Origin of the sequence: Bacteroides xylanisolvens, from assembly GCF_018289135.1 — a bacterium.
Classification (GTDB): Bacteria; Bacteroidota; Bacteroidia; order Bacteroidales; family Bacteroidaceae; genus Bacteroides; species Bacteroides xylanisolvens.
Genome location: NZ_CP072216.1, coordinates 2,133,841 through 2,191,511, shown reverse-complemented (window position 1 = coordinate 2,191,511; position 57,671 = coordinate 2,133,841). Strand labels below are relative to the sequence as shown.

The following is a 57,671-nucleotide window of genomic DNA, read 5'->3' as shown; positions in this document are numbered from 1 at the left end:
TTTGACGCTGTGAACGCTCAACCTGTTGACCTGACTCAGGCTGCGGAGAATTCGCTTCATGCTGTCGTACATATAAGGTCTACTCAAGAAGCTAAAACAAGAACTGTTCAGCAAGCGCCGGACATCTTCGATTTCTTTTTTGGTGATGGACGCGGACAGCAGCGTCAGGTACAGTCTCAACCTCGTGTAGGTTTTGGTTCGGGAGTAATCATCTCGAAAGATGGATATATCGTAACGAATAATCACGTGATTGAAGGTGCGGATGAAATCAGTGTGAAACTGAATGATAACCGTGAGTTTAAAGGACGCGTGATTGGTACTGACCCCAGCACCGACCTTGCATTGGTAAAAATAGAAGGTGATGATTTCCCGACTATTCCGGTAGGAGACTCCGAAGCGTTGAAAGTAGGAGAGTGGGTATTGGCGGTAGGTAACCCGTTCAATCTGAACTCTACTGTAACTGCCGGTATCGTAAGTGCGAAAGCCCGTTCTCTGGGTGTATATAATGGTGGTATAGAATCATTCATCCAAACGGATGCTGCTATCAATCAGGGGAATAGTGGCGGTGCGCTGGTAAATGCCAAAGGTGAACTGGTAGGTATCAATTCGGTGCTTTCTTCTCCGACAGGTGCTTATGCAGGATATGGTTTCGCTATCCCGACCAGCATTATGACGAAGGTAATTGCCGACCTGAAACAATACGGAACAGTACAACGTGCATTGCTCGGTATTCGTGGTGGTTCTATCGGTAGCAGTTTGATGGACGACCGTCAACCGATTGATAAATCCGGTAAGACACTGGCAGATAAAGCTAAAGAACTGGGTGTTGTAGAAGGAGTGTGGGTTTCTGAAATCGTAGAGAATGGTTCTGCTGCAGGAGCTGACATCAAAGTGGACGACGTAATTATCGGTGTGGATAATAAGAAAGTATCCAATATGGCCGACTTGCAGGAAGCTCTTGCGAAACATCGTCCGGGTGATAAGGTGAAAGTGAAACTGATGCGCGATAAGAAGGAAAAGACCGTTGAAGTAACGTTGAAGAACGAACAAGGTACTACCAAAATCGTGAAAGATGCAGGCATGGAAATCTTGGGAGCTGCTTTCAAAGAATTGCCGGATGATTTGAAGAAACAATTGAATCTGGGTTACGGTTTGCAAGTGACAGGGGTTTCTTCCGGTAAGATGTCAGATGCAGGAGTTCGTAAAGGTTTCATTATCCTAAAAGCTAATGACCAGCCGATGCGCAAAGTCAGCGATCTGGAAGAGGTGATGAAAGCTGCTGTTAAGTCTCCGAATCAGGTATTGTTCCTGACCGGTGTGTTCCCATCCGGTAAACGCGGATACTTCGCTGTCGATCTTACTCAAGAGTAATATATAAAATAAGGTAAGAAGATTATAGGATAAGCTAATGAAATAGAAAAAGGATGCCGCCAATCAACTTGTCGGCATCTCTTTTTGTTTTATTAGTTGAAAAATATAGTGTAAAAGTTACTTAATTTTGTATGTTAACAAATTATTTGTCGTAACTTTGCACTCCAAATCTGTTTTTAAAGAATGAGACAACTAAAGATTACCAAAAGTATCACTAACAGAGAGAGCGCTTCTCTTGATAAGTATTTGCAGGAAATCGGCCGTGAAGACCTGATTACTGTCGAGGAAGAAGTGGAACTCGCTCAACGCATTCGTAAGGGTGACCGTGTAGCATTGGAAAAATTGACACGTGCCAATCTTCGTTTCGTCGTATCTGTGGCTAAACAGTACCAGAACCAGGGTTTGAGTTTGCCTGACTTGATTAATGAAGGCAATTTAGGACTGATTAAGGCTGCCGAGAAATTTGATGAGACACGTGGATTTAAGTTCATTAGCTACGCTGTATGGTGGATTCGCCAGTCTATTCTGCAAGCATTGGCAGAGCAGTCGCGTATTGTTCGTCTCCCGTTGAACCAGGTAGGTTCGTTGAATAAGATCAGCAAAGCCTTCTCGAAGTTTGAACAGGAAAACGAGCGGCGTCCGTCTCCCGAGGAGTTGGCAGACGAACTGGAAATTCCGGTTGATAAAATCTCTGATACGCTGAAGGTGTCCGGCCGTCATATTTCGGTGGATGCGCCTTTTGTGGAAGGAGAGGATAACAGCCTGTTGGATGTGTTGGTTAACGATGATTCGCCTATGGCGGACCGCTCTCTGGTTAATGAGTCTCTTGCGAGGGAAATTGATAGAGCTCTTTCTACGTTAACCGATAGAGAAAAAGAAATCATTCAGATGTTTTTCGGTATCGGACAACAAGAAATGACATTAGAAGAAATCGGCGATAAATTTGGCCTCACACGTGAGCGCGTTCGTCAGATTAAAGAAAAAGCAATTAGAAGACTTAGACAAAGTAATCGTAGTAAATTGCTCAAATCTTACTTGGGATAAGTAAGGAATATCAGTTTCTGAAAAAAAGAATTTGAGTCGCATAAGTCGCACTTTTCATGTAGAAGAATGTACTTATGCGACTTTTTATATAAGTCCCATTCTATAATTTAATCTTGTGCTATGTGAGTTTTATGAAGAAATCTGTTTTAATATCATTTGTTCTGGTTGCTTTGGGGGTAGGGGTGATGGCATACGCAAGATATGCGACATTATCTTCTGACACGGTGCCAGTTAAAATAGAGCAACGTTTGCGTGAAAAAGCGCAGGCTGGAAAGGCTTATTGTGATAAGAACGGGTATAATACAAGTTATTGCTTTCTGGTAGATTTCAGTATTCATTCCGGTAAAAGGCGTTTCTTTGTATGGGATTTCAAGGGAGATTCTGTGAAGTATGCAAGTCTTTGTGCGCATGGATACGGGAAAAACAGTACGCTGTCCAAGCCTGTATTCAGTAATGTGGAAGGTAGTTATTGCTCTTCTTTAGGAAAATATAAAGTAGGGATACGGTCGTATAGCAAGTGGGGGATTAATGTTCATTATAAATTGCATGGATTGGAAGCAACGAATAACAATGCTTTCAAACGGTATATCGTGTTACATTCTTATACTCCGATGCCGGAAACGGAGGTGTATCCTTTGCATCTTCCATTAGGAATCAGTCAAGGGTGTCCTGTGATATCTGATGAGGTGATGAGGAAGGTTGACAGGCTGCTCAAGGCAGAAAAGAAACCTGTATTGTTATGGATTTATGATTAAGAAATGCTATTTATTTGAGATAAATCGAGGTAGTCTCCTCTTTTTTGTTACCTTTGCGAAGTTAAAAATTATATGATATGAAATACGTAAAAATACTATTTGCAATTGCACTTGTGTTTACCATGTGCTCCGCTTTTTCTCTGAAAAAAGACCATTCTAAACCGGTTTATGCTTTTGGAATTTCTGCTTCATTTACGGATACGGTAGTCTATTTCACGGATATTCAGATATTAGATAGTGCGAAGGTTAGCAAAGAAGGGTTCTTGGCTCATCGTGAATTATATAGTTATCAGTTGAAAAATTATCTGGAGGATAACCAACTGCAGCAGAATAGTACATGTATGATTTACTTCTCGGAAAACAGAAAGAAGTTGGAAAAAGAAGCAACGAAGATTCTGAATAAATATAAGAAGAATAATAGAATGACGGTATCGCGGATTGATTCAGATAAATTCCGCTTTACGAAACCGGAAGAGTAATAAGCAATAACTTAATTGTTAATATAATAAGAGATGCAGGTTTGCATCTCTTATTTGTTTATCTTTGTCCCTGTTATAAATGAGGAATATTATGAAAAAGATTAAAATATTATCGCTTTTGTTCGTATGTTTGTCGATTTTCTTATCAGCTTGTGGTGATGATGATACTCCTGTTCCAGTAACGGTAAAAACAGTCTTGATGTATCTTGTTGGAGACAATGATATCAGTAATGATATATATAACAATATAGCATCAGTTGAACGAGGATTGAGCGAAGTTACGTCTCCTGGTACATTTGTAATTTATTGGGATGGTGGCAGTAGAAAAGGTGAGTTTCCTGTCCCGACTCTGTTTAAGTATGAAGTGGATGGCAAAGGTTCTGTCAGTAAAAGAGAAGTGATAAAAACTTATAGTAGCCAGAATTCAGTATCAAATGAGGTGATAATTAATGTATTGAAAGATGTGGAGGCTTACTGTCCAGCTGAAAAGTATAGTCTGATTTTGGGTTCTCATGCTACCGGATGGTTGCCTGCGGACTATAGTAAGAGCCGTTCTTTTGGTGACGACAATGGAGCTAAAATTCATATTCCTGATTTATCGAAAGCTTTAGAACAATCAGGTATTCATTTTGATTATATATTATTTGACGCTTGTTTAATGTCTCAAGTTGAGGTTGCTTATGAATTAAGAAATACTGCTGATTATTTAATTCTTTCTCCTGCAGAGGTTATGAGTGCGGGTTTTCCTTATTTCAAGATAACGAAATATTTATTGTCTGCGGATAACTCAGAGCAGAATGCTATAAATGTCGCAAAGGACTTTATTGATTACTATAAAAATGAATATAGTTATTCGTGGGGTACTATTGCGGTGATAAAAACGAATGAAATATCGGCATTGGCGAATATTACTTGTTCAATTATGAAACAGTATCGGGACAATCTGGTTAAGTTTGATAATAGAAAAATAGATTATTTTCAAGCCCATTATGGTTATGGGAGGTCTCCTTTGGATCATTCGGCATATGATTTTCGAGCTTTTATGCGTGAATTGACTGATAATAATATTCCTTCTGATTTTGAAGAGCAATTGGAAAGGGTAGTTATATATATAAGAACTATGTTGACGATTATAAATTGGTGAATATAGATTCGGATATATATTCGGGTATCGGGTGTTATATACCGGATACTAGGTATTTAAAATGGAATACTTATTTTAGGACTTTGCAATGGTATTCGGCTACCGGATGGGATGAGACTGGCTGGTAAATGCAGGAGGATATTTTTCAGATGTCAACCAGGTGAGAGCTACCCTCCACAAAAAAAGTAATGAACAGCCCGGCGGGTACAAAAGGTACAGTAGGTACACTGCATATTTTTCTCACACACACGTGCGTGCGTATAATAGGTATAGAAAGTACCGCTTGAGACTAAGTGGTTTCTATTGACAAACAGGGCAACCGCACCAAAAGTTTGTTTTATTTCCGCACGGTTCTGAATCATTTGATAACGGAACACCGTGTAACTGACCTCTTTCTTAATGAATAAAGTATAATAAATGCCACTATAAGATCATTGCCGTTCATCGATTTCACCTGATTGTCGAAATGCCGATGAATAAGGAGATAGCGGGTGAAGGCAAGTGGCAAATTCAGGCAAAACTGAACATTATCGGTTTCACCTTGTCTTTTCAAAATATTCCTTGAGCTAAAACTAATTTCATTATAGCTAATCCGGATATCATTATAGCTAATGAAAATATGCTTATAGCAAATCCACTGTCAGGTATTAACAGATAATCCATCAGGAGTTAATAGTATGGATGTCAAGTATTAACACCTTGATTATTATCTACTAACACTTGAGTTGGCAGATCTATATATTCAACACATTGTATCTATATACTTACCGCGTTGAATCTATACATTCAATACGGTGGCTCTATATGTCCAGCAATCGGTGTAAATAAATTTGAAAGGTGAAAGCAATAACGGGAGATTTCACCTTGATTTTTTCTACGCTTTCACCCGCTATCTCCTTATCCATCGATGTTTCAGAGATAAGGTGAAACTGGTGGAACTTATGACTCAAAAGTTCATGTTCTACTTATGCGAATCAGTAATTGAAAACAAATTTTCATTCATTTCCACACAGGTTTGAACAAGTTCATCCACACTAGATTTTGTTCCTTACCCGTTAAAATGAAACAAATTTTGGTGCGGTTCCTCTTGCTAATTTTATAAGACCTTACCTCATCTTGCGAGCTCTCTGCTGTTCTTGTTGTTTATATCCTGTTGCTCTTTCTTCCTTCATAAATTAGGAATAATACTGCACTCATTTGATTGAAACGCTTGATTGCATACAGCGTGTTTGTCAATGCAGGTGATAAGGGCATTATATAGCGCGCGTGTGCGTGTGTGATAGAGCCTCGAAAAAGTGTACCTGCTGTACCCGTTTGTTATTAACAGGGTAGTGCTTTGTTAATGCTAAAGCAGTGCTTTACGAGTGCTAAAGCTACGCTTTACGCTCTCTAAAGCTATGCTTTTTTTAAGTTCTTTCAAAGCGTCTGGTATTACTTTTGTTTCTTTGCTCATTCTCATGCCCCTTTCTCTACTGTTGAAAAAATATGTTCTACAACATCATTATCCTTCAGTGTTTTAGCAGATTCTTTCAAAAAAACTTCGAAAAAATAGTTTAATATATTTGGATTGTATACTAAAAGGGTGTACTTTTGCACCCGCTTTCCAAGAGAAGAAAGCCTTGCAGAATTGACATAGTGAAAAAGCGAGATTGCACTTAAAGAAAAGAACAAAAAAACTTCCAAAAAGTTTTGGAGTATAATAAATAAAGTTCTTATCTTTGCAGTCCGATTCGCAAAGAAAACGGCCTTTGTTTTTCTTTTATACATTCTTTCCCTTTCGCATAGAGAGCCTGAGAAATGAGTAAGAAGAAAAAATAAAAAAAACTTCCGAAAAAGTTTGGTAGTTAAAAATAAAGCATTTACCTTTGCACCCGCTTTTAAAACGAAAGCAGCAAGTTCTTTGAAATATTGATAAACAATACAAGTAGTACAAGTAAAAAAATAGAACCGTCAATACTTGTCCGAGAGAGTAGCGATACGATTGAGGATGATAGGTATTTGAATAAGGTCAATAAATTTACGGCATCCTGAACAGAGCAAAAAATCATCTTAACAGATGAAAAGATACTTTTACAATGAAGAGTTTGATCCTGGCTCAGGATGAACGCTAGCTACAGGCTTAACACATGCAAGTCGAGGGGCAGCATTTTAGTTTGCTTGCAAACTAAAGATGGCGACCGGCGCACGGGTGAGTAACACGTATCCAACCTGCCGATAACTCGGGGATAGCCTTTCGAAAGAAAGATTAATATCCGATAGTATATTAAAACCGCATGGTTTTACTATTAAAGAATTTCGGTTATCGATGGGGATGCGTTCCATTAGTTTGTTGGCGGGGTAACGGCCCACCAAGACTACGATGGATAGGGGTTCTGAGAGGAAGGTCCCCCACATTGGAACTGAGACACGGTCCAAACTCCTACGGGAGGCAGCAGTGAGGAATATTGGTCAATGGACGAGAGTCTGAACCAGCCAAGTAGCGTGAAGGATGACTGCCCTATGGGTTGTAAACTTCTTTTATATGGGAATAAAGTATTCCACGTGTGGGATTTTGTATGTACCATATGAATAAGGATCGGCTAACTCCGTGCCAGCAGCCGCGGTAATACGGAGGATCCGAGCGTTATCCGGATTTATTGGGTTTAAAGGGAGCGTAGGTGGATTGTTAAGTCAGTTGTGAAAGTTTGCGGCTCAACCGTAAAATTGCAGTTGAAACTGGCAGTCTTGAGTACAGTAGAGGTGGGCGGAATTCGTGGTGTAGCGGTGAAATGCTTAGATATCACGAAGAACTCCGATTGCGAAGGCAGCTCACTAGACTGCAACTGACACTGATGCTCGAAAGTGTGGGTATCAAACAGGATTAGATACCCTGGTAGTCCACACAGTAAACGATGAATACTCGCTGTTTGCGATATACAGTAAGCGGCCAAGCGAAAGCATTAAGTATTCCACCTGGGGAGTACGCCGGCAACGGTGAAACTCAAAGGAATTGACGGGGGCCCGCACAAGCGGAGGAACATGTGGTTTAATTCGATGATACGCGAGGAACCTTACCCGGGCTTAAATTGCATTTGAATAATCTGGAAACAGGTTAGCCGCAAGGCAAATGTGAAGGTGCTGCATGGTTGTCGTCAGCTCGTGCCGTGAGGTGTCGGCTTAAGTGCCATAACGAGCGCAACCCTTATCTTTAGTTACTAACAGGTCATGCTGAGGACTCTAGAGAGACTGCCGTCGTAAGATGTGAGGAAGGTGGGGATGACGTCAAATCAGCACGGCCCTTACGTCCGGGGCTACACACGTGTTACAATGGGGGGTACAGAAGGCAGCTACCTGGCGACAGGATGCTAATCCCAAAAACCTCTCTCAGTTCGGATCGAAGTCTGCAACCCGACTTCGTGAAGCTGGATTCGCTAGTAATCGCGCATCAGCCATGGCGCGGTGAATACGTTCCCGGGCCTTGTACACACCGCCCGTCAAGCCATGAAAGCCGGGGGTACCTGAAGTACGTAACCGCAAGGAGCGTCCTAGGGTAAAACTGGTAATTGGGGCTAAGTCGTAACAAGGTAGCCGTACCGGAAGGTGCGGCTGGAACACCTCCTTTCTGGAGCGATGTCGTAAGACGATGCAATTGTACATGAATAATGTAAAACGCCCATCGTTAAAAATAGTGACTTTAAAGGTTCTGTTTTTTGTACTACTGGTACTTGTTTATTTATAATATATAGATCAACCATCTATAGAAGTATAGATAGAGATAAACAAGAGAAAAAAGAAGCCGAGTCTAGACGAAAGGTAGACAAGGTTGAACTAGTCCTATAGCTCAGTTGGTTAGAGCGCTACACTGATAATGTAGAGGTCGGCAGTTCAACTCTGCCTGGGACTACCAAGCTCAAGAACGAGGAACAGCGAAAGCTGAAAGTTAAAAGCTAAAAAACGATATTCTTGAACAACCTCTTGGGGGATTAGCTCAGCTGGCTAGAGCATCTGCCTTGCACGCAGAGGGTCAACGGTTCGAATCCGTTATTCTCCACCATCTCTGAAAAGAGAAACGATCTTTGACATGATGTACAAAAAGTAAAATTAAAAGTAAGAGCTAAAAGTATATATCAAACCGTACGTGTTCGAATATGCAATATTGACAGCCGGAAGCAATTCCCAAGTCAATACCAGTATGAGAATAAAACGTTTGAAAGAAAGTAAGCAAGGGCGCATGGCGGATGCCTTGGCTCTCGGAGGCGATGAAGGACGTGATAAGCTGCGATAAGCTTCGGGTAGGTGCAAATAACCTTTGATCCGAAGATTTCCGAATGGGACAACCCGGCATTCTGAAGGAATGTCATCCATCCTGGATGGAAGCTAACGCAGGGAACTGAAACATCTTAGTACCTGTAGGAAAAGAAAATAATAATGATTCCCCAAGTAGTGGCGAGCGAACGGGGATTAGCCCAAACCAATGTTGTTACGGCAATATTGGGGTTGTAGGACCACGATGTCGCAAGAACTTTAGTGAGAAGAATTCTTTGGAAAATGAAACCATAGACGGTGATAGTCCGGTATTCGAAGCTAAACGAAGCGTAGTGGTATCCTGAGTAGCGCGGGACACGAGGAATCTTGCGTGAATCTGCCGGGACCATCCGGTAAGGCTAAATACTCCCGAGAGACCGATAGCGAACCAGTACTGTGAAGGAAAGGTGAAAAGCACTTCGAATAGAAGAGTGAAATAGTCCCTGAAACCGTGCGCCTACAAGCGGTCGGAGCAGCGTAAGCTGTGACGGCGTGCCTTTTGCATAATGAACCTACGAGTTACTTTTTCCGGCAAGGTTAAGCATTTCAAAATGTGTAGCCGAAGCGAAAGCGAGTCTGAACAGGGCGATTAGTCGGAAGGAGTAGACGCGAAACCAAGTGATCTACCCTTGGTCAGGTTGAAGGTTAGGTAACACTAACTGGAGGACCGAACCGATAAGCGTTGAAAAGCTTCCGGATGAACTGAGGGTGGGGGTGAAAGGCTAATCAAACTTGGAGATAGCTCGTACTCCCCGAAATGCATTTAGGTGCAGCCTTGGGAATTACTACTGTGAGGTAGAGCGACTGATAAGATGCGAGGGCTTCACCGCCTATCAAGTCTTGATAAACTCCGAATGCGCAGTAGTTCGATCCCAGGAGTGAGGGCATGGGTGCTAAGGTCCATGTCCTAAAGGAGAAGAATCCGGACCATCAGCTAAGGTCCCGAAATAATTGCTAAGTTGAACTAACGAAGTCAGATTGCTAAGACAGCTAGGATGTTGGCTTGGAAGCAGCCATTCATTTAAAGAGTGCGTAACAGCTCACTAGTCGAGGAGTTTGGCGTGGATAATAATCGGGCATCAAGCAATTTACCGAAGCTATGGGATCAGTAATGATCGGTAGGGGAGCATTCCACTCTGCGTCGAAGGTGAAGCGTGAGCTTTGCTGGAGCGTGTGGAAAAGCAAATGTAGGTATAAGTAACGATAAAGGGGGTGAGAAACCCCCTCGCCGAAAGACTAAGGTTTCCTGATCAACGCTAATCGGATCAGGGTTAGTCGGGTCCTAAGGCTCAGCCGAACGGTGAGGCCGATGGCAGAACAGGTTAATATTCCTGTACTACCTTAAAGAGTGACGTGGAGACGGAGCAGTGATAGCGCCGCGGACTGACGGAATAGTCCGTTGAAGGGTGTAGATGTTGATCTTTGCAGGCAAATCCACAAAGAGAGTCGAACCTGATAGTATACCAAATTCTTCGGAATAAGGTAATAGTGCGTGTAAACATACTCCCAAGAAAATCCGCTAAACTTAATCTTTAAGGTACCCGTACCGCAAACGGACACACGTAGTCGGGTTGAATATACTAAGGCGCTTGAGTGATTCACGGTTAAGGAACTAGGCAAATTGACCCTGTAACTTCGGGATAAAGGGTCCCAACGAGAGTTGGGCGCAGAGAATAGGTCCAGGCAACTGTTTAACAAAAACACAGGGCTGTGCTAAATTGAAAGATTACGTATACAGCCTGACACCTGCCCGGTGCTGGAAGGTTAAGAGGAGATGTCATCGCAAGAGAAGCATTGAATTGAAGCCCCAGTAAACGGCGGCCGTAACTATAACGGTCCTAAGGTAGCGAAATTCCTTGTCGGGTAAGTTCCGACCTGCACGAATGGTGTAATGATCTGGACACTGTCTCAACCGTGAGCTCAGTGAAATTGTAGTATCGGTGAAGATGCCGATTACCCGCGATGGGACGAAAAGACCCCGTGAACCTTTACTATAGCTTAACATTGAATTTGGGTAATTGATGTGTAGGATAGGCCGGAGACTTCGAAGCAGGTACGCCAGTATTTGTGGAGTCGCTGTTGAAATACGGCCCTTTGATTATTTGAGTTCTAACTCGTAGTTGCGAGGACACTGTTTGGTGGGTAGTTTGACTGGGGTGGTCGCCTCCAAAAGTGTAACGGAGGCTTCTAAAGGTGCCCTCAGGACGATTGGTAACCGTTCGTAGAGTGTAATGGCATAAGGGCGCTTGACTGGGAGACAGACAAGTCGATCAGGTAGGAAACTAGAGCATAGTGATCCGGTGTTTCCGCATGGAAGGGACATCGCTCAAAGGATAAAAGGTACTCCGGGGATAACAGGCTGATCCCTCCCAAGAGCTCATATCGACGGAGGGGTTTGGCACCTCGATGTCGGCTCGTCACATCCTGGGGCTGGAGAAGGTCCCAAGGGTTGGGCTGTTCGCCCATTAAAGTGGCACGCGAGCTGGGTTCAGAACGTCGTGAGACAGTTCGGTCTCTATCTATCGTGGGCGTATGAAATTTGCGTGGCTCTGACACTAGTACGAGAGGACCGTGTTGGACTGACCGCTGGTTTACCAGTTGTGCCGCCAGGTGCATCGCTGGGTATCTAAGTCGGGATTGGATAAGTGCTGAAAGCATCTAAGTACGAAGCCAGCCACAAGATTAGATTTCTTAGGGTCGTTAAAGACGATGACGTTGATAGGATGCAGGTGTAAAGGTGGTAACATCAAAGCCGAGCATTACTAATTGCCCGTTCACTTTCTTTCAAATATGTACCGGTTGGGTATATACGTTTAGCGGATTACTGATACAGAAACTGGAAACAGAGAACAGAAACATACTAGTAATGAACTTGAGATTTTACTTTTCATCATGTCATAACCTTATTCAGGTGGTTATAGCACGAGGGTTCCACCTCTTCCCATTCCGAACAGAGAAGTTAAGCCTCGTCACGCCGATGGTACTGCGTAACAGTGGGAGAGTAGGTAGCCGCCGTTTTTAGAGAAGCCCCTTGATTCAGCAACGAATCAAGGGGCTTTCTGTTGTTTGGTACTTTGTAAAAAGATTCATCAATGAATCAAGAGGGGCTGTTTTTAAGGACGGATAAAAGATAACCTCTTCTCTTCTTCCGCAAATAGGATAGCAGTATTCACTAATGCCAAATGTGATACCAATAGCTTTTGTTATTTAATCTTGTATTAATATCCTGTTTGTCGCTTTCAATATATATTTGTTTTCAAATATCTTTTGGATTCCTTATATTTGTTTTCCGGTTTGAAAAATCCGGAAATGTGTCATTTAGTAATAGGAAAAGGGCAAAAGTGGAACAAAATAGGTGTAGGTCTGTGATTTTTTTGCAAACGAATCTTTTTTCTTTTCTTCTTTCTCTTTTTTATCAAATTGATTTTTGTAAATTTGGCGAGAATCTGAGAAAGGACACATAGTTAATATAGTAATAATACTAAATACTCCTGTTAATATGGAAAACAAAATTCAAGAGTTGACCGATAAGATTTATCGTGAAGGCGTGGAAAAAGGAAACGAGGAAGCGCAAAGACTTATCGCGAATGCTCAGGAAGAAGCTAAGAAAATCATTGAGGATGCCCGTAAAGAGGCAGAATCAATTGTAAACTCCTCTCGTAAATCTGCTGATGAGTTAGCAGAAAATACTAAATCAGAGTTAAAACTATTTGCCGGTCAGGCTGTGAATGCGCTCAAATCTGAAGTCGCTACAATGGTAACTGACAAGTTGATAACCGCTTCCGTGAAAGATTTCGCTCAGGATAAAGATTATCTGAACGCGTTTATCGTAGCATTGGCATCCAAATGGAGCATAGACGAACCTATCGTCATCTCAACAGCCGATGCGGAATCACTGAAAAAGTATTTTGCAGCTCATGCAAAAGCTTTATTAGACAAGGGAGTGACTATCCAGCAAGTAAATGGTATCAAGACTCTGTTTACCGTTTCTCCGGCGGACGGTTCGTATAAGGTGAACTTCGGAGAAGAAGAATTCATGAATTACTTCAAAGCGTTCTTGCGTCCTCAATTAGTAGAAATGCTATTTTAAAAGAAGCGACTATGAGTAGTAAGTACTATTACTTGGTAGCAGGTTTGCCGGAACTTTCACTGGAAGACAGTAAGCTGAGCTATACAGTAGCCGATTTTAAAACTGAAATCTACAATGGATTGTCTGCTTCAGACCGGAAGTTGATCGACTTGTTTTATCTGAAGTTTGATAATGCAAATGTGCTGAAACTTCTCAAAGATAAAGAAGCGGAAATCGACAAACGGGGAAACTACTCTGCTGAAGAGCTCACAGAATATATTTCTATTCTGAGAGAAGGCGGAGAAATCAGTCCTAAAGAATTTCCGGTTTATCTCTCCACTTTTATAACTGATTATTTGAATACTCCGGCTGAAAGTACGACTTTGCACGAAGATCATCTGGCTGCTTTGTATTATGAGTATGCCATGAAGTGTGGAAATAAGTTTGTTTCTGCCTGGTTTGAATTCAATCTGAACATCAATAATATTCTTGTTGCATTTACCAGCCGTAAATTCAAGTGGGATATTGCTTCCAATGTTGTGGGAAATACGGAAGTATGCGAAGCATTGCGTACATCAAGTGCCCGCGATTTCGGACTGTCCGGTGAAGTGGATGTTTTTGAATCGTTAGTGAAAATCAGTGAGATTACAGAACTGGTGGAGCGTGAGAAGAAGTTGGATGCCCTGCGGTGGAACTGGATGGAGGATGCTATTTTCTTCGACTATTTCACTATTGAGCGTATTTTTGCTTTCCTGCTGAAGCTGGAAATGATTGAAAGGTGGATTTCACTGGATAAGGAAAGAGGTAATCAGTTGTTCAGAAGCATTATTGAATCGCTGAAGAACGAAGTGCAGATTCCTGCAGAATTCAGATAATAAAAAAAAAAAATATATGGCAACAAAAGGAACTGTTAGTGGCGTTATTGCCAACATGGTGACCCTCGTCGTTGACGGACCGGTAGCTCAAAATGAGATTTGTTATATCTCGACCGGTGGCGATAAGTTGATGGCGGAGGTGATTAAGGTTGTAGGTTCACATGTATATGTCCAGGTGTTTGAAAGTACCCGTGGACTGAAAGTGGGCGCCGAAGCCGAATTTACAGGACACATGCTTGAGGTGACATTAGGCCCGGGTATGTTATCGAAAAACTATGATGGTCTGCAAAATGACCTCGACAAGATGGACGGAGTTTTCCTGAAGAGAGGACAATATACGTATCCGTTGGATAAAGAGCGTATATGGCATTTCGTACCATTGGTGAATGTAGGTGACAAAGTGCAGGCTTCTGCATGGTTGGGACAGGTGGATGAAAACTTTCAGCCGTTAAAAATAATGGCCCCGTTCACTATGAAGGGAACGGCTACCGTAAAAACAATCATGCCGGAAGGTGATTATAAGATAGAAGATACTATCGCAATCCTGACAGACGAAGAAGGTAATGATATTCCTGTAACTATGATTCAGAGATGGCCCGTAAAACGTGCGATGACGAATTATAAGGAAAAACCGCGTCCTTTCAAATTGTTGGAGACTGGTGTACGTGTGATTGATACGCTGAATCCGATTGTGGAAGGTGGTACGGGATTTATTCCCGGTCCGTTCGGTACAGGTAAAACGGTGCTTCAGCATGCTATTTCTAAGCAGGCGGAAGCGGATATCGTTATCATTGCAGCTTGCGGTGAACGTGCGAATGAGGTGGTGGAAATCTTTACCGAGTTCCCCGAACTGGTAGACCCGCACACAGGACGTAAGTTGATGGAGCGTACTATTATTATTGCCAATACTTCTAACATGCCGGTAGCTGCGCGTGAAGCATCTGTATATACAGCGATGACACTGGCGGAATATTACCGTTCAATGGGATTGAAAGTCTTGTTGATGGCCGACTCTACTTCCCGCTGGGCACAGGCTCTGCGTGAGATGTCCAACCGTATGGAAGAGTTGCCTGGACCAGATGCTTTCCCGATGGATATTTCGGCTATTATCTCTAACTTCTACGGTCGTGCGGGATATGTAAAACTGAGCAATGACGAAACGGGTTCTATTACATTTATCGGTACGGTATCTCCTGCCGGTGGTAACTTGAAGGAGCCGGTAACTGAAAATACGAAGAAGGTAGCCCGTTGTTTCTATGCATTGGAACAGGACCGTGCCGATAAAAAACGTTATCCGGCAGTGAATCCGATTGATTCTTATTCAAAATATATCGAATATCCGGAATTTGAAGAGTATATCAAAGGTCATATCAATGATGAATGGATCGGAAAGGTAAATGAACTTAAGACCCGTTTACAGCGTGGTAAGGAAATTGCCGAACAGATCAATATCCTCGGTGACGATGGTGTGCCGGTAGAATATCACGTGATCTTCTGGAAATCTGAATTGATTGACTTTGTAATCCTGCAACAGGATGCTTTTGACGAAATTGACGCGGTAACTCCGATGGAACGTCAGGAAGACATTCTGAATATGATAATCGACATCTGTCATACGGAATTTGAATTTGATAACTTCAACGAAGTAATGGACTACTTCAAGAAGATGATTAATATCTGTAAGCAGATGAACTACTCGAAGTTCAAATCAGAACAGTATGAAGGATTCCAGAAACAACTGAAGGAATTGATTGAAGAGAGGAAACTTCAATCGTAAATCGTAAATTGTTAAATCGTAAATAAGTAAGATGGCAACAAAAGCTTTTCAAAAGATATATACCAAGATTACTCAGATTACCAAGGCTACTTGTTCGTTGAAAGCGACAGGAGTAGGGTATGATGAGCTTGCCACCGTGGACGGTAAACTGGCACAGGTGGTAAAGATTGCCGGTGACGATGTCACTTTGCAGGTATTTGAAGGTACGGAAGGTATTCCGACCAATGCCGAAGTAGTATTTCTCGGCAAATCGCCTACATTGAAAGTGAGTGAGCAGCTGGCCGGACGTTTCTTCAATGCTTTCGGTGACCCGATTGATGGAGGTCCGGACATTGAAGGACAGGAAGTGGAAATTGGTGGTCCGTCTGTGAATCCGGTTCGGCGTAAACAACCGTCGGAACTGATTGCAACGGGTATTGCCGGTATCGACTTGAACAATACATTGGTATCCGGTCAGAAGATTCCGTTCTTTGCCGACCCGGACCAACCGTTCAACCAGGTAATGGCAAACGTGGCCTTACGTGCTGAAACGGATAAGATTATCCTCGGCGGTATGGGTATGACGAATGATGACTACCTGTATTTTAAGAATGTGTTCTCTAATGCCGGTGCGCTCGACCGTATCGTGAGTTTCATGAATACGACCGAAAACCCGCCGGTAGAACGTTTGCTGATTCCGGATATGGCACTGACTGCTGCTGAATATTTTGCAGTAAATAATAATGAGAAAGTGCTGGTACTGTTGACCGATATGACGAGCTATGCCGATGCGTTGGCAATCGTATCCAACCGTATGGACCAGATTCCGTCTAAAGACTCTATGCCGGGATCACTTTACTCGGACTTGGCGAAGATTTACGAAAAGGCGGTGCAGTTCCCTTCCGGTGGTTCAATCACAATTATTGCGGTGACTACTTTGTCCGGTGGAGATATTACTCACGCTGTGCCTGATAACACGGGTTACATCACAGAAGGTCAGTTGTTCCTGCGTCGTGATAGTGATATTGGTAAGGTTATTGTTGACCCGTTCCGTTCGTTGTCTCGTTTGAAACAGCTGGTTACCGGTAAGAAGACGCGTAAAGACCATCCGCAGGTGATGAATGCTGCCGTACGTCTTTATGCCGATGCAGCTAACGCTAAGACGAAGATGGAAAATGGTTTCGACCTGACAAACTACGACGAACGTACGTTGGCTTTTGCGAAGGACTATTCCAATCAGTTATTGGCAATTGATGTTAACCTTGATACAACTGAAATGCTGGACGTTGCCTGGGGCTTGTTCGGTAAATACTTCCGTCCGGAAGAGGTGAATATCAAGAAAGACTTGGTGGATCAATACTGGCCAAAACAAAATAATTAGACGATTAGACGATTTACCATTTACGATTGAAGTTTGTTAATTGTAAATGGTCATAAAAGTTATTTCAATCGTAAATCGTAAATAGTTAAATAGTAAATAGAACATCGTGGCTATAAAGTTTCAATATAACAAAACCTCTCTTCAGCAGCTCGAAAAGCAACTGAAAGTGCGGGTGCGTACGCTTCCTATCATTAAGAATAAGGAAAGCGCCCTCCGCATGGAAGTGAAACGTTGTAAAACGGAAGCTGCCGATTTGGAGGATAGGCTCGAACAACAAATTCAAGCCTATGAAGCCATGTTCGCCCTTTGGAATGAGTTTGACGCTTCATTAATAAAGGTGAATGATGTTCATCTTGGCGTGAAAAAGATTGCGGGTGTGCGCGTACCGTTGCTCGAGAATGTAGAATTCGAGATACGTCCGTACAGTATGTTTAATGCTCCCAAGTGGTATGCCGACGGTATCCACCTGTTGGAAGAGCTGGCTCATACGGCAATTGAACGTGAATTTATGCTCGCCAAGCTGAACTTGTTAGAACATGCAAGGAAAAAGACCACTCAAAAGGTGAACCTTTTTGAGAAGGTGCAGATACCGGGCTATCAGGATGCATTGCGAAAGATCAAGCGATTTATGGAAGATGAAGAAAACCTGTCGAAATCTTCGCAAAAGATCATGAAGTCCCATCAAGAAAAAAGGAAGGAGGTAGAGGCATGATTACAAAAATGAAGAAACTCACCTTTCTGGTGTATCACAAAGAATATGAAGAATTCCTGAACAGTCTGCGGGAACTTGGGGTAGTCCACATTGTGGAGAAACAACAGGGGGCTGCCGATAACACGGAGTTGCAGGATAATATTCGTCTTTCCAACCGTTTGGCGGCTACCTTGAAGTTACTTCAGAACCAGAAGCATGAAAAGAATGCCGTGATTGCTACGGAAGGAGGAACGGCTGCCCGTGGAATGCAAGTGCTGGACGAAGTGGATGCTTTACAGACAGAGCATGGAAAGTTGTCGCAGCAGTTGCAAAGCTATGCCAAAGAAAAAGAAGCTCTGGAAGCCTGGGGCAACTTTGAACCGGCAAATGTTCAGAAGCTGAAAGATGCCGGTTATGTAATCGGTTTCTATAGCTGTTCGGAAGGAAATTACAAAGAAGAGTGGGAAACGGAATACAATGCAATGATTGTGAACCGCATTTCTTCTAAAGTATTCTTCGTGACTGTAACGAAAGGCGGAGAGGAAGTGGACTTGGATGTAGAGCAGGCTAAATTACCTGCATACTCTTTGGCACATCTTGAAACGCTTTACAATACAACAGAACAGGCCGTTGAAGAGAATGAAAAAAGACTGGTTGCACTTTCCGAAACAGATATTCCTTCATTGAAGGTTGCTCTGAAAGAGTTGCAAAGTCAGATTGAATTCTCTAAAGTTGTGTTAAGTTCCGAGCAGACTGCCGGTGACAAACTGATGTTGATTGAAGGATGGGCGCCTGCATTCAGTCAAGTGGAGATAGAGGCTTATCTGAATGACGCACATGTATATTATGAGATTACCGATCCGATGCCGGGCGATAATGTTCCTATTCGATTGAATAATAAGGGATTCTTTGCTTGGTTCGAACCGATCTGTAAGCTGTATATGCTTCCGAAATATAATGAATTGGACTTGACACCGTTCTTTGCCCCATTCTTTATGGTATTTTTCGGACTTTGTCTGGGAGATTCCGGATATGGTTTGTTCCTGTTTCTGGGAGCTACGGCCTATCGGTTGATGGCGAAGAAAGTAACCCCGTCAATGAAGTCAATCATCTCATTGATACAGGTATTGGCGGTATCAACGTTCTTCTGCGGTTTGCTGACTGGTACGTTCTTCGGAGCGAATATTTACAATTTGGATTGGCCGATTGTTCAACGTTTGAAACATGCTGTCATGATGGATAATAATGATATGTTCCAATTATCGTTGATATTGGGAGCTATCCAGATTTTATTCGGTATGGTGCTGAAAGCTGTGAATCAGACGATTCAGTTTGGTTTCAAATATGCAGTGGCAACTATCGGATGGATCATCCTGCTGGTTTCAATGGCAGTTTCAGCTTTGTTACCGGACGTAATGCCGATGGGAAGCACGGTGCACTTGATAATCCTGGGTGTTTCAGCTGCTATGATTTTCCTTTATAACAGTCCGGGAAAGAACATATTCCTGAATATCGGATTGGGATTGTGGGATTCATACAACATGGTTACTGGTTTGCTTGGAGATGTTTTGTCCTACGTTCGTCTGTTTGCCCTCGGACTTTCCGGAGGTATTCTGGCGGGAGTGTTCAACAGTCTGGCAGTAGGTATGAGTCCGGATAATGTAATAGCAGGCCCGATTGTAATGGTGCTGATTTTCGTGATCGGTCATGCAATCAATATTTTCATGAATGTGCTGGGTGCAATGGTTCACCCAATGCGTCTGACGTTCGTTGAGTTCTTCAAGAACTCCGGATATGAAGGAGGCGGTAAAGAGTACAAACCGTTCAGAAATTGAAAAAACTGAAGATTAAAAATTAGAAATAGAGAATTAATATTTTAAGAATTAAACAATAAAAAATAGAATAAGATTATGGAAATGAATTTGTTTATCGCCTACATTGGCATCGCGATTATGGTTGGTTTGTCTGGCATCGGTAGTGCTTACGGAGTAACTATTGCAGGTAATGCTGCCATCGGAGCATTGAAGAAGAATGATAGTGCATTCGGTAACTTCCTGGTATTGACAGCCCTTCCGGGTACACAGGGGCTTTATGGTTTTGCCGGTTATTTCATGTTTCAGACTATCTTCAGCATTTTGACTCCTGAAATTACAGCTATCCAGGCATCAGCAGTTCTTGGTGCAGGTATTGCTTTAGGATTGGTTGCCTTATTCTCCGCTATCCGTCAGGGACAAGTTTGTGCAAACGGTATTGCAGCTATCGGACAGGGACACAATGTATTTAGTAATACGTTGATTCTTGCCGTATTCCCCGAGCTTTATGCAATCGTTGCTTTGGCTGCAACCTTCTTGATCGGTAGTGCACTCGTTGCATAATTTTTAGCAAGAATATTTCCTATAAAGGAGTTTCAATCCCCTTGTACATGCAGCTTTGCATGTGCAAGGGGATATTCTTTTTTCATTATAGGGCAACGTTTCTTTCCTCTTCTTAACTCATATTTTTCGCATAAAGTATTATTTTTCAAAGAATAATGTGTACTTTTGCACTCGCATACTAAAAAGAGTTTTAATATATTATATGGTAAAAGATTTATTAACCCCCGATTATATCTTCGAGTCCAGCTGGGAAGTATGTAATAAAGTGGGAGGAATATACACCGTCTTGTCGACACGGGCAAATACATTGCAGGAAAAGTTCCGCGACAGAATTTTCTTCATAGGTCCTGATGTATGGCAAGGAAAAGAAAACCCTCTATTCATCGAGTCGGATAACCTATGTGCTGCCTGGAAAAAGCATGCACTTGAGAAAGACGAACTTTCTGTCCGTATAGGACGATGGAATATCCCCGGTGAACCCATAGTCATTCTTGTTGATTTCCAACCTTTTTTTGAAAAGAAAGACGATATATACACAGAAATGTGGAATCGTTATCAAGTAGATTCGTTGCACGCTTATGGCGATTACGACGAAGCTTCTATGTTTTCATACGCTGCGGGAAGAGTGGTAGAGAGTTTCTATCGCTACAACCTGACAGAAACGGATAAGGTGGTATATCAGGCGCATGAATGGATGACTGGAATGGGAGCACTTTATGTACAGGAAGCTGTGCCGGAGGTGGCTACTATTTTTACGACCCATGCTACTTCTATCGGTCGTTCTATTGCCGGTAATCATAAACCGTTGTACGACTATCTGTTTGCTTATAATGGTGACCAGATGGCGCAAGAACTGAACATGCAATCGAAACACTCGATTGAAAAACAGACTGCACATTACGTAGACTGTTTTACGACGGTGAGCGAAATAACCAATAATGAGTGTAAGGAATTACTGGATAAACCGGCAGATGTTGTTCTGATGAACGGTTTTGAAGATGATTTTGTACCGAAAGGAAGCACATTTACCGGAAAACGTAAACGTGCGCGTGCCTTGATGCTCAATGTAGCGAATAAATTATTGGGAACAAATCTGGGTGACGATACGTTAATTGTCGGAACCAGTGGACGATATGAGTTTAAGAATAAAGGTATTGATGTATTTTTGGAATCATTAAACCGCTTGAACAGGGATAAGAATTTGCATAAGAATGTTTTGGCATTCATCAATGTACCCGGTTGGGTAGGAGACCCCCGTGAGGATTTGCAGGGACGTTTGAAGAGCAAGGAGAAGTTCGACACTCCGCTCGAAGTACCATTTATCACTCATTGGCTGCATAATATGACTCATGACCAGGTGTTGGATATGTTGAAATATCTGGGAATGGGCAATCGTCCGGAAGATAAGGTAAAAGTGATTTTTGTACCTTGTTATCTGAATGGTCGTGATGGCATCATGAATAAAGAATATTATGATATATTGTTGGGACAGGATTTGAGTGTCTATGCTTCTTATTACGAACCGTGGGGATATACTCCGTTGGAAAGTGTAGCATTCCATGTACCGACAATCACTACTGATCTGGCTGGATTCGGACTTTGGGTAAACAGCCTGAAGAACCAGCATGGCATTAATGATGGAGTAGAAGTGCTGCATCGTTCGGACTATAATTATTCGGAAGTAGCGGATGGTATCAAAGATACGATTACGTTATTTGCGGATAAGACGGAGAAAGAAGTGAAGGAAATCCGTAAGCGTGCTGCTGAAGTTGCAGAGCAGGCTTTATGGAAGCACTTTATACAATATTATTATGAAGCTTATGATATCGCTTTGCGTAAGGCAAGGATACGTCAGTTGAGTTAAGAAAGAAATTATTTATCAATAAGTAAACGAAAACATTATGAAAATCAAAGTTAGTAATGTGAATACTCCCAACTGGAAAGAGGTTACTGTGAAATCACGTATACCGGAAGAGTTGGAGAAGTTGTCTGAAATCGCACGCAACATTTGGTGGGCATGGAATTTTGAAGCGACTGAACTGTTTAGAGATCTAGATCCGGAACTTTGGAAAGAATGTGGACAGAATCCAGTACTGTTGTTGGAACGTATGAGCTATGAAAAGCTGGAAGCGCTGGCAAAAGACAAGGTGATTCTAAGAAGAATGAATGAAGTTTATACGAAATTCAGAGATTACATGGATGTGAAGCCGGATGAGCAACGCCCATCTATCGCTTATTTCAGTATGGAATATGGCTTGAGCAGCGTCCTGAAAATATATTCCGGTGGTCTGGGTGTATTGGCTGGTGACTATCTGAAAGAGGCTTCCGACAGCAATGTTGATTTGTGTGCGGTAGGCTTTTTGTATCGTTACGGCTACTTTACTCAAACGTTGTCTATGGATGGACAGCAGATTGCCAACTACGAAGCACAAAACTTCGGTCAACTTCCTATTGAACGTGTAATGGATGCCAATGGTCAGCCGTTGATAGTTGACGTTCCTTATCTTGATTATTTTGTTCATGCAAACGTATGGCGTGTAAACGTTGGACGTATTTCTTTGTATCTGCTTGATACGGATAATGAAATGAACAGCGAATTCGACCGTCCTATCACTCACCAGCTTTATGGCGGCGACTGGGAAAACCGTTTGAAACAAGAAATCTTGTTGGGTATCGGTGGTATCCTGACTTTGAAAGCACTGGGCATCAAGAAAGATGTTTATCACTGTAATGAAGGACATGCTGCATTAATCAATGTTCAGCGTATCTGTGACTATGTAGCTACAGGATTGACTTTCGATCAAGCTATCGAGTTGGTTCGTGCTTCTTCTCTTTACACTGTTCATACTCCGGTTCCTGCAGGTCACGACTATTTTGATGAAGGCTTGTTTGGCAAATATATGGGTGGTTATCCTTCCAGAATGGGTATCACTTGGGATGACTTGATGGATCTCGGACGTAACAATCCGGGTGACAAGGGCGAACGTTTCTGTATGTCTGTTTTTGCTTGTAACACTTCACAGGAAGTGAACGGTGTGAGCTGGCTGCACGGAAAGGTTTCTCAAGAAATGTTCTCTTCTATCTGGAAAGGTTATTTCCCGGAAGAAAGCCATGTAGGATATGTAACGAATGGTGTTCACTTCCCGACTTGGAGTGCAACTGAATGGAAAGAACTGTACTTTAAATATTTCAACGAAAACTTCTGGTTCGATCAATCTAATCCTAAGATTTGGGAAGCTATCTACAATGTGCCCGATGAGGAGATTTGGAAGACTCGTATGACTATGAAGAATAAGTTGGTTGACTATATCCGTAAGTCATTCCGCGATACATGGTTGAAGAACCAGGGAGATCCTTCCCGTATCGTTTCACTGATGGATAAGATTAATCCGAATGCATTGCTGATTGGTTTCGGCCGTCGTTTTGCTACTTACAAACGTGCACACTTGTTGTTCACCGACTTGGATCGTCTTTCTAAGATTGTGAATAATCCTGATTACCCGGTACAATTCCTGTTTACAGGTAAAGCTCACCCGCACGATGGTGCAGGTCAGGGTTTGATTAAGCGTATTATCGAGATCTCTCGCCGTCCGGAATTCCTGGGTAAGATTATCTTCCTTGAAAATTATGATATGCAATTGGCTCGTCGTCTGGTTTCAGGCGTTGATATCTGGTTGAATACTCCGACTCGTCCGTTGGAAGCATCTGGTACATCGGGCGAAAAGGCTTTGATGAACGGTGTTGTTAACTTCTCTGTATTAGACGGATGGTGGCTGGAAGGTTACCGTGAAGGTGCAGGTTGGGCGTTGACAGAAAAACGTACTTATCAGAACCAGGAACATCAGGATCAGTTGGATGCTGCTACTATTTACAGTATTCTTGAAACTGAAATCTTGCCGTTGTATTATGCACGTAATAAGAAAGGATATTCTGAAGGCTGGATCAAAGTGGTGAAGAATTCTATCGCACAGATCGCTCCTCATTATACAATGAAGCGTCAGTTGGATGATTACTATAGCAAATTCTATTGCAAACTGGCGAAACGCTTCCAGACTTTGGCTGCTAATGATAATGCGAAAGCAAAAGAAATCGCAGCTTGGAAAGAAGATGTGGTTGCTAAATGGGATGCTATTGAAATCGTATCTTGCGACAAGGTAGAAGACCTGAAGAACGGTGACATCGAAAGCGGAAAAGAATATACTATTACTTACGTGATCGATGAAAAAGGCTTGAATGATGCAGTGGGACTTGAATTGGTTACTACTTACACAACTGCAGACGGCAAACAACATGTTTACTCTGTAGAACCGTTTAGTGTCATCAAGAAAGAAGGTAACTTGTATACATTCCAAGTTAAACACAGCTTGTCAAATGCAGGTAGCTTCAAGGTGTCTTACCGTATGTTCCCGAAGAATCCGGAGCTTCCACACCGTCAAGACTTCTGCTACGTACGTTGGTTTATCTAATTTGTTTGAAATAAAAGTAGGGGAGTCCTTCTCCCTTACTTTCATATATAGATTCAGCCCCTGTGTTCTTTCGAGAATTACAGGGGCTGAATTTTATCTGTTTGGTTGCTGACTTGTGAAGTTTTTAATAAGCAAGAAACCATCTGAAAAGTCTCTAAAAAGAAAAATCACGCTTACTGCAACATGTCGTAGTAAGCGTGATTTTATAGGATCAAGGCTTTTCGAACAGCCCCTTGTTTGAACTTTAAAGCCTTTGAAAAACCTTCTCTTTCGATCTGTTATTTTACAGCTTCTGCAATTTTAGCCTGAAGTTCTTCTCCATGCAAACCGCGAGCGATAATTTTACCACTGCCATCGATCAATACAGTGTGAGGAATACTGTTTACTGCATAAAGCTGTGCACCTTCACTTTGCCAGAATTTCAGGTCGGACATTTGTGGCCAAGTCATATTCATCTTCTTGATTGCTTCTTTCCATGCAGCTCCATCCTGGTCGAGAGATACGCCTACAATTTCGAAGTTCTTACCTTTATACTTAGCGTAAGTTTCTACCAGATTAGGCATTTCGCGACGGCAAGGACCGCACCAGCTAGCCCAGAAGTCAACCAATACCACTTTACCTTTACCAACGTAGTCAGACAACTTCACAGCCTTTCCTTCCGGAGTCTGCATTTCGAAATCAACAAATTGAGTACCTACGGCAGTCTTTTTCTGCTTGTCGGTCATCTCTTTGATTCTTACGATTGTTTCGTCATTCTGGAAATTCGCAGGAATTTGTTGCAACAAAGCTTCATTTTCGTCAGTAGAGTTATTGTAGAACGTTTGTTTAAACAAGAATACCCCAACCGGATTGGTGATGTTCTTTTTAACACCTTCTTTGATTACTTTGTCATACTGTTCTTCCAGCTGGGCACCCTCTTTTTGTTTGGCTTCTTTCTGCTCATCACTTAAAGAAGTGTCGCCCATTGCTTCATAAATGGTATTCATTTTCTTGCTGATGTCATTGATTTGAGCTCTGATTTCCTGGTATGCATCATTGTTAGGAGTACCGGTTACAGCGTCGTTGTCCTTGGTCAGGGCAACGTTGATTTTTCCGTTTTCGAGGAAGAAATCAATCATCAATGGCTCTCCGTTCACTTCGCAAGTGACATAGCGGCTAACCACAGAATCTTGTGTACCTTCAAAGGTAAAAGTACCTTTGGTGATAACGGCTGTATCTAGTTTGGTCAAATTTCTGCCAGTAGCTTCCTGAAGATAAACGGTGTCACCATCGCTTGCACCTTCTACCGTACCTGTGACAACGTATCCGGCTTTGTTTCCGCCCGTACAAGCTACCATGCCTAACGCTGCCGTTGCAATAACTAAATAAGTTAACTTTTTCATGCTTTTGTAAAATTAGTGAATAAATATTTATGCAAAGATAGATTTTTTTTCTGTCGGGCATCGAAAAACACTGTTATATTAGATTAACACCTAGGTGAAAACCGCAGAAATGTGTACCTTTGCAGCCCAAACTTTAGTATGAATATGCAAGAAGATAAATCCATCATTGAGGTGAGCCATGTATCGAAGTATTTTGGCGATAAAACAGCATTGGATGATGTGACTCTAAACGTGAAAAAGGGCGAGTTTGTCACTATACTTGGTCCTTCCGGTTGCGGTAAAACCACGTTGTTGCGTCTCATTGCCGGTTTTCAGACGGCTTCGGAAGGCGAGATCCGAATTTCGGGGATGGAAATAACACAAACCCCTCCCCACAAGCGTCCCGTGAATACGGTATTTCAGAAATATGCCTTATTCCCGCACTTGAATGTATATGATAACATTGCTTTCGGCCTGAAACTGAAAAAGACACCGAAACAAACCATTGAGAAGAAAGTGAAAGCTGCTTTAAAGATGGTAGGTATGACAGATTATGAATACCGCGATGTGGATTCTCTTTCCGGTGGTCAGCAACAACGTGTAGCCATTGCCCGTGCCATTGTGAATGAGCCGGAAGTGTTGCTATTGGATGAGCCGCTGGCAGCGCTCGACCTGAAAATGCGTAAGGATATGCAAATGGAGCTCAAAGAAATGCATAAATCTTTGGGTATAACGTTTGTTTACGTCACTCACGATCAGGAAGAGGCATTGACGTTGAGCGATACGATTGTTGTGATGAGTGAAGGAAAGATTCAGCAGATCGGTACACCGATTGATATTTATAATGAACCCATCAACGCTTTTGTTGCCGACTTTATCGGAGAAAGCAATATCCTCAATGGTACCATGATTCATGATAAGCTGGTACGCTTCTGCGGCACGGAGTTTGAATGTGTGGATGAAGGATTTGGTGAAAATGTTCCGGTAGACGTAGTCATCCGTCCGGAAGATCTTTATATTTTCCCCGTTTCGGATATGGCGCAGTTGGTAGGCGTGGTAGAGACTTCTATTTTCAAAGGTGTGCATTATGAAATGACGGTGATGTGCGGCGGATATGAATTCCTGGTGCAGGATTACCATCATTTTGAAGTAGGAGCGGAAGTCGGACTGGTGGTGAAGCCGTTTGATATTCACATCATGAAGAAAGAGCGTATCTGCAATACGTTTGAAGGAAAATTGCTGGATGCCACTCATGTGGAATTCCTGGGCTGTAACTTTGAATGTACTCCGGTGGAAGATATAGCTGCCGATACGAATGTCAAAGTGGAGATAGACTTTGAAAAAGTGATTCTTCAGGATAATGAAGAAGACGGAACGCTCACAGGTGAGGTGAAATTCATCCTTTACAAGGGCGACCATTATCATCTGACCGTATTGTCAGACTGGGACGAGAATGTATTTGTAGATACGAACGATGTATGGGACGACGGAGACCGTGTAGGTATTACCATCCCTCCAGATGCCATTCGTATAATTAAAATAACCGATTAACAGGAAAGGAAGTGAATAAGAAGTTTATAGTCTTTTTGTCATCACGTAAGAGTTGGACTCTCCCTTACATTATTTTTTCGGCGATCTTTGTGATTATACCGCTGTTTTTAATTGTCGTATATGCCTTTACCGATGATAGCGGTCATTTGACACTCGCCAATTTTCAGAAGTTCTTCGAACATCCTGAAGCAATCAATACCTTTGTATATTCTATCGGTATTGCTATCATTACCACCCTTGTTTGTATTTTGCTGGGTTATCCTGCAGCATGGATATTGAGTAACAGTAAGCTGAACCGTTCCAAGACGATGGTCGTACTGTTTATCCTGCCGATGTGGGTAAATATTCTTGTGCGTACCCTTGCTACGGTTGCCTTGTTCGACTTTTTTAGTGTACCGTTGGGCGAGGGAGCATTGATATTCGGTATGGTATACAACTTTATCCCCTTTATGATTTATCCTATTTACAACACGTTGCAGAAGATGGATCATAGTTATATTGAAGCTGCACAAGATTTGGGAGCCAATCCGCTGCAAGTCTTTCTGAAAGCAGTCCTTCCGCTTTCCATGCCGGGTGTGATGAGTGGAATTATGATGGTGTTCATGCCGACTATATCGACATTTGCCATTGCCGAGTTGCTGACGATGAATAACATCAAACTCTTTGGTACAACGATTCAGGAAAATATCAATAACAGCATGTGGAACTATGGAGCGGCACTTTCGCTTATTATGTTGCTGCTGATTGCTGCTACTTCTTTGTTTAGCACAGACGATAAGGACAATTCGAACGAAGGAGGCGGGCTATGGTAAAGAAAATATTTGCGCAGGCTTACTTGTGGATATTGCTATTGTTGCTTTATTCTCCTATCGTGATTATCGTCATCTATTCTTTCACCGAAGCGAAAGTGCTGGGCAACTGGACTGGTTTCTCCACAAAACTTTATACTTCGCTTTTCACTACAGGCACGCATCATTCTTTGATGAATGCATTGATTAACACGATTACTATTGCTCTGCTGGCTGCAACGGCATCTACTTTGCTGGGTAGTGTGGCTGCTATCGGCATCTTTAATCTGAAATCCCGTTCGCGTAAAGCGATTAGTTTTGTGAATAGTATTCCTATTCTGAACGGAGATATCATCACGGGTATTTCGCTTTTCCTTTTGTTTGTTTCTTTAGGAATCACACAAGGATACACAACCGTAGTGCTTGCTCATATTACTTTTTGTACGCCATACGTTGTTTTGAGCGTTCTGCCTCGTTTGAAGCAGATGAATCCGAATATTTATGAGGCCGCTCTTGACTTGGGAGCGACTCCCATGCAAGCTTTGTGGAAAGTTATTGTTCCGGAGATTCGTCCGGGAATGATTAGTGGTTTTATGCTTGCATTGACTCTATCCATTGATGATTTTGCCGTAACTGTCTTTACCATTGGTAATCAAGGTCTGGAGACGCTCTCTACTTATATTTATGCTGATGCCCGCAAAGGTGGTCTAACCCCGGAGCTTCGTCCGCTTTCCGCTATTATTTTTGTTGTGGTGTTGGCGTTGCTTATTGTGATCAATCACCGGGCAGGGAAAGCGAAGAAGAAATAATTATTCAATATGCCAATACACTGATATGCTGATTGCATGGCGGCACGTTTTCTGTATTGGTATATTTGTACATTGTAAAATTATTAATTATGAAAAGAATAATTCCTGCTATCCTGTTGTTGCTGAGTTTGACGGGATGTTATAATTCCGGCGAGCCTCGCGAACGGGTTCTTAAAATCTATAACTGGGCGGATTATATCGGGGATGGTGTGCTCAAGGATTTTCAAGCATATTATAAAGAACAGACAGGCGAAAATATCCGCATCGTTTATCAGACATTTGACATTAATGAGATAATGTTGACCAAGATAGAGAAGGGACATGAGGATTTCGACGTGGTCTGCCCTTCGGAATACATTATTGAGCGTATGTTGAAGAAGCGCCTGCTTCTGCCTATTGATACGAATTTTGCCCATTCTCCCAACTATATGAAAAATGTGGCTCCGTTCATACGGGAGCAGATTAATAAATTGAGCCAGCCGGGTGAAGAAGCCAGCCGTTATGCGGTATGCTATATGTGGGGAACTGCGGGACTTCTTTATAACCGGGCTTATGTTCCCGATTCGGTTGCAGCATCCTGGGATTGTCTTTGGAATAAGAGGTATGCCGGCAAAATCCTTATGAAGGATAGTTACCGCGACGCTTACGGTACGGCTATCATTTATGCGCACGCCAAGGAACTGGAAGCGGGGAGTGTGACAGTGGAAGAACTGATGAACGACTATTCTCCACAGGCTATGGAGCTTGCGGAAAAATATCTGAAAGCCCTGAAACCGAATATAGCAGGCTGGGAAGCCGATTTCGGCAAGGAGATGATGACGAAGAACAAGGCTTGGCTGAATATGACTTGGAGTGGTGACGCAATATGGGCGATTGAAGAAGCCGATGCAGTAGGTGTGGACTTGGATTATGAAGTTCCGAAGGAAGGAAGTAATATATGGTATGACGGTTGGGTGATTCCGAAATATGCAAGGAATCCGGAAGCAGCTAGCTATTTTATCAATTTCATGTGTCGTCCGGACATTGCTCTGAGAAATATGGATTTCTGCGGATATGTAAGTTCTATCGCTACTCCGGAGATTCTGGAAGAGAAGATAGACACGACACTTACCTATTTTTCCGATTTAAGTTATTTCTTCGGACCGGGTACCGATAGCATACAGATTGACAAGATACAATATCCCGACCGCAAAGTAGTGGAACGATGCGCTATGATTCGTGACTTCGGCGATAAGACAAAAGAAGTTCTTGATATCTGGTCGCGTATTAAGGGGGATAATTTAGGAGTGGGTATCACTATTCTTATCTTTGTCGTCGTTGCTTTGATGAGCGGCTGGATGATATATAAAAGATGGCAACGTTACAGCCGCCGGAAACAACAAAGGCGCAGAAGCAGAAGAAAAAAGGTAAAGAGGAATTAATTCATTTGCTATATCATAAATCATTTGATACATCATAAAAAATAAAGCTCGGTAAGCAGAACAGTTACCGAGCTTTATTTTTTATTGTGTCATTACCTCCGTTTTATACCGCGAAGTATATCTTTAGTTTCCTTGTCTACACGGAGAGATTCGATAGTTTTCTGCAATGATTTATTATAAGTCCAGTTATCCAGCTTGCTCTGTTTAAGGTACTCCATTGTCTTTTCGGGGAATTTGATGAAACAGATGGATATCATCCAGGCCATAGCCATACGTGCATAATAAGCATCGTGGCTGAAAGTGTCTGCGTATGCCAGTAATGCGTCGATATGTTCTTCGTCTACATAATGGAAAAGCATCACAATCCCGAAGCGGATTTCGAACTCTTTGGGAGATATGAGGTAAGGCTGGATAAACTGCCATACAGTTTCTTTTCCTTTCTTCACGGCAGTCTTCAGTTCGCCACAAAAGATATCACATACAGCCCAGTTGTCGATACGTGGAACGAACATGCTTATGTGTTTCATTCGTTCGTCCAGTTCCATTTTAGCTAATCCGATAACCATTCCCTGAAGCATTGTCTCTTCATAAAACTTAGTATCGGTTGCTTCCACAAACATACGCCAGTTATCTCTCTTTGCGATTTCTTTAGCCAATATTCGTAGTTGCGGAATACGTACACCAAGAATATTCCCGATTCCGGGAACCAGGGCAGAATGAAATTCCTGATACTTGGAATCTACCAAATCCTGCAATTCTTTTCGAATGTTTTCTGTTGTAGTCATTTTGTATAGTTGGTTTCTTCACAAAGGTATAAAAAAAGAGCATGTCTTGCGCGCAGGCATGCTCCATTTTCTTTTTTTCAGCGAAAGGTTTGTATTACTTCTTGACCATGCTGAAAGTGAATGTTGTAACGGGGAAATTGGGGAAATTTACATCTCCGACTTTTACTCCAGTTGCTTTGATAACGAATGCCAGTTTTTTGCCGTCATAAGCATAAACGCCATTCTTTTCAGCTTCAATAGTTACTGTTATAAGATTTTCAGCCGGTTCTTGTCCTTCTTCTTGTACTTGAATCGGTTCGGTGTATTTAATTTCCAGTGGTTCAGGTTTTAGTTGAAGTAAGATGTTAGATTTACCTTCATCAAAGGTCGGTGTATAAGGAATGTTGTAGTTAATATCACCCAAATTTTCGATGATAGCTCCTGCATTTTCTTCACCGACGATGCTTTTAATCAGGTCGTCAACCGGAAGTTTCTTAATCATAATCTGATTGTCTTTTACTTCGGCAGTAACTTCGGCTCCTGCCGGTTCTTCCCCCTCTTCTGCATTTGCCTGGGGACTGACGGGGGTGGATTCCGTCAGCATTGTGCCGGAATAATTGCCATCAACATCTTTAAGGGAATATACGGGAATGTCCGAATCGTCGTCACTGCTACATGCAGTAAAAGAAGTGACCATGCTCAGTGTCATTGCCAATAAGACAAAGCGATTAAAACAACAAACTTTTTTCATTTTAGTTAAAGTTTTCATACTGTTTAAATAATTAGATTATTAATTTCAAAATTAAGGTGTACGTACATAGTGTAAATGCTACGATTAATACAATACTGCATGAAGAAGTAAAAAAAGAAAGGCTTCTTTATGCAAGTGTTATAGTGAAGATCCCTGTTGGTGGGATCTTCGGATATATAGCTTCGTATTTGTTTTATTGTTTTTTCATGATAGACTCGCTTGGCGTTATTCCAAAATACTCTTTGTATTTATGACGGAAGTTTTTGAGGCTCTTCAATCCGATCATTTCGGGAAGAACATTGACGGAGTATTTCCCGCTTTCCAATAGCTCACGTGCTTTTTCCATACGAATCCGGTAAATCAAGTACTTGGGCGCTTCTCCTGTCAGTGCTTTCCATTTCGTAAAGAAAGCGGTTCTACTCATATATAGTTCTGAGGCGATTTCATCTATTGTCAGATTTTCCTTATCTATATTTTTTAGAATAAACTCCTTTACCTGATTGATAAGGCCGTAATTTTCCTCATCTGAAATTTTGTCTTCCTCAACTTCCAGAAACTTCTTTCCAAATATTCTTTCTAAGAATGATTTTCTGAGGAAACGGTTGTTTCTGATAAGGACATTCATTTCTGTTTTTAAATCTTCGACGTGAAAAGGTATATATAAGAATATGTCAGCCAGGGAGCTTTCCCTTTTGCTGCGTTGTCCTGTATCTATATGTAAGCCATAGAGGATAATAGGGATAACGGATGTTTCTCCTGATGTTTTTAGTCTCGATGATAGTTCATTGCCGTACATTCCATGGAGCATAATGTCGCAAATCACTAAATCCGGATATTCCTCTTTTATACATTCTAAAGCGTCCAAACCATTCTCGAAACTTTTTACGATAAAATCCTTTGATAAACGTTCTTCCAGGTACAACCTGAATTCTTTATTGCTGTCAGCGAGGACGACCAACGGTTTAGTGGAATTTCTCTTTTGTGAATCCTTGGTTCTTCGTCAAATTTGGTGGTAATCTCTTTTTTATTTCAACTGTCTTCTTCTTTCTTAATCCTATTAAAAGTTGTAGATATGTTTGCTTTTTAGTAACTTTAAAGACACCACATCATTAAGAGTTACAATGCAACAAGTCATATCTACAACGTACAAATATACATCAAAAAAAGAAAATACTCCTACAAATAGGGGATTATTCCATGATTTCAGATTCAGTCTTGGCTACGATAATCTGCAACAAGATGGTATCTCTGAAGCTGTTGGCTCATTGACGGTCTTTTTACATACGGCTGGCAAGGGGGCTTCCTGTCCTTATTGCGGACATTTCAGTCACCGATTGCACAGTTACTACTCCCGTCATATTCAGGATCTTGAAGTTTACGGTCATACTTTGGAGTTAGTCATAAAGGTTGGTAAATATTATTGTGACAATGTTTCTTGTCCGCAAAAAATATTCTGCGAACCGTTGTCTTTTCTGGCTCGTCGGTATGGTAGACGGAGCTATCTTGTTGAGGAACGCATCAGATCGATAAGCTTGGAACTTACTTCCCGAAAGGCCTCTTCTCTTTTGCAGCTGTTCCATATAACGGCCAGTAGCTCTTCCTGCTTACGCATCCTACAACAGTGCGGGCAACATAATCCTATGCATAATAAAAGTATTTATGTAGGTATTGATGATTTTGCCTATAAAAAAGGTAAGGATTATATGAGTGTGGTCGTAGACCAGATGACACACATGCCTATTGCTTTGTTAGAGGATAGAAGCGGAGAAGCGCTTGATAACTGGCTCGCCCGGAATCCTCAAATACAATATATAACGAGAGACCGTGGAAGATGTTTCACAGAGGCTATAAACAGAATAATCCCTGGTGTTACACAAATCTGCGACCGGTTCCATCTAACCAAGAATATGACGGACACAATGATACCGGAAATAGAGAAAATGATTCGTCAGACTAAGCAAAAGCTCAAATACGAATATCCTGACAGAGACACGGCTTCTTCGTTAATTCTTCAGGACATATTTAACATGGGAGATGTCCGACACAGAGAAAAATTGAAGATATACAGGGAAAGCCTGAACTTAAAAATGCAGGGGATGACCATTGAGCAGACAGCCGCACATTTAGGCAAGAAAAGTCGCTACATTTATAAGCTCATTCACAACAGGAGAATAGGGGCATACTTGAATGAGCAACAGAAGACAGCTCTTAAATATGTATCCGAACTGGCTACAATCATTAGTGCGGGCTGTATTACCCGAAATATATTGGCACAAAAAATGGGAAGTAAAATCAGTGGCGCACTTATTGGAAGGATAACATCCAGCTTGCGAAAAATGTATCAACAAAAGAGGAAAGAAGTCAAGGAGCATAATGAGAGCATTGAAAACGGAAGTAAAACACAGAGAGTTTCACAGAATCAGATACGCAAATACATTCTAAAGGGAGAATCGGATAATCCTAAACTAGCGGAACTGTATAAGTCCTCACCGCAGATTAAAGAACTTTTAAGCGTGTGTCAGAATTTCAGAGATATGATTAATGGGAACACTTATGATAAGGATATTAGAAAGTGGATTGAAAAAGCGAAGGCAACACGGAATATGGCACTGACGAACTTTGCATATGGTATTGAAAAAGACTGGGAGGCAGTACAGGCAGCTATTGATATCCCCTTCAGTAACGGATTACTGGAGGGGACAGTGAATAAAATTAAAGCGGTAAAAAGACAGATGTACAATAGGGCAGGAATTAAACTACTGAGAGCGAAGATTATTTATTCACAATAGAAGAAGTACCACCAAATTTGACGAAGAACCGAATCCTTGCCGAATAAAGTATCTGTTCTTTCTTCTGCCGGATTTGACTCGATTTGTATGGCGGTATGTTGGTGAACATTTTCCGGCGAATCTTTTGAAGGGAATTTTAGAGCAATAGTGTGGCTGGAATGGTTAATCAGAATCTTTCCATTGCACATCTTTATCAACCTTTTGCAGAATATATTTTTTGCAAAATTGTATTCGAGTTCTTCTTTTCGTTTGAATAGTTGCCAATTTTTACATTTATAACATTGAAGTATTTTCTTATTTTCGAAATCAGTTATTTTTATTTGCCAGTATTCAGGATTAGAGGTGATTAGCAGGGTAATAGTTTTTTTTTGTTCGGTATGGTCTATGGCATATTTTATAAATTTGTCGATCACCGGAGATATTTTGCTTTGGTCGAACCAGACGCTGGCATAATTAAAGTCTGTTTTAATGTTCAGCCCTACCAAATTGTTGGCAGCATGTGTTTTTAAAGAAGTAATTCTGTTTTTGATAAATGCTCCCAGTTCATATTCCGAGGAATTCAGCTTTTCAGTGTTTGCAAACAATTGCTTTAAATCCATCAATCTGGTTAAATGTATGTTGAGGCAATCTATGTTTTGGATAGCTAGTGATAGCTCTTTTCTGATATTTTCGGGGGAAACGTCATTATATGCTATTTTCAATGGAGTATGAACTAATGTAAGCGGAGCACGAATGCTCTCGAAAGAGTCTATAAAATATTGACTCCCTTCTTTTAGAAGATTTCTTTCTTTCTGTATCGTAATGATATGTGTTATAATCCAATAAATAGAAATACCTCCTGCTAGGAGTATTGAGGTAAAGTTTAATTGATAAAGAATGAGTATTGCTATGGCACTGTAAACGAGGGGTGACGTTTGTAATAAGTATTTCATATTATATTTTTTAGTGACGTCACTCAGATGAAATAGACCCATTTCTTTCATTTCAGAAAAAAGAGGAAATTCACTATCCTAATATTTAACATCATTTTTTTTGGGGGGGGAAGAAACGGTGAATATCCTCTAAGTAACAATAATTAATTAGTTTTATTGGTTGAATATTATTTTGTCTCCTGTAGATGTGTAGGGGAGCGTATTGTATATTGGGTATTATTGAGGAATGTCTCATTTAATACCATTCTGTATTTCCTCATAATATATAAACTGGAAAGATAATGGAGGTTAGGTTTTTTTATAAGAAGGAATGATTGGTATATTTCTACGAAGTAAAAATAATGATAAGTTTTAATAAGTAGATACTGTTGTCAGTTTTGAATGTTGGGATGTTTCTATTTGGTATTAATGATGCGATGAATGGTATGATTGAGTTGTGATTTGTTGGCAATTATGTTTTGCTCGTCGGTATACTTGCAAAAGAGATATACCATTTTTCCATTAAATACATCTCTTTTTTATTAAGACAATAGTAATATTGAATTTTCCCGCTTTTAAATATTTCTTAATGTTTCACTTGGCGCTATGCCGAAGTGTTTCTTGTATTTATTGCGGAAGTTCTTTACATCTTTTAGTCCGACCATTTCAGGTATCTCCTGTATGCGATATTTTCCGCTTTCCAATAGTTCGCGTGCTTTTTCCATACGAATCCTGGTCATGAATTCTATGGGAGCTTCCCCTGTCAGGAATTTCCATTTAATGAAAAACTTAGTCCGGCTCATGCCCGTTTCACTGGCAATATGGCTTATCTTTAGTGATTCGTTATCCAAGTTGTCCAATATGAATTTCTTTACCTTGTTGATGAGTTGGTAGTTATCCTCTTCCGGCATTTCTTCGATATCTGTTTCCAGAAACTTTTCTCCGAATATTTTCTGTAAGAATGACTTTCTAAGAAAGCGGTAGTTTTTGATAAGAACAGATATCTCGATTTTTAAGTTTTCGATATTGAATGGCATATACAAGAATGTATCGGCTAAAGAAGCATTTCTTTTATAGTCTTGGTTCATATCAATAGGAGAGCCATATAGGATAATCGGGATAATAGAAGTGTCACAGGAGGTTTTTAATCTTGATTAATGTTTTAAATTTTATGATAAGGAAGGCTTTCCCTCCAAGTAACGATGATTAATTTGATTTATTCTTTTTGTTTTCAGGCATGATGAATCAGTCTAATATGTGAATATTTGAAGAGGGGGCGGTCTGGGTTTAAATAGAGTGCTATCGGAACATATCTCAATAGCTGTTTGCTTGTGTTTTATCATATACAAATAATCAACTAATATAAATGTCTTTCCTTCTTATGGATAGGAAATTGTATTTATGAAGTAAAGGTACTAAAAAGTAATAATAAATCAATTGATTTATTTGTGTAAATGTTAGGCTTACTGCTAATATACATGTTTTCTATGACTAATCACAAATAAAAGTTGTATAAAATATTTTATTGTTATATATTCTGCTGTATATGGGTGCTGATGATTTAGAGTGTGTGATTTGTGGATGAATTCTAATTGTTAAAATGGAGTGTGAAATATTGGTAATATATTGATGGTATCTTTTTTCTTTGGTAGTTACTTCCAGTCTGTTACTATTGGCTATATATTAAATTACAAACAAGAGTCGTATGATTTTCTCACACGACTCTTGTTTGTAATTTAATATATAGCCTTTGATTGTTTATAACTTTTCAATCTCCTCCGGTGATAGCCCGGTAGCTTTATGGATGGCTGTTATGTCTACTCCTAATGACTTTAAATTATTAGCAATTTCTAATCTTTCTTCCATTTTTCCTTCCATGCGTCCTTCCATGCGTCCCTCCATACGCCCTTCTAGTTTTGCTCCATCTAATACATCATTTTGTATCATGATGGCACTAAGGTGCTCGTCGTAGGCATGTCTTTCTTCCTTGGACATATTGTAATAGATAAGTTTCTGGCGTGCTTCTTCCAGACCGGGGGCTGTTGTATCGGGGCGAATGCAACCGGTTTTCAAGTATTCAATCCACTCTTCCAATGGAGTGACGGCCACTTTATCGAATTCATTCACACGAATCAAGAAATACTCCGGAAAGATTTCTGCCGGAATCTTATGGACGATGGCGTCTTTTTCTTTAGTAGTTACTTCCAGTCTGTCTCCTGTATGTACTCCGATAAAGTGGTTTTGTCCATGATACAAATAATCTTCTCCCTTGCCGATATCGAAGTATAGAATACTGATAGAGTATATTTTTTTCACCGCATAGTAGCGTTCTCCTAAAGAAATATGTTCAGTGATTGCTTTTGCCACTCCGTATAAGATACGTTCCAGATAATAGAGCTCCCGTGTATTTTGGATCTCTACAATAATGATTTCGTCTTTACTGTTTCTGGCTTTAATATCTACCCGGTTGAATTTATCATCGATTGTTTGTTGGTTGCTTTCACTTTCCAATATCTCTATGATTTTCACGTTTTCACCGAGAAGGACAGTCAAGAAACCTTCTAATACGCCGAAATTTGCTTTTTGGCGGAGAAGTCTTTTCACAGCCCAGTCAAAGCGTATATATTTGTCTTGTTGTTCCATATCAATTTAATTTTTAGGTTATTGCAAAGCTACGACTTTTTTTTAGATAATGGCTACTCTTTGAGTTTATATTTTTTGTGAATGAATCTGTGCATATTTGGCAAATTCATCAGAAGGCAATTTAAATTATTCCATAGTAGAGAGTTAATTATTAACGCTGTCATATTTTAGTATTCCCTTTTATGTAACTTAAAGTAGGAGTAAAAATGTGGCAGCGTTTTAGGTTGAAAATTTTAGGTAGTTATTATTCTTTGTTTTTTTGTGTCACTTCAATGTCTTCCGGCCAAATAGCTTTAGTATATGCTTTTGCATCATTGCCGTTTTCTGTATAGTCTTTCGCTATATCCCCTTTGCCTTCATTAAACTTCCAATAGGCTTTTAAACCTGTAGTTTGAGGATCGACATCATACATATTCTTGTAAATTTCTTCTTGTGAACGTATTACGTTCCATATGCGTACTTCGCAGATTTCACCATTTAATTGACGAGTCATATTCTCTGGCTCACCATAGGAGTGTCCTATTTTAAACATAAAGTCTTTTCTTCGGTGTCATAAGTCACGGCTACATGATACCATTCGCTTGGTTGCAACAATTTTCCTTCGTTTGCCTTGGGGAATTATATAAAACTTATAATATTTAGTGTCCAGTATTGCATAATTGGTGCTGAGACGCGCGTTGTAATAACCTAATCAACGAAGGATCTACCTGAAAATTAACATCAATATATTGTTCGGCAGGATATGCCAACACAGCAGAAAGCTATTGCTACCCTGTTTGTTTGAGATTATTAAATGTGAAATTAGCTACATTCTTCACTTTGTCGCATCTATATATGGCATTGTCAAAAGGGAATTTTTTATGAAAAAAAGATGAATGAAATAGTGACGCTATCCACTGCGGATGGCGTCACTATATGGGTGGGATAGTGACGGTATCATGATGGGATAGCGTCACTATTTTTAAGTTTGTTTTTTACCAATTTCTTTTCACTGTACGGTAACCATAACCAATGATTACAAGGAAGCAGATGAAGGGTAGAATGAATGAAACATTGACAGCCGGTAACCAGGCTATTTGTTTCAGGTCAATGATACTTGCCTGTAGCGGTGGAAGAACAGAACCTCCCAGGATAGCCATGATAAGGCCTGCAGCTCCAAACTTAGCATCATCTCCCATGCCTTTCAAGGCAATACCATAGATGGTAGGGAACATCAATGACATGCAAGCCGATACTGCTACAAGGCAATACATTCCGAAGATATTTTGAAGGAAGATTACGCCTAAAGTGAAAATACCTCCGAAGATAGCGAGGATCATCAGCAATTTACCAGCATTGAGATAGCGCAGAATGAATGTACAGATGAAACGGCTGATACAAAATATCACCATTGCTATGATATTATATTGTTGTGATAGCACTTCCGCACTTTTCTCGTCCATACCTTGTGACATGAACAAGCGTGTTCCATACTGAATGATGAAAGTCCAGCACATAATTTGCGCGCCTACATAGAAGAATTGAGCAATTACCCCTTCACGATAACGCGTTTGGGTGAAAATGCGTTTCAGTGTAGGAAAGAAATCTATTCTATGATTCTGATCTCCATTTTTCGGCATCTTGACGAATCGTATCAGAAGTAACATAGCCACAATGATAAGTCCGATAATGAGATAAGGAGCAATCAGAACGCTAAGATCACTTTCTTTAATTGCTTGAAATTCACTGTCGTTAAGCAATGCACGGTCTTCGGTACACATCGGATGTAACTTCGCTTGAATGAACTGCATGGCTACATACATTCCGAGAAGTGACCCCATCGGATTGAAAGACTGTGCAAGGTTCAAACGCCGGGTAGCTGTTTCTTCCGTGCCCATAGAAAGAATATACGGGTTACAGCTTGTCTCAAGGAAGGACAATCCGCAGGTCAGGATGAAATAGGCAATCAAAAACGGATAATATTCTCCCGTCATTTTGGCGGGGAAGAATAAAAATGCTCCGAAAGCATACATTCCCAGTCCTAACAAAACACCGGCTTTGTAGGAATATTTGCGGATGAATATGGCAGCCGGGAAAGCCATTGCAAAGTACCCTCCATAGAAGGCAACCTGTACCAATGCTCCGTCGGTAGCACTCATCCGGAAAATCTTGGAGAATGCCTTTACCATCGGATTGGTAATATCATTGGCAAATCCCCATAATGCAAAACATGAGGTAATGAGAACAAAAGGTATAAGATAACTGATGCCATCTTTCGAGAGGATGGACTGTTTGGGGTGTTTCATGGTTGTTTCTGGTATTTTTTAAGTGTTATACAAATGGAACATTCTCTCCATCGGTTTCCATTTCTCTGCGGAACTCATTCCGGGAGCGGCTTGTTGGAAGATGGCCATATATTCTTCCCACTCCTGTTGGCGGGGAAGCGTGTTCAGGCGTTCCATTGCTGTGTCCCAGTCAAAATCAAGGGGAGTTTCGACAATCATAAACAGTCGTGTTCCCAAGATATAAATTTCCATTTCCAGAATACCGACTTCCCGGATCCCGGCTAGGATTTCGGGCCATGCCTCCGCCTGGCTATGTCTTTTCCGATATTCAGCGATCAGTTCCGGAGAATCGCGTAAATCGAGGGTTTGGCAATATCGTTTGACGGGAACGTCATAAGATTGAACCTGATAACCGGTTTTGGGTGTTTCCATATACTTTTATTTTTTAGGGTAATATACTTGTGGGGTAACGCTACGAGTTACAATCTCTCTCAATTCACGGAGATCGGCTATTTCTCCTTTTGCCATAGCCTGTGTCAGAATGTTTCCCATTGCAGTAGCTTCTACCGGACCTGCATAAACGGGAATACCGAGTTCGTCAGCTGTCAGTTGGTTGAGTAATTGGTTTTGTGATCCTCCGCCGATGATGTTTAGCTGACGGATCGGAGAGGGGAGACAACGGTTGAGCTGTTCCACCGCCTGCCGATATTTGAAAGCTAATGACTGGAGTACACATCGCACGGTTTCTGCTTTGTTTTTCGGCACTTGCAAAGCATGATGCCGACAATAATGAATAAGAGCGTTTTCCATATTTTCCGGATTCATGAATGTTGCGTCATCCACAGGGATAATGGTTGCAATCTGTGCTTCGGCAGCTTGCGGGATGATTATATCATAATTTTGTTCTTCGCCACATGCTTTCCATTCACTCATCAAGCGTTGCAAAATCCATAATCCTGTTATATTCTGTAGGAAACGGATTTTGCCGTCTACGCCTCCTTCATTGGTGAATTGAGCTTTTCTTGCTTCTTCCGTCAATATGGGTTCATCCACTTCCACTCCCAGTAGCGACCAAGTGCCGGAACTAAGGAAAGCGATAGGATTTTCTACAGCAGGAACAGCAGCGACGGCACTGGCTGTGTCGTGTGAACCGACGGCAATAACGTCTACGATACCCAGTCCCGTTTCGCGGGCAATATCCTCTTTCAGAGTCCCCCTGATTGTTCCGGGGAGAATAATCTCGCCGAACAGATGTTCGGGAAGACCTAAGGCGCGTATGGTATCCACTGACCAGTTCCGCGATTGGGCATCGAGTAGTTCGGAGGTGGAGGCAATGCAATATTCATTATTGGCTACTCCTGTCAGGAAATAGCTGAAGAGGTCGGGCATGAATAAAAGTTGCCGGGCAACTTCCAACTGCGCATCTTGATGCTGTTTCATGCTGTAAAGTTGAAACAGCGTATTGATAGCCATCACCTGAATACCGGTGTCGGCATAGTGTTGGCGTTCATCCAATAGCTTGAATACTTCTTCCGGTATTCCTTCTGTTCTTGCGTCCCGATAACAGACTGGATTTCCTAACAGGTTTCCATGTTTGTCAATCAGTCCGAAATCCACTCCCCAGGTGTCAATACCAATACTTTTTACGGCATATCCTTTTTGTGCAGCCAGTTTCAGTCCGGTTTTCATATCTTCGAACAGTGCTGGGAAATCCCAGTAGATATGATTTCCTAGTTTGACCTGTCGATTGCAAAAGCGGTATACCTCTTCCAACTCCAGTTTGCCATGGTGAAGGAAGCCGGCGATAATCCGTCCACTTCCGCCTCCGAAGTCTGCTGCTAAATAAGTGTGTTTGATGGTATCTTTCATGGTATATTGCCCGGATATTAGTTGGTTTTCTTTCCTAATACGTAGATTTCCAGGTCTTCAATTTCTGCCGGTGTGAGTACTGAATAATCACCGCCGGATTGAACGATGATGCGGCAAGCCATTTCAAAGAAGGTGGCCCGTTCGTATACTTGGTCGAAGTCTTTTCCGCATACCACTTGCCCGTGGTTGGTCAGTAAAACCGAGTTATGCTTTAACATGGCTTCTACCACAGCTTTTGCCAGTTCCGGTGAGCCGGGACGATAATACGGAATCACAGGTATTTCCGAACCTACATGACAGGGAATTTCTGCTGTTACATTGAAATTTGTCGGTTTGTTCTTCATGCAGGAGACAGCCGTGGCATATTCCGATTGAAAGTGGAGAACGACATTGACGTCCGGACGTTCACGGAGAATCCCTAAATGGAATGTACTTTCCATAGAAGGTTTTACACCATTGGTAGGAGCGCCGCTGGCAATATGGCAGATAGAGACTTTTTCTTTGCCAAGTGTGGGAACCCAGGAACCCGTACCGGAAATCAATGCTTCTTCGCCGATTCTCCAGGAAAGGTTACCGCTGCTGCAAAGCATTAACTTTGCATCTCCGTAACGGTGTGCTTGTTCGATGAACTGTTCGATATGTTCGTTGGTAATCATAATTGCAAAGATAAAAAAATTAGAATTAAGTGAGTCGAAATTGCTTTTATTTAGACATAAGAACAAAAGAACATAAGGTCTGCGCTAATAGAATTATTTATAGCTGTTTATTGAAGTTGTTTTATCTTTTGTCCTTATGTTCTTTTGTCTGAATTAATATTATTTGTAGATAGGACCGTAAGTTGCGCAAGCTCTGTAATCCGCTCCTTCCTTATCCATGCCGAAGGCGTTCCAAGCTGCCGGACGGAATATTTCGTTGTCTTCTACATTGTGCATGCATACCGGGATGCGGAGCATGGAAGCAAGAGTGATTAAGTCCTGACCGATGTGTCCATAGCTGATGGCTCCATGATTGGCTCCCCAGTTATTCATTACTGAATATACATCTTTGAAAGCAGGTTTTTCACACAGACGCGGTACAAACCAGGTGGTAGGCCATGTAGGATCTGTACGCATATTGAGTTTCTGGTGGATTTCCGGGTCTATTTCTACTGTCCATCCTTCTGCGATTTGCAGGACAGGGCCTAAGCCTTTAATCAGGTTGAGGCGCATCATGGTTACGGGCATACCACCTTTTGACAGGAAGTTGGAAGAGAAACCACCGCCACGGAAGTAGTCACGGTCTGCCGGATACCAGGTAGTTGCTTTCAGGCAGTTTTCTACATCAGTGTCCGTCAGGTTCCATGGTTCTTTCATAACCGGATTGCCTGCCGCGTCTAATGATTGGCCGGAACCGTCAAGAGTCGTTGCGCCGGAATTGATAAGATGAATGATACCATTTACTGCCAAACCTGTCAATTCTTTGCCAGTTACACGTTTCACGGCTTCAGGACTCCAGTAAGTACGTACGTCGGAGAATATTTGGGCGCGGTTGGTCAATAAATGTCCGAACAGCATAGCTACGCCGTTGCAGGCATCGTTCTCGGTAGCTACGACAAATGCTTCACGAATACCGTTCCAGTCAAAAGAAGTGTTGAGCAGAGCTTCCGGATAGTCACCGTTAGGATAGAAGTCTGTCCATTGGCGTTGTCCTTGGAAACCGGCTGCAATGGCATTGTGTCCCAAGGCTTCTTCCTTGAATCCCATTTCTTTCAATTTGGGATTTCCGGTCATCAAGTCGCGCATGATAATCGTCATCTTTACAATGAATTCCCAATCAGCATCTTTCTGTTCACGGGTTTTACGTTTTTCAGGACGGTTCTTGAAGTCTTCACCTTCGTTTGTCTTGCAATTTTTTTCAGTCCAGGCCATGGCTTTGGCGTATTCTTCGTGGTCATAGATGCCTTCGTCCATTCGACGGATGATTTCTGTGAGGTCTATTGACTCATTACGCATTCCCAGATACTCTTGGAAGAAATCAGGATTAACGATGGAACCGGCGATACCCATAGATACACTACCCATTGACAGGTAAGATTTGCCTCTCATCGTAGCTACTGCCTGTGCGGCACGTGCAAAGCGAAGAATCTTTTCCGATACATCTTCAGGGATTGTGTTGTCGTTCAAATCTTGAACGTCGCGTCCGTAGATACCGAATGCGGGAAGGCCTTTTTGTGCGTGTCCGGCAAGTACAGCAGCAAGGTATACAGCTCCCGGACGTTCTGTGCCGTTGAATCCCCAGACAGCTTTCGGATAATGCGGGTTCATATCCATCGTTTCAGCACCGTAGCACCAGCAAGAAGTGACGGTAATGGTAGAGCCGACCCCTTCTCTTTCAAACTTTTCCGCACAAGCGGCACTTTCGGCTACGCGTCCGATCGTGCTATCGGCTATAACACATTCCACCGGACTGCCATCACCGTTTTTCAGGTTGCTGCTGATTAACTCGGCTACTGCTTTTGCCAAATTCATTGTTTTCTCTTCAAGGCTTTCGCGAACGCCACCCTGGCGACCATCGATTGTGGGACGAATCCCGATTTTCGGATACTTTTTCATGGTTTCTATCTATTAAAGGATTAATTAATATCTGTGCTGAACTGTGCTGATGTCTTCGCAAAAAAAATTAAAGCGACTTTCGAAGTCTTACTTCCGTCGGCAAGAACTTCTGCACCGGTACATTATTGAGAACAAAATTGGCCGCTTCATTTCCCATCATTTCCCAATCAATACTCAATGAGGTTATTCCTTCGTCAATCACTTCATAGGAAGGAATATCATTGTAAGCCAACAGGCCAAAATCTTTTCCGCATTTCAGCCCTTCCAATCTTCCTTGTTTCACCACCTTTACTACGTCTTGTTGTTTGATAGCGATATAGGCAACTCCCTTACGTACAATCAGGTTCTCAATATCCTCCTGTATTTCACAGAGAAATCCCTGTTCCTGGCAGAAACGGGTAAAATACACCTTACTGCTTTGGGGGTGTTTCAGGCTTTTTGGAAACAGAAAAACGAGCTGGCGATAGTTCTTCAACCTTTCCTTGAGCAGATTCAATGCCTGATAGAAAGAATCATCAAAATCCTGGCAGATATATGAATACTTTTCTTTTTCAAATTTGCCGAAATCGAGAAGTAATAATCTTGAAGGATTAATTTTATTGAGAACAGTGCTGAATTTCTCGTTATCGAAATTCATCACGATGTATTTGTTGTATTTTCCGATGGATTCCCGGAGGATCGTATTGAACAACCGTTCGTTGTATTGATGAAACAATAAGTCTACCTTATAGTTGATAGGCAGATGTCTGACGAAACTGTTATATAAGGCTTCTTTGAAAGGAGTATATTGGTCGAGCAGCAATAAGACATTGGTCACCTGGCTCGTCACATAATAGCCCTTGCCGGGAGTGGAGTCGATCAGTCCTCGTTCACGTAAATCAAGGAAAGCCTTGAAAACCGTATCACGTGATACTCCGTATTGAGCGCTTAACTGATTGATGGAAGGTAAAGAATCTCCTTCAAGAAATTCTTTCCTGGAAATCGCTTGGCTAAGTGTGTCCGCTAGTTGCGTAACCTTGCTTGCCTGTTGTCCGAATGTTGCTTTTTTATCAGTTCGTTTCATATTCGAAAAATAAGTAATACTATGCTGAACTATGCTGATGCAAAGAAAGGCATTTTATTCTGAACGGAATAAATAATTTGATATGTTTTATAGCAGAAAGTAATAAAAAAATCCCCTCCGGCGGACCGGAGAGGATTTATTGCTTTTTCCTAATTTCTTGTTCGGAATCTGCTGAAAATTATTCAGCAGCAGCTTCTGTTGCAGGAGCTTCTTCAGCCGGAGCTGCGGCAGCTTCTTCTGCAGGTGCTTCAGCAGCCGCTTTTTCAGCAGCTTCAGCAGCTTTCTTTTCAGCGAGTGCTTTTGCTTTCACTTCGTTGATTTTCTTTTCTGCTTCTAGACGTGCTTTAGCTTCAGCTTTCTTAGCTTCGTCTTGTTTAGCTTTCAAAGTAGCCAAACCTGACTGTTTGTTGTTTTTCCAAGCTTCGAATTTAGCTTCTGCTTCTGCTTCTCCGAATGCGCCTTTTGCTACACCGCCCAGAAGATGTTTCTTCATGTAAACTCCTTCACGAGAAAGGATGTTACGTACAGTGTCACTTGGTTGTGCACCTTTCAGTACCCATGCCAATGCAGCGTCGAAATTCAAATCTACTGTAGCAGGATTGGTGTTAGGGTTGTAAGTACCAATCTTCTCAATAAATTTACCATCACGTGGTGCTCTGCTGTCTGCAATTACAATTGAATAGAACGCGTAACTTTTACGTCCGTGTCTCTGCAATCTGATTCTAGTTGCCATTTTAAATAATTGTTTTTAATGATTGATTTGAATTATGCTATTATCTCGTAATAGCGGGCACAAAGATACGGCTTTTCTTTTGATTGACAAACATTTCGTATCTTTTTTACGAATACCGTTTTGGATAGCGGAACAAAATCGCGAGCAGGGCGCATGCTCCCATTGTAAACGGATAATAGAGATTGCCGATGATACTGATGGGGGAGATGCTGGCAAGTCCCGCTGCAATCAGCATCTGCGCTCCGTATGGAATAATACCTTGTATCAGGCAGGAGAAAGTATCGAGGATACTGGCTGTTTTTCTTCGGTCAAGATGGAATTTCACGGCAATATCTTTGGCAATCGGTCCTGTTGTGATAATGGCAATCGTGTTGTTGGCAGTACATAAGTTGGCGATACTTACCAGGGCTGCGATGCTTAATTCGGCTCCTCTTTTACCATTGACGTGGCGGGTGAGTTTCTGGATAATGAAATCGATACCACCGTTATAACGGATTGTTTCGAGCATCCCTCCGGCCAACAGGGTGATAATAATCAGTTCTCCCATTCCTGTAATTCCTGTTCCCATGGCACCAAACCAGTCGAAGATTCCGAAGCTGCCGGTCGCGATGCCAATGATGCCACTTGTCAATATACCTATTATGAGTACGAGCATCACGTTCATTCCGGCAATGGCTGTTCCTAATACTATTATATAAGGTATAACTTTGATCCATTCAATGGTCTGTGTTTGGGTGGGAGCTGTAATGGATAGTCCCTGAAATATGTAAATTCCCAACACAATGATGGCTGCCGGGACGACAATCATAGAATTTACACGGAATTTATCACGCATTACACATTCCTGGGTTTTTGTCGAAGCGATGGTGGTGTCGGAGATAAAAGATAAGTTGTCTCCGAAAAAAGAACCGCCTACTACGACGGCTACCATAAAGGGGAGAGCTATTTCAGTTTTTTCTGCCAGTCCTACGGCAACGGGAGTAAGGGCGACAATAGTTCCCACACTGGTTCCGATGGATAAAGAGATGAAACAGGCGGCAATAAAGATACCTGCCAGCAATAAATTGTCAGGAAGAATATGCAGCGTCAGATTGACGGTGGCATCGATTGCACCCATTTGCTTTGCGCTTTGGGCAAAAGCTCCGGCAAGGATGAATATCCATATCATCAGGAGGATATTCTTATTGGCAGCTCCTACCGAGAATTGATAGATACGCTGGTCTAGTTTTAAGCCGCGTGTAATGGCGATGGCATAACAGGAAGAGACGAGGAAGGCCACTGTGATAGGTACTTTATAAAAGTCGTTGACGAGGATAGAAGTTACCAGATAGAGGCAAAGGAATACGAGTAACGGGCTTAATGCCCACCAGTTTCCGGGACGGTCTTTATGTATTTTTTCTTCAGTCATAAATGAACGTTGGGTATTTGTTTTATTCTAAAATCAAAATAGCGATGCAAAAGTAGTGTTTTTCACAGGAAGTGGCAAAAAGGAAGTCGAAAGAAGGCATTATTTCATTGATCTTTCTATAGATGAGGGAGACACTCCATAGAAAAAAAGTATAACCTGTTCCTACTTAAGCGCAAGGGATGTGTGAACCAGAAACGGCTGCCGACTCCTATTTCGGATTCGGCACCGATAGTGCCGCCAAGATGTTTGATGATACTTCTGCAAATAGATAGACCTAAGCCCGTGCCTTTTGAAAAAGAGTTGAGTTTTACAAATCGGTCGAACACCTGATCTACTTTATCGGGTGCAATCCCCATACCTGTGTCTGTGACAGCGAATTCTATCTCATTACTTTCTGCTTTATGGCGATATTCCAACATAATCTGCCCTTCATTTGTAAATTTGAGAGCATTATTTATGAAATTGGTAATAACCTGCATTAAACGCTTTTTGTCTGTGTAAATATAATATTCAGGTAAATCCGGAGCCAGCAAAACGGGTACGGGTTTATCTTCTTTTATATCATAATTGCGCATTATATCTTCGCAGAAGCTCTTGATATCCAGATGATCCATGGTGAAGTCGAGTGTTCCGGCTTCTATTTTCGATAAATCGAGAATATCGGAAATCAACTGCAAAAGAAGTTCCGTGTTTTCCTGCATAATGTCAACATAATCCTGACGTTCTTTTTTGTCATCCGATTCAATCAATAGACTTGCAAAGCCAACAATCGCATTTAACGGAGTACGGATTTCGTGACTCATATTAGCGAGAAAGGCTGATTTTAAGCGGTCCAGATTTTCTGCTTTTTCTTTGGCTACTCTTAGTTCTTCTTCAATCGTTTTTTGATGGTTGATATCGACACTGGTTATAACATGCGCTATCTGTCCGTCAATCCAGGCAAATGCTGCGCTGAATACCCGGGACCAACATTTGTCAAACGGGCGTTGGTAGTCCCAGGAGTAGACTTTGGTAGGTTGTCCGTTTTCATCAATCAAATGTTTTTTAGGGCAAAACTCACATTCTCCGGTTTTATCTTTATAAAGAGCCTGCCAGCATTTTTTTCCTTCAAAATGTTCGATGCCTCCGTAAGGAGCGGCCATAGATTCATTGGCATATAGCATATCATGAGAATCAAAAGAGTTCACATAAATGTCAACTCCCATATTATTCATGATGCTGCTTAATGTCTTGCTTGCCCGCACTTCTCTTTCTTTATATTCCCGCACTGCTATTTCCTTGGAGAGGGAGCCTAAAATGAGATGAATCACTTGAAGTTCTTCATCGGTGAAGGATATTGCATGTTCTCTGTCTCCAAATCCGATGAATCCGATAATTTTCCCTTCGGAGTCTTGGATTTGCCGGATTAGTAATGAGTCGACTTTATAAAAATCCACGATGTCTACATCATTCCAAGAAGTATTTTGGTTTCTGCAAGCATAAAAAGGTTTGTTTTTTCCATTTATACGTGCAGCATGTTGATTGGTCATTTCGCTGATTTCAAAACGTTGTCGCAGGATGTTGTCGCTATTTCCGACAGTTTCCTTTAGGTAAAAGTAGCGAAATCCATCAGTTTGGTAAATGAATCCTCTTTTAAAACCGTAGTATTCGCAAATATCTGTCAGTGATTCTGTGATTTTGTTTTCAATAGATTCACAGCCATTCAACCTTTCTAAAAAATGAAGTAAAAATGCATTGTAATTTTCTTTCTCTCTGGTCATATTGTTTTAGGCATCTTTAGTTAGATAAACTCAAAATGAGTATGCTGTTCATCTCTTTCAAATCTTCAAGCTGCTAATATACGGACTTTTTAAGAATGAAGAATACTGTTTTTGTTTTTTCGTAATGTTCCGTTTTTCTTTATTTTAGTACGGAAAGAGAATAGGATAGAGAGGATATATTTTTTATGGGTGTATGGATGTTGTATGTTTGTTGAAAATTATTAAAATTGGGAGTGTACTTGTGTCGTTTTTTTGATGATCTGTAAATGCTTGATTTCTAGGGTGGTATATTTGTCGTTTTTCCTTTTAAACCAACAAGTCGTTCCTTTAAAAGAAACGACTTGTTGCACACCGAGAAACGCATCGTTTCTTTTAAAGGAACATACCTTTCCATCTTGAGATGTGTAGATTTATGTTACAGTGTTTATATTTATTGTTTTGCATCTACATTGTAGGCATTATTTTAATGCTTCAATTATATGTGGTAGCATTGTCCAAATGGTATTTTCATCTTGAGCGGTGAAGAAGTTACCATCTATCTCTGATTTCTCATCGGTAGCTGTTCCGTTTTGAATAGCTGGCTTGGCTAATGGGTGAACTGCTACTTTTTTCCCTTTGGTTATACCGGTAAAGTCAAACATCATTGCACCGGCACAATGTCCGATCATAATTTTCCCTTTATCCCCGAACGTTTTAATGACTTGCATCAAATCTACATTATAAGGCTTATCGGCATTCTGCTGAAATACAGGCACTGCATCGCCACAAGAGAAAACGAGTGCGTCAAACTCATCTTCGTGTCCCTTCAAATTAGCAATCACATCATCTACTGTCAGGCTGATCCCTGAATTTGTTTTAATCTCCTTCGTATCCGATACGGCAAATACTTTATATGAAATGCCATTCTCGAAAAATGCTTCCAAATATTGGAATAATCCACAACCATTTACCGGATTCACTGCTAAAACTGCAACTTTCTTTGCCATAATCATAATTATTTAAATGAAACAATAGTTATTATTAGTAAGTTTATTACTTTTGTGATGCAAATGTATCTTTCTTGTTTGAGAAATGCAATAACGTACTTGAAAATAAGGAAGTTACATAGAGATAACTATTGCTGAAACTCAATAAAATACAAAACGTTAAAGAATGAAAAACTTTCATCCGACGGGGAATTGTCCGATAAGAGATGTGCTTAGCCGCTTGGGAGATAAGTGGTCAATGTTGGTGCTTATTACGCTGAACGCAAATGGAACTATGCGTTTTAGTGATATCCATAAAACGATAGAAGACGTCTCTCAAAGAATGTTGACTGTTACATTGCGTACTTTGGAATCAGATGGATTGGTTGAACGGAAAGTATATGCTGAAGTACCTCCTCGTGTGGAGTATTGCCTGACAGATACAGGTGGTACCTTGATTCCTCATATTGAAGGACTGGTGGGATGGGCTTTGGAGAATATGAATATTATTTTGGACCATAGGAAAATGAGTCGGTAACATTTTTATTTTATGACAAAATAGAAAATATGGAGATAAAACTAGTAACTTCAGATAAAAAAGAATTCCTTGATTTATTACTCTTGGCTGATGAACAAGAAAGTATGATTGACCGATATTTGGAACGCGGTGATATGTTTGTTCTTTATGATGACGGGTTGAAAGCTCTTTGTGTGGTGACACGTGAGGGAGAAGGTGTTTATGAAATCAAGAATATTGCTACTGTTCCTTTCTTCCAACGACAGGGGTACGGAAAACGTTTAATAGAGTTTTTATTTGAATATTATCAGGGGAAGTGCTCTGAAATGTTGGTGGGCACAGGAGATGTACCTTCTTCCAGATCATTCTATGAACATTGTGGTTTTGCGATTTCTCACCGGATAAAGAATTTCTTTACTGACAACTACGATCATCCGATGTATGAGGAGGGTGTGCAGTTGGTGGATATGATATATTTGAAGAAAACATTTTAGTGTGTAACGATGGAAATAGATATCAATCGTTTGGTGAAAGAATATGGAAATATGATTTCCATGATTGCTCACCGGATGATTCTGAATAAAGAAATCGCCCGCGAAGCAGCACAGGAAGTGTGGTATGAACTTTGCAAAAGTATCAGTAGCTTTAAAGGCGATTCGGAGATTTCTACATGGATATACACTATCGCTCGTCGCACTATTGGTAGATATGCAGCATGTGAAAAGCATGTGAAAATGTCGGAAATCGAATATTTCCGTTCGTTGCCGGAAATTGAATATTCCGGTGGGGAAGAAGCGAAGCGGGAATGGATAAAAGAAAGGTGCGATTGGTGTATCACCGCTTTAAATCATTGTCTGAATAATGATGCTCGTCTGATTTTTATCTTTAGAGAAAATATCGGGTTGCCTTATCGACAGATTGGCGAAATCATGGAACTGAAAGAAAGTAATGTGCGGCAAATCTATAATCGTTCCATTCAGAAAATCACAGCTTTTATGAATGATACTTGCCCGTTATATAATCCCGATGGTGCTTGTAAATGTCGCATTTGCAAACCGGTATATTCTATTGATATGGATAAAGAATATACAATGGTGCAACGAATGATGAGGCTTGCCGATTTATATAGGAAGTTTGAAAAAGAACTACCGAGGAAAAATTATTGGGAGAAATTCTTGCAGTAAGTTGTCACAAAGCTCATTTGCTTTTCCACTAACTATATGTATAATTAAAAAACATATAGTTATGAGTAAAATTGACTTTTTAAAGGAGCAGATTATAGAAGCTCGCACATTTGTGAATTGTTTGATGTCTGAATTGCCGGAAGATTTGTGGTATGTTATTCCTGAAGGAACAGATTCTAACTTTATTTGGCAAGTGGGACATTTGCTTGTTTCACAGAATTTTCATACACTGACAGCTGTTACCGGGGTAAACGAAAAGGTGGGGCGGTTAGTGCCTATCCAAAAATATAATAGAATATAATATTCAATGGTATGGGAACATTGCATCGTTCCATAGAAGAGGGCTTGATTCCAGTTGCTGAATTGAGAGAACAAACGGAAATAATTCATCAAATCTGTATTGAGAATCTGGAAACTCTGAATGATGATGTTTTGGCAGAGTGCTTGCAGCCTCTCCCGTTTAAACATCCTGTTGCAGAAACTAAATATGAAGCATTGTCGTGGAGCTTTAAACATGAAATGTGGCACAGTGCAGAAATGGAAGCAATCAAAAGAGAGTTGGGGTATCCAATCGTTTGGATGGAGGGATAAATATTCGGTTATATTATCTAATCTTTATGAGCTAAAAAGCTATGCTTTATGACTGCCAAAGCTATGCTTTAAGGATGCTAAAGCATAGCTTTAAAGTGCATTATACATAGGAAGTTTGACTTATTTTCCAAGGCTTCACTTTTTCTTTAAAAACTCTTATTCATCGGTGATAGCGGGTGAAGGGTTTGTATTTCGCCCGCCTTTTATTCGGATTTCTTGTACTTCAGTTTTGTTTTGACAATGGCGAGTTATATTAAAATAGTAAGTTTCTTTATGTGAAATTTGTGTGGACGAAATACTATTCGTATTTTTAAACTTACTATTGGTAGAAGTAAGTATATAAGCTTACTTTTAAAAGTAAATAGTTTGAGATATGAGTATATATGCTGCAATTTCGGCTTATATAGTTGTTTCGACTTCATTATCGAAAGAGGCTCTTGTCGAGTTGTCTATAGGAGTAAAATGTTTTTTTAGAAAAGACAGCTGCTGATTGTGATGGTTCTTGGGGCAGATTAGTTATTGAATATGTAATGAAACACCCAAATGACGCATTGAGGATTGCAATAGGTATTGGTGGAATGAGAATAGTTGATAAAGAACTTGACATGATGGATGGTTATGAATTTATGAAGGTAATTAATGGATGTAGTACTGATAACGACAAAATTTCAAAGGTATGATTAATAAAATTTCGATAAAAGGTCCCGCCAGTTATAAGAATATGGCTGTTTTTGAAACTGACAAGAATATAAACTTGATCTATGGACTTAATGGCTCCGGCAAAAGTACATTGTCAGAATTCCTTAGAAAGAGAACTGATAATGAATATGCAGAATGTTCTATTTCGCCATTGTTAGATGAAGATACAGAAGAAATTCTCGTTTATAATGAGAACTACGTGAATGATGTGTTCTATAGTTCCGATACTCAAAAAGGTATTTTCTCTTTATCAAAGGAGAATGCAGGAGCTAGAAAAAGAATTGATGCTGCTAATGCTGCATTGCAAGTTGCAAACAGAGATTTTCAAAAACAAGAATTACTACAAGAAAAAGAATTAGAAGCTTGGACTTCAACAAAATCAATATTTGCTAATCGTTTCTGGCAAATTAAAACACAATACACTGGTGGCGATAGAGTTCTGGAGTATTGTTTTACAGGTTTGAAAAGCAGTAAAGAATTATTGCTGAATCATATTGTTGGGTTGGCAAAACCATCTAATAAGCTTGTTGATTCTATTGATCAATTGAAAGAAGAAATACAACGACTGAATGAAGCTAAAGGGACTCAAATCCCACTTATTCAGGAAATCACATTTTCTGCAGGAGACATTGAAATAGATTCTTTATTTAAAGAGGTTATAACTGGAAATGCTAATAGTCGTGTTGCTAAATTGATAGATAGTCTTCATAATTCGGATTGGGTAAAGGTTGGCTTAAGTTTTGATACAAAAGATATTTGTCCATTTTGTCAGAGGCCATATCTTGACGATGATATAATAGCGGAACTAAGGTCATATTTTAATGAAGATTATGAAAAAGCAGTAGCAGATATAGAGAGTAAGGGAAAGACATACAAAGACTCTATTGATTTAATTCCAGATATTGATGCTTTTACTAATATTCCAATTATCCATGAGTTAGAGCAGACCTTTGCATTGGCCTTTAGAGCATATAAAGAAGCGGTAAACTCTAATCTGATTGAAATACGTAAGAAGTATCAAACCCCAAGTCAAATAGTTGAATTAGAAAATACTTCAACCAAATTAGGTGTTGTTAATAGTATTGTACAGCAAGCTAATGCTATTATTGTAGAATTCAATAAAAAAGTGGTAGGTATTGATGGTGAACTTGCTATTATAAAGAAAAAATTCTGGAATAGACTGCGTTATGATTATGATCAATCTGTTACTGACTATAATAATCAAAAGGCTTCTACTGAAAATAAAATACGAGCATGCGAAACTGCAAAACAACATGTTCAAAGTTTGATAGATGAACAAAAGGCGATTATAGAAGCAGAACAGCAAAGCATTGTAAATATAGAGGAGTCCATTAACCATATAAATACTATGTTGGTTGACATGGGAATAATAGACTTTAAAATCACAAAATGCAGAGAAGAGGGCTTGTATCGTATTGTGAGAGGAGAAGATGGAAGTTCTGTATTCAAGACGTTAAGTGAAGGGGAAAGAACTATTATCAGTGTTTTGTATTTTGTGGAAACATGTCAGGGAATACTGGATAGGAGTAAGACGCAGAAGAAGCGTATTATTGTTATTGATGATCCTGTTTCAAGCTTGTCCACTATGTATGTGTTCAACATCGGTAGATTGTTGAAAAACGTTTTTTATCCTGAACTTATTAAGGATAGCACGCAGGAAACTGGCTTCTTAATGAAGCGTAAGTTTGAACAGGTTTTTATTCTAACTCATAGTCTTTATTTTTTCTATGAGATGACGGATATGCGTGAACCACAACGTCATGCGTACCAATCTTTATTCAGGGTTTCTAAATCTGTGGCAGGTAGTAAAATTGAGACTATGCATTATGAACATATTCAAAGTGATTATCATACATATTGGATGACTATCAAAGATCCTGATACGCATCCTGCCTTGATTGCCAATTGCATGAGGAATATTATAGAATATTTCTTCAATTTTGTAGAAAAGAGGGATTTGAATAATGTCTTTATTCAAGATAAATTCAAGCAACCCAAATATCAAGCTTTCCAACGTTATATTAATAGAGAGTCTCATTCTCTTGGTCAAAATATTAATGACTTTAAAGATTTTGATTACAATATATTTATGGATGGGCTAAAAATGGTTTTTCTAGAAATGGGTTATTCAGAGCATTATAAAAAGATGATGAAATTGAAATAATCACTGTAATGATTTGAAATAAACATTGAGAAGAAAAAAATAATCTATTAGCATCTTTTCATTAGCTTATAGCAAAATCAAATATCATTATAGCAAAAAGAATTATGCTTATAGCTAATGAAATATTGATCCTGGTGGAAGGGTAGGTGAAGAGTTAGCCCTTCACCCTGTATCTCCGATGAATAAAAAGTATCGGAGCAAGGTGAAGGGTGAATTGCTTATTAAAAAATACAAGAAAAAAGCCATTTGTTAAGTATTTCAGTTCCATTATGGTTATTATCAGGCACCGTAATTAATCTTAGCTTTCGTTTCCCCTTGTAGTAATATGGATAGAAAGGAAGCGATCATCATCGTCTGATTCTCCTTTTGGATCAGGATGTGAATTTCCCCCAATGGTTTATTCATTAAACCAATCTATCTTCTTTGAAAAATACATTACCATTGCAAGGATAATAAATAATCCCAAGCTGCCTGCCAGTAACGCAAAAGTTTCTAGCTGAATAAGAACAAATATATAAAGATAAAGTATACCTAATAGTCCGGACATGATTAATGACGGTTTCTTTTTCTTGGTGATTCCGAACATGTATCCGCCTACCAGTATAATAGTCAGTGCAGAAGATAACAAATAGGCAGGGGTGAAACCGATGTGTTCAGAGAAGGAGAGGAGCAGGCTGTAGAATAGGCAGAGTGCCAGTCCTACCAATAAATACTGCAAGGCATGAATGCGGGTCTTGTTCATGATTTCAGTGAAGAAGATAACTCCGAAAGTCAGTAGGATAATCAGAATGGCATACTTTGCGGAGCGCATGGACTGCTGGTACTGTTCCACCGGAATTTTGAAGTTTACACCAAAACTGGAGTTTTCAATATCCTTGATGTTCGAGGTGTTGTAGTCAGCCATCACCTGCGAGTAATTTCGGTTCAAGTTTAAGACTTGCCATTGTGCGGAAAATTCCTTCTCCGTAATATTCCGGTTGTTAGGCAGATAGTTCCCGGTGAAGCTCGGTGTATTCCAGTTGGCTTTCAGGTCTACACGGGTTGTTTTACCCAACGGGATAAAGTTGAGTGACTGTGAACCTTTCAGTTTGATTTTTATTTCGTATGGCAGTTTTTTGTTCTGCTTCAACTCCGACAAATTAGCGATCGCATGAACTCCGGTGTTAGCTATTCCTCTGTTGTCCATACCCGGCTCGAATATATAAACAGAATCTCCCAAGGTGATGCTGATTTGTTCGCTGATACCCCGCATATCGGTTAGGTTCAAGCAAATAGCCGCCCTGTCAAACTGCAACTGGTCCATGTCTATTCTGCTCTTTTTCAATTCTTCCGAACTGAATGACCCTTTCAATGTCAGTTCCGAT

The 57,671-nt window shown here is 40.8% G+C and carries 42 protein-coding genes, 2 tRNA genes, 3 rRNA genes and 3 pseudogenes (2 of these 50 only partly in view); 30 read left to right on the top strand and 20 right to left on the bottom strand.

What is annotated here, in order from left to right; genetic code table 11:
• From INE92_RS09370 to INE92_RS09280, 19 genes are all read left to right on the top strand, one after another.
• On the top strand, window positions 1–1,371 hold the 3' portion of the coding sequence (locus INE92_RS09370; protein WP_004317638.1) for a trypsin-like peptidase domain-containing protein. The gene continues 165 nt to the left of window position 1, outside the view; 1,371 of the gene's 1,536 nt are visible here — the last part of the coding sequence; its start codon lies off the left edge, out of view; its stop codon occupies window positions 1,369–1,371.
• A 183-nt stretch (window positions 1,372–1,554) separates the two neighbouring features.
• The gene (locus tag INE92_RS09365) at window positions 1,555–2,415 is read left to right on the top strand and encodes a sigma-70 family RNA polymerase sigma factor (protein ID WP_002561589.1); all 861 of its coding nucleotides are present in this window, start codon (window positions 1,555–1,557) and stop codon (window positions 2,413–2,415) included.
• A gap of 131 nt (window positions 2,416–2,546) precedes the next feature.
• On the top strand, window positions 2,547–3,170 hold the full coding sequence (locus INE92_RS09360) for a murein L,D-transpeptidase catalytic domain-containing protein (RefSeq protein ID WP_195436658.1): 624 nt from the start codon (window positions 2,547–2,549) through the stop codon (window positions 3,168–3,170).
• A gap of 77 nt (window positions 3,171–3,247) precedes the next feature.
• Window positions 3,248–3,649 (top strand): hypothetical protein, encoded by a 402-nt coding sequence (locus INE92_RS09355; RefSeq protein WP_004310274.1) that lies wholly within the window; start codon window positions 3,248–3,250, stop codon window positions 3,647–3,649.
• Window positions 3,650–3,740: 91 nt separating this feature from the next.
• Window positions 3,741–4,793: a clostripain-related cysteine peptidase gene (locus INE92_RS09350; protein ID WP_233476940.1), complete on the top strand. Its 1,053-nt coding sequence runs from the start codon at window positions 3,741–3,743 to the stop codon at window positions 4,791–4,793.
• A gap of 2,072 nt (window positions 4,794–6,865) precedes the next feature.
• Window positions 6,866–8,394, top strand: a 16S ribosomal RNA gene (locus INE92_RS09345).
• Window positions 8,395–8,602: 208 nt separating this feature from the next.
• A tRNA-Ile gene (locus INE92_RS09340) sits at window positions 8,603–8,679 on the top strand.
• 70 nt (window positions 8,680–8,749) lie between these two features.
• Window positions 8,750–8,826 (top strand) — tRNA-Ala (locus tag INE92_RS09335).
• Window positions 8,827–8,983: 157 nt separating this feature from the next.
• Window positions 8,984–11,863 (top strand): 23S ribosomal RNA (locus INE92_RS09330).
• Between the two features lie 121 nt (window positions 11,864–11,984).
• Window positions 11,985–12,095, top strand: a 5S ribosomal RNA gene (rrf, locus tag INE92_RS09325).
• Together the 16S, 23S and 5S rRNA genes with 2 tRNA genes alongside form the textbook arrangement of a ribosomal RNA operon.
• A gap of 481 nt (window positions 12,096–12,576) precedes the next feature.
• Window positions 12,577–13,167 (top strand): V-type ATP synthase subunit E family protein, encoded by a 591-nt coding sequence (locus tag INE92_RS09320; RefSeq protein WP_004316780.1) that lies wholly within the window; start codon window positions 12,577–12,579, stop codon window positions 13,165–13,167.
• Between the two features lie 11 nt (window positions 13,168–13,178).
• On the top strand, window positions 13,179–14,021 hold the full coding sequence (locus INE92_RS09315; protein WP_008022965.1) for a DUF2764 domain-containing protein: 843 nt from the start codon (window positions 13,179–13,181) through the stop codon (window positions 14,019–14,021).
• A gap of 16 nt (window positions 14,022–14,037) precedes the next feature.
• Window positions 14,038–15,798, top strand: coding sequence for a V-type ATP synthase subunit A (locus INE92_RS09310; protein ID WP_004316778.1), 1,761 nt, complete (start codon window positions 14,038–14,040; stop codon window positions 15,796–15,798).
• 31 nt (window positions 15,799–15,829) lie between these two features.
• Window positions 15,830–17,158 carry a V-type ATP synthase subunit B gene (locus tag INE92_RS09305; RefSeq protein ID WP_004297639.1) on the top strand — a complete coding sequence of 443 codons (1,329 nt, stop codon included), beginning with the start codon at window positions 15,830–15,832 and terminating at the stop codon, window positions 17,156–17,158.
• Window positions 17,159–17,264: 106 nt separating this feature from the next.
• Window positions 17,265–17,870, top strand: coding sequence for a V-type ATP synthase subunit D (locus INE92_RS09300; RefSeq protein WP_004297640.1), 606 nt, complete (start codon window positions 17,265–17,267; stop codon window positions 17,868–17,870).
• Entirely contained in the window at window positions 17,867–19,684 is a 1,818-nt protein-coding gene (locus tag INE92_RS09295; protein ID WP_015530919.1) for a V-type ATP synthase subunit I, read from the top strand. Before INE92_RS09300 ends, INE92_RS09295 begins: the two co-directional genes overlap by 4 nt.
• A gap of 75 nt (window positions 19,685–19,759) precedes the next feature.
• A complete protein-coding gene (locus INE92_RS09290; protein WP_008022961.1) occupies window positions 19,760–20,224 on the top strand; it encodes a V-type ATP synthase subunit K in 465 nt (154 codons plus the stop codon).
• Window positions 20,225–20,426: 202 nt separating this feature from the next.
• Window positions 20,427–22,088, top strand: coding sequence for a glycogen/starch synthase (locus tag INE92_RS09285; RefSeq protein ID WP_015530920.1), 1,662 nt, complete (start codon window positions 20,427–20,429; stop codon window positions 22,086–22,088).
• Window positions 22,089–22,125: 37 nt separating this feature from the next.
• The gene (locus INE92_RS09280) at window positions 22,126–24,690 is read left to right on the top strand and encodes a glycosyltransferase family 1 protein (RefSeq protein ID WP_009040972.1); all 2,565 of its coding nucleotides are present in this window, start codon (window positions 22,126–22,128) and stop codon (window positions 24,688–24,690) included.
• Between the two features lie 278 nt (window positions 24,691–24,968).
• Here the strand turns inward: INE92_RS09280 and INE92_RS09275 are convergent, their stop codons facing one another.
• Window positions 24,969–26,072, bottom strand: coding sequence for a TlpA disulfide reductase family protein (locus INE92_RS09275; RefSeq protein ID WP_009040973.1), 1,104 nt, complete (start codon window positions 26,070–26,072; stop codon window positions 24,969–24,971).
• Window positions 26,073–26,210: 138 nt separating this feature from the next.
• On the opposite strand from INE92_RS09275, the gene INE92_RS09270 reads away from it, so the two are divergent.
• The 4 genes from INE92_RS09270 (at window position 26,211) to INE92_RS09255 (ending at window position 30,620) form a co-directional block, all read left to right on the top strand.
• A complete protein-coding gene (locus tag INE92_RS09270; protein ID WP_009040974.1) occupies window positions 26,211–27,602 on the top strand; it encodes a polyamine ABC transporter ATP-binding protein in 1,392 nt (463 codons plus the stop codon).
• An 11-nt stretch (window positions 27,603–27,613) separates the two neighbouring features.
• Window positions 27,614–28,414 carry an ABC transporter permease gene (locus INE92_RS09265; RefSeq protein WP_004316765.1) on the top strand — a complete coding sequence of 267 codons (801 nt, stop codon included), beginning with the start codon at window positions 27,614–27,616 and terminating at the stop codon, window positions 28,412–28,414.
• A complete protein-coding gene (locus INE92_RS09260) occupies window positions 28,408–29,199 on the top strand; it encodes an ABC transporter permease (protein WP_008022956.1) in 792 nt (263 codons plus the stop codon). Before INE92_RS09265 ends, INE92_RS09260 begins: the two co-directional genes overlap by 7 nt.
• A gap of 89 nt (window positions 29,200–29,288) precedes the next feature.
• On the top strand, window positions 29,289–30,620 hold the full coding sequence (locus INE92_RS09255) for an ABC transporter substrate-binding protein (protein WP_015530921.1): 1,332 nt from the start codon (window positions 29,289–29,291) through the stop codon (window positions 30,618–30,620).
• A gap of 92 nt (window positions 30,621–30,712) precedes the next feature.
• On the opposite strand, the gene INE92_RS09250 is transcribed toward INE92_RS09255, so the two are convergent.
• The 3 genes and pseudogenes from INE92_RS09250 to INE92_RS09240 form a co-directional block, all read right to left on the bottom strand.
• Window positions 30,713–31,405: a DNA alkylation repair protein gene (locus INE92_RS09250; protein ID WP_004313202.1), complete on the bottom strand. Its 693-nt coding sequence runs from the start codon at window positions 31,403–31,405 to the stop codon at window positions 30,713–30,715.
• Window positions 31,406–31,499: 94 nt separating this feature from the next.
• Window positions 31,500–32,153: a DUF4840 domain-containing protein gene (locus tag INE92_RS09245; RefSeq protein WP_008022954.1), complete on the bottom strand. Its 654-nt coding sequence runs from the start codon at window positions 32,151–32,153 to the stop codon at window positions 31,500–31,502.
• Between the two features lie 175 nt (window positions 32,154–32,328).
• Window positions 32,329–33,126, bottom strand: a pseudogene (locus INE92_RS09240) (response regulator); the annotation flags it as partial.
• A gap of 130 nt (window positions 33,127–33,256) precedes the next feature.
• On the opposite strand from INE92_RS09240, the gene INE92_RS09235 reads away from it, so the two are divergent.
• Entirely contained in the window at window positions 33,257–34,924 is a 1,668-nt protein-coding gene (locus INE92_RS09235; RefSeq protein ID WP_074911576.1) for an ISL3 family transposase, read from the top strand.
• On the opposite strand, the gene INE92_RS09230 is transcribed toward INE92_RS09235, so the two are convergent.
• From INE92_RS09230 to INE92_RS09165, 14 genes and pseudogenes are all read right to left on the bottom strand, one after another.
• Window positions 34,912–35,907: a sensor histidine kinase gene (locus tag INE92_RS09230; RefSeq protein ID WP_229097033.1), complete on the bottom strand. Its 996-nt coding sequence runs from the start codon at window positions 35,905–35,907 to the stop codon at window positions 34,912–34,914. The two genes, INE92_RS09235 and INE92_RS09230, sit on opposite strands and share 13 nt — an antisense overlap.
• 503 nt (window positions 35,908–36,410) lie before the next feature.
• Window positions 36,411–36,989, bottom strand: a pseudogene (locus tag INE92_RS09225) (helix-turn-helix transcriptional regulator); the annotation flags it as partial.
• Window positions 36,990–37,593: 604 nt separating this feature from the next.
• Entirely contained in the window at window positions 37,594–38,478 is an 885-nt protein-coding gene (locus tag INE92_RS09220; RefSeq protein ID WP_015530924.1) for an Rpn family recombination-promoting nuclease/putative transposase, read from the bottom strand.
• 244 nt (window positions 38,479–38,722) lie between these two features.
• On the bottom strand, window positions 38,723–39,010 hold the full coding sequence (locus INE92_RS09215; RefSeq protein ID WP_004313196.1) for a hypothetical protein: 288 nt from the start codon (window positions 39,008–39,010) through the stop codon (window positions 38,723–38,725).
• Between the two features lie 442 nt (window positions 39,011–39,452).
• Window positions 39,453–40,763, bottom strand: a complete 1,311-nt coding sequence (gene fucP, locus INE92_RS09210; protein WP_008640670.1) for an L-fucose:H+ symporter permease — start codon at window positions 40,761–40,763, stop codon at window positions 39,453–39,455.
• A gap of 18 nt (window positions 40,764–40,781) precedes the next feature.
• Window positions 40,782–41,174, bottom strand: coding sequence for an L-rhamnose mutarotase (locus INE92_RS09205; RefSeq protein ID WP_004313194.1), 393 nt, complete (start codon window positions 41,172–41,174; stop codon window positions 40,782–40,784).
• A gap of 6 nt (window positions 41,175–41,180) precedes the next feature.
• Complete coding sequence (locus INE92_RS09200) at window positions 41,181–42,611, bottom strand: rhamnulokinase (RefSeq protein WP_004313193.1); 1,431 nt, start codon at window positions 42,609–42,611, stop codon at window positions 41,181–41,183.
• Between the two features lie 17 nt (window positions 42,612–42,628).
• A complete protein-coding gene (locus INE92_RS09195; RefSeq protein ID WP_009041008.1) occupies window positions 42,629–43,267 on the bottom strand; it encodes a class II aldolase/adducin family protein in 639 nt (212 codons plus the stop codon).
• 159 nt (window positions 43,268–43,426) lie between these two features.
• Window positions 43,427–45,202: an L-fucose isomerase gene (gene fucI / locus INE92_RS09190; RefSeq protein ID WP_074708334.1), complete on the bottom strand. Its 1,776-nt coding sequence runs from the start codon at window positions 45,200–45,202 to the stop codon at window positions 43,427–43,429.
• Between the two features lie 67 nt (window positions 45,203–45,269).
• Window positions 45,270–46,265, bottom strand: coding sequence for a GntR family transcriptional regulator (locus tag INE92_RS09185; RefSeq protein WP_134993549.1), 996 nt, complete (start codon window positions 46,263–46,265; stop codon window positions 45,270–45,272).
• A gap of 178 nt (window positions 46,266–46,443) precedes the next feature.
• Window positions 46,444–46,998 carry a 30S ribosomal protein S16 gene (locus INE92_RS09180; RefSeq protein WP_004300172.1) on the bottom strand — a complete coding sequence of 185 codons (555 nt, stop codon included), beginning with the start codon at window positions 46,996–46,998 and terminating at the stop codon, window positions 46,444–46,446.
• A gap of 106 nt (window positions 46,999–47,104) precedes the next feature.
• Window positions 47,105–48,406, bottom strand: a complete 1,302-nt coding sequence (locus tag INE92_RS09175; protein ID WP_004313189.1) for a Na+/H+ antiporter NhaC family protein — start codon at window positions 48,404–48,406, stop codon at window positions 47,105–47,107.
• Between the two features lie 116 nt (window positions 48,407–48,522).
• On the bottom strand, window positions 48,523–50,166 hold the full coding sequence (locus INE92_RS09170) for a GAF domain-containing sensor histidine kinase (protein WP_015530929.1): 1,644 nt from the start codon (window positions 50,164–50,166) through the stop codon (window positions 48,523–48,525).
• A gap of 458 nt (window positions 50,167–50,624) precedes the next feature.
• A complete protein-coding gene (locus INE92_RS09165; RefSeq protein WP_074708345.1) occupies window positions 50,625–51,152 on the bottom strand; it encodes a DJ-1/PfpI family protein in 528 nt (175 codons plus the stop codon).
• 166 nt (window positions 51,153–51,318) lie between these two features.
• On the opposite strand from INE92_RS09165, the gene INE92_RS09160 reads away from it, so the two are divergent.
• The 6 genes and pseudogenes from INE92_RS09160 (at window position 51,319) to INE92_RS09135 (ending at window position 56,307) form a co-directional block, all read left to right on the top strand.
• Window positions 51,319–51,669, top strand: coding sequence for a winged helix-turn-helix transcriptional regulator (locus INE92_RS09160; protein ID WP_004313186.1), 351 nt, complete (start codon window positions 51,319–51,321; stop codon window positions 51,667–51,669).
• Between the two features lie 29 nt (window positions 51,670–51,698).
• A complete protein-coding gene (locus INE92_RS09155) occupies window positions 51,699–52,142 on the top strand; it encodes a GNAT family N-acetyltransferase (RefSeq protein WP_004313185.1) in 444 nt (147 codons plus the stop codon).
• Window positions 52,143–52,151: 9 nt separating this feature from the next.
• On the top strand, window positions 52,152–52,832 hold the full coding sequence (locus INE92_RS09150) for an RNA polymerase sigma factor (RefSeq protein ID WP_015530931.1): 681 nt from the start codon (window positions 52,152–52,154) through the stop codon (window positions 52,830–52,832).
• Between the two features lie 61 nt (window positions 52,833–52,893).
• Window positions 52,894–53,423, top strand: a pseudogene (locus tag INE92_RS09145) (DinB family protein).
• A gap of 530 nt (window positions 53,424–53,953) precedes the next feature.
• Complete coding sequence (locus INE92_RS09140; RefSeq protein ID WP_008770608.1) at window positions 53,954–54,103, top strand: hypothetical protein; 150 nt, start codon at window positions 53,954–53,956, stop codon at window positions 54,101–54,103.
• A complete protein-coding gene (locus tag INE92_RS09135; protein ID WP_015530934.1) occupies window positions 54,100–56,307 on the top strand; it encodes an AAA family ATPase in 2,208 nt (735 codons plus the stop codon). The genes INE92_RS09140 and INE92_RS09135 overlap by 4 nt, the downstream gene beginning before the upstream one ends.
• A 279-nt stretch (window positions 56,308–56,586) precedes the next feature.
• Here the strand turns inward: INE92_RS09135 and INE92_RS27090 are convergent, their stop codons facing one another.
• Together INE92_RS27090 and creD are read right to left on the bottom strand one after the other, a co-directional pair.
• On the bottom strand, window positions 56,587–56,712 hold the full coding sequence (locus INE92_RS27090; protein ID WP_008019746.1) for a hypothetical protein: 126 nt from the start codon (window positions 56,710–56,712) through the stop codon (window positions 56,587–56,589).
• A protein-coding gene (creD, locus tag INE92_RS09130; RefSeq protein ID WP_195436624.1) for a cell envelope integrity protein CreD crosses the window boundary here: on the bottom strand, window positions 56,705–57,671 show its 3' portion. The gene runs 386 nt beyond the window's last position; the window shows 967 of its 1,353 coding nt (coding positions 387–1,353); its start codon lies off the right edge, out of view; the stop codon is at window positions 56,705–56,707. The genes INE92_RS27090 and creD overlap by 8 nt, the downstream gene beginning before the upstream one ends.

Coding starts and splice junctions, on each gene's coding strand:
- INE92_RS09365 (WP_002561589.1), top strand. CDS start 1,555: ATGAGACAACTAAAGATTACCAAAAGTATCACTAACAGAGAGAGCGCT.
- INE92_RS09360 (WP_195436658.1), top strand. CDS start 2,547: ATGAAGAAATCTGTTTTAATATCATTTGTTCTGGTTGCTTTGGGGGTA.
- INE92_RS09355 (WP_004310274.1), top strand. CDS start 3,248: ATGAAATACGTAAAAATACTATTTGCAATTGCACTTGTGTTTACCATG.
- INE92_RS09350 (WP_233476940.1), top strand. CDS start 3,741: ATGAAAAAGATTAAAATATTATCGCTTTTGTTCGTATGTTTGTCGATT.
- INE92_RS09320 (WP_004316780.1), top strand. CDS start 12,577: ATGGAAAACAAAATTCAAGAGTTGACCGATAAGATTTATCGTGAAGGC.
- INE92_RS09315 (WP_008022965.1), top strand. CDS start 13,179: ATGAGTAGTAAGTACTATTACTTGGTAGCAGGTTTGCCGGAACTTTCA.
- INE92_RS09310 (WP_004316778.1), top strand. CDS start 14,038: ATGGCAACAAAAGGAACTGTTAGTGGCGTTATTGCCAACATGGTGACC.
- INE92_RS09305 (WP_004297639.1), top strand. CDS start 15,830: ATGGCAACAAAAGCTTTTCAAAAGATATATACCAAGATTACTCAGATT.
- INE92_RS09295 (WP_015530919.1), top strand. CDS start 17,867: ATGATTACAAAAATGAAGAAACTCACCTTTCTGGTGTATCACAAAGAA.
- INE92_RS09290 (WP_008022961.1), top strand. CDS start 19,760: ATGGAAATGAATTTGTTTATCGCCTACATTGGCATCGCGATTATGGTT.
- INE92_RS09285 (WP_015530920.1), top strand. CDS start 20,427: ATGGTAAAAGATTTATTAACCCCCGATTATATCTTCGAGTCCAGCTGG.
- INE92_RS09280 (WP_009040972.1), top strand. CDS start 22,126: ATGAAAATCAAAGTTAGTAATGTGAATACTCCCAACTGGAAAGAGGTT.
- INE92_RS09275 (WP_009040973.1), bottom strand. CDS start 26,072: ATGAAAAAGTTAACTTATTTAGTTATTGCAACGGCAGCGTTAGGCATG.
- INE92_RS09270 (WP_009040974.1), top strand. CDS start 26,211: ATGAATATGCAAGAAGATAAATCCATCATTGAGGTGAGCCATGTATCG.
- INE92_RS09260 (WP_008022956.1), top strand. CDS start 28,408: ATGGTAAAGAAAATATTTGCGCAGGCTTACTTGTGGATATTGCTATTG.
- INE92_RS09255 (WP_015530921.1), top strand. CDS start 29,289: ATGAAAAGAATAATTCCTGCTATCCTGTTGTTGCTGAGTTTGACGGGA.
- INE92_RS09250 (WP_004313202.1), bottom strand. CDS start 31,405: ATGACTACAACAGAAAACATTCGAAAAGAATTGCAGGATTTGGTAGAT.
- INE92_RS09245 (WP_008022954.1), bottom strand. CDS start 32,153: ATGAAAACTTTAACTAAAATGAAAAAAGTTTGTTGTTTTAATCGCTTT.
- INE92_RS09235 (WP_074911576.1), top strand. CDS start 33,257: ATGCAACAAGTCATATCTACAACGTACAAATATACATCAAAAAAAGAA.
- INE92_RS09230 (WP_229097033.1), bottom strand. CDS start 35,907: ATGAAAGAAATGGGTCTATTTCATCTGAGTGACGTCACTAAAAAATAT.
- INE92_RS09220 (WP_015530924.1), bottom strand. CDS start 38,478: ATGGAACAACAAGACAAATATATACGCTTTGACTGGGCTGTGAAAAGA.
- INE92_RS09215 (WP_004313196.1), bottom strand. CDS start 39,010: ATGTTTAAAATAGGACACTCCTATGGTGAGCCAGAGAATATGACTCGT.
- fucP (WP_008640670.1), bottom strand. CDS start 40,763: ATGAAACACCCCAAACAGTCCATCCTCTCGAAAGATGGCATCAGTTAT.
- INE92_RS09205 (WP_004313194.1), bottom strand. CDS start 41,174: ATGGAAACACCCAAAACCGGTTATCAGGTTCAATCTTATGACGTTCCC.
- INE92_RS09200 (WP_004313193.1), bottom strand. CDS start 42,611: ATGAAAGATACCATCAAACACACTTATTTAGCAGCAGACTTCGGAGGC.
- INE92_RS09195 (WP_009041008.1), bottom strand. CDS start 43,267: ATGATTACCAACGAACATATCGAACAGTTCATCGAACAAGCACACCGT.
- fucI (WP_074708334.1), bottom strand. CDS start 45,202: ATGAAAAAGTATCCGAAAATCGGGATTCGTCCCACAATCGATGGTCGC.
- INE92_RS09185 (WP_134993549.1), bottom strand. CDS start 46,265: ATGAAACGAACTGATAAAAAAGCAACATTCGGACAACAGGCAAGCAAG.
- INE92_RS09180 (WP_004300172.1), bottom strand. CDS start 46,998: ATGGCAACTAGAATCAGATTGCAGAGACACGGACGTAAAAGTTACGCG.
- INE92_RS09175 (WP_004313189.1), bottom strand. CDS start 48,406: ATGACTGAAGAAAAAATACATAAAGACCGTCCCGGAAACTGGTGGGCA.
- INE92_RS09170 (WP_015530929.1), bottom strand. CDS start 50,166: ATGACCAGAGAGAAAGAAAATTACAATGCATTTTTACTTCATTTTTTA.
- INE92_RS09165 (WP_074708345.1), bottom strand. CDS start 51,152: ATGGCAAAGAAAGTTGCAGTTTTAGCAGTGAATCCGGTAAATGGTTGT.
- INE92_RS09160 (WP_004313186.1), top strand. CDS start 51,319: ATGAAAAACTTTCATCCGACGGGGAATTGTCCGATAAGAGATGTGCTT.
- INE92_RS09155 (WP_004313185.1), top strand. CDS start 51,699: ATGGAGATAAAACTAGTAACTTCAGATAAAAAAGAATTCCTTGATTTA.
- INE92_RS09150 (WP_015530931.1), top strand. CDS start 52,152: ATGGAAATAGATATCAATCGTTTGGTGAAAGAATATGGAAATATGATT.
- INE92_RS09140 (WP_008770608.1), top strand. CDS start 53,954: ATGAAACACCCAAATGACGCATTGAGGATTGCAATAGGTATTGGTGGA.
- INE92_RS09135 (WP_015530934.1), top strand. CDS start 54,100: ATGATTAATAAAATTTCGATAAAAGGTCCCGCCAGTTATAAGAATATG.
- INE92_RS27090 (WP_008019746.1), bottom strand. CDS start 56,712: ATGAATAAACCATTGGGGGAAATTCACATCCTGATCCAAAAGGAGAAT.